At 61.9% G+C, this 57,671-nt stretch carries 40 protein-coding genes (2 of these 40 cut by a window edge); 21 read left to right on the top strand and 19 right to left on the bottom strand.

The window, feature by feature from the left end; translation table 11 throughout:
• The 5 genes in view from BV034_RS03700 to BV034_RS03680 are tightly spaced (at most 57 nt apart) and all read left to right on the top strand, a layout consistent with a single transcriptional unit that may run on beyond the window.
• Window positions 1-298: the final stretch of a sulfatase gene (locus BV034_RS03700; protein ID WP_050024243.1), read on the top strand. Its footprint begins 1,181 nt before the window's first position; 298 of the gene's 1,479 nt are visible here — the last part of the coding sequence; the start codon falls outside the window, past its left edge; its stop codon occupies window positions 296-298.
• 57 nt (window positions 299-355) lie between these two features.
• Window positions 356-2,191, top strand: a complete 1,836-nt coding sequence (locus BV034_RS03695) for a sulfatase-like hydrolase/transferase (RefSeq protein ID WP_050024241.1) — start codon at window positions 356-358, stop codon at window positions 2,189-2,191.
• A gap of 39 nt (window positions 2,192-2,230) precedes the next feature.
• A complete protein-coding gene (locus BV034_RS03690) occupies window positions 2,231-3,667 on the top strand; it encodes a sulfatase (protein ID WP_050024239.1) in 1,437 nt (478 codons plus the stop codon).
• Window positions 3,664-5,052, top strand: a complete 1,389-nt coding sequence (locus BV034_RS03685; RefSeq protein ID WP_050024237.1) for a sulfatase — start codon at window positions 3,664-3,666, stop codon at window positions 5,050-5,052. Before BV034_RS03690 ends, BV034_RS03685 begins: the two co-directional genes overlap by 4 nt.
• Window positions 5,053-5,080: 28 nt before the next feature.
• Window positions 5,081-6,742, top strand: coding sequence for a sulfatase (locus tag BV034_RS03680; protein WP_050024236.1), 1,662 nt, complete (start codon window positions 5,081-5,083; stop codon window positions 6,740-6,742).
• 261 nt (window positions 6,743-7,003) lie between these two features.
• On the opposite strand, the gene tnpA is transcribed toward BV034_RS03680, so the two are convergent.
• Window positions 7,004-7,459 carry an IS200/IS605 family transposase gene (gene tnpA, locus BV034_RS03675; RefSeq protein ID WP_050024234.1) on the bottom strand — a complete coding sequence of 152 codons (456 nt, stop codon included), beginning with the start codon at window positions 7,457-7,459 and terminating at the stop codon, window positions 7,004-7,006.
• 321 nt (window positions 7,460-7,780) lie between these two features.
• On the opposite strand from tnpA, the gene BV034_RS03670 reads away from it, so the two are divergent.
• Window positions 7,781-9,157: a sulfatase-like hydrolase/transferase gene (locus BV034_RS03670; protein ID WP_063768668.1), complete on the top strand. Its 1,377-nt coding sequence runs from the start codon at window positions 7,781-7,783 to the stop codon at window positions 9,155-9,157.
• A gap of 32 nt (window positions 9,158-9,189) precedes the next feature.
• On the opposite strand, the gene BV034_RS03665 is transcribed toward BV034_RS03670, so the two are convergent.
• On the bottom strand, window positions 9,190-10,269 hold the full coding sequence (locus BV034_RS03665) for a hypothetical protein (RefSeq protein WP_050024232.1): 1,080 nt from the start codon (window positions 10,267-10,269) through the stop codon (window positions 9,190-9,192).
• A gap of 39 nt (window positions 10,270-10,308) precedes the next feature.
• The gene (locus tag BV034_RS03660; protein WP_265592585.1) at window positions 10,309-11,160 is read right to left on the bottom strand and encodes an SGNH/GDSL hydrolase family protein; all 852 of its coding nucleotides are present in this window, start codon (window positions 11,158-11,160) and stop codon (window positions 10,309-10,311) included.
• 71 nt (window positions 11,161-11,231) lie between these two features.
• On the opposite strand from BV034_RS03660, the gene BV034_RS03655 reads away from it, so the two are divergent.
• Window positions 11,232-11,855, top strand: coding sequence for a macro domain-containing protein (locus BV034_RS03655; protein WP_050024230.1), 624 nt, complete (start codon window positions 11,232-11,234; stop codon window positions 11,853-11,855).
• 53 nt (window positions 11,856-11,908) lie between these two features.
• Here the strand turns inward: BV034_RS03655 and BV034_RS03650 are convergent, their stop codons facing one another.
• The gene (locus BV034_RS03650; RefSeq protein WP_050024228.1) at window positions 11,909-12,193 is read right to left on the bottom strand and encodes a hypothetical protein; all 285 of its coding nucleotides are present in this window, start codon (window positions 12,191-12,193) and stop codon (window positions 11,909-11,911) included.
• Between the two features lie 113 nt (window positions 12,194-12,306).
• Between BV034_RS03650 and BV034_RS03645 the strand changes: the two genes are divergently transcribed.
• The 4 genes from BV034_RS03645 to BV034_RS03630 all read left to right on the top strand — a co-directional run bounded on the left by BV034_RS03645 (window position 12,307) and on the right by BV034_RS03630 (window position 17,635).
• Window positions 12,307-14,721, top strand: a complete 2,415-nt coding sequence (locus BV034_RS03645; RefSeq protein WP_050024226.1) for a glycoside hydrolase family 15 protein — start codon at window positions 12,307-12,309, stop codon at window positions 14,719-14,721.
• A gap of 36 nt (window positions 14,722-14,757) precedes the next feature.
• Entirely contained in the window at window positions 14,758-15,453 is a 696-nt protein-coding gene (locus BV034_RS03640) for a histidine phosphatase family protein (RefSeq protein WP_050024224.1), read from the top strand.
• Window positions 15,454-15,547: 94 nt separating this feature from the next.
• On the top strand, window positions 15,548-16,837 hold the full coding sequence (locus BV034_RS03635; protein ID WP_050024218.1) for a polysaccharide pyruvyl transferase family protein: 1,290 nt from the start codon (window positions 15,548-15,550) through the stop codon (window positions 16,835-16,837).
• Between the two features lie 12 nt (window positions 16,838-16,849).
• On the top strand, window positions 16,850-17,635 hold the full coding sequence (locus BV034_RS03630; protein WP_063768667.1) for an aminoglycoside phosphotransferase family protein: 786 nt from the start codon (window positions 16,850-16,852) through the stop codon (window positions 17,633-17,635).
• A 32-nt stretch (window positions 17,636-17,667) separates the two neighbouring features.
• Here the strand turns inward: BV034_RS03630 and BV034_RS03625 are convergent, their stop codons facing one another.
• From BV034_RS03625 to BV034_RS03615, 3 genes are all read right to left on the bottom strand, one after another.
• Entirely contained in the window at window positions 17,668-19,254 is a 1,587-nt protein-coding gene (locus tag BV034_RS03625; protein ID WP_050024269.1) for an ABC-F family ATP-binding cassette domain-containing protein, read from the bottom strand.
• A 221-nt stretch (window positions 19,255-19,475) separates the two neighbouring features.
• The gene (locus BV034_RS03620; protein ID WP_081887554.1) at window positions 19,476-20,552 is read right to left on the bottom strand and encodes a S1C family serine protease; all 1,077 of its coding nucleotides are present in this window, start codon (window positions 20,550-20,552) and stop codon (window positions 19,476-19,478) included.
• Window positions 20,553-20,573: 21 nt separating this feature from the next.
• A complete protein-coding gene (locus BV034_RS03615) occupies window positions 20,574-21,557 on the bottom strand; it encodes a S1C family serine protease (protein WP_050024207.1) in 984 nt (327 codons plus the stop codon).
• Window positions 21,558-21,676: 119 nt separating this feature from the next.
• On the opposite strand from BV034_RS03615, the gene BV034_RS03610 reads away from it, so the two are divergent.
• Window positions 21,677-24,340, top strand: coding sequence for a valine--tRNA ligase (locus BV034_RS03610; protein ID WP_050024205.1), 2,664 nt, complete (start codon window positions 21,677-21,679; stop codon window positions 24,338-24,340).
• Window positions 24,341-24,401: 61 nt separating this feature from the next.
• Entirely contained in the window at window positions 24,402-26,267 is a 1,866-nt protein-coding gene (locus BV034_RS03605; RefSeq protein ID WP_050024203.1) for a prenyltransferase/squalene oxidase repeat-containing protein, read from the top strand.
• 22 nt (window positions 26,268-26,289) lie between these two features.
• On the opposite strand, the gene BV034_RS03600 is transcribed toward BV034_RS03605, so the two are convergent.
• The 3 genes from BV034_RS03600 to BV034_RS03590 are packed head-to-tail and all read right to left on the bottom strand — an operon-like array spanning window position 26,290 to window position 33,587.
• On the bottom strand, window positions 26,290-29,949 hold the full coding sequence (locus BV034_RS03600; protein ID WP_265592584.1) for a c-type cytochrome domain-containing protein: 3,660 nt from the start codon (window positions 29,947-29,949) through the stop codon (window positions 26,290-26,292).
• A gap of 14 nt (window positions 29,950-29,963) precedes the next feature.
• Entirely contained in the window at window positions 29,964-32,177 is a 2,214-nt protein-coding gene (locus BV034_RS03595; protein ID WP_050024201.1) for a DUF1549 domain-containing protein, read from the bottom strand.
• 33 nt (window positions 32,178-32,210) lie between these two features.
• Window positions 32,211-33,587 carry a DUF1501 domain-containing protein gene (locus BV034_RS03590; protein WP_050024199.1) on the bottom strand — a complete coding sequence of 459 codons (1,377 nt, stop codon included), beginning with the start codon at window positions 33,585-33,587 and terminating at the stop codon, window positions 32,211-32,213.
• A gap of 250 nt (window positions 33,588-33,837) precedes the next feature.
• Between BV034_RS03590 and BV034_RS03585 the strand changes: the two genes are divergently transcribed.
• From BV034_RS03585 to BV034_RS03565, 5 genes are all read left to right on the top strand, one after another.
• A complete protein-coding gene (locus BV034_RS03585; RefSeq protein WP_050024197.1) occupies window positions 33,838-34,536 on the top strand; it encodes a pirin family protein in 699 nt (232 codons plus the stop codon).
• A gap of 101 nt (window positions 34,537-34,637) precedes the next feature.
• Window positions 34,638-35,525 (top strand): AraC family transcriptional regulator, encoded by an 888-nt coding sequence (locus BV034_RS03580; protein ID WP_050024265.1) that lies wholly within the window; start codon window positions 34,638-34,640, stop codon window positions 35,523-35,525.
• 50 nt (window positions 35,526-35,575) lie between these two features.
• Window positions 35,576-36,151, top strand: coding sequence for a DUF417 family protein (locus BV034_RS03575; RefSeq protein ID WP_050024194.1), 576 nt, complete (start codon window positions 35,576-35,578; stop codon window positions 36,149-36,151).
• Between the two features lie 150 nt (window positions 36,152-36,301).
• Window positions 36,302-38,662 carry a glycosyltransferase gene (locus tag BV034_RS03570; RefSeq protein WP_063768669.1) on the top strand — a complete coding sequence of 787 codons (2,361 nt, stop codon included), beginning with the start codon at window positions 36,302-36,304 and terminating at the stop codon, window positions 38,660-38,662.
• A 5-nt stretch (window positions 38,663-38,667) separates the two neighbouring features.
• Window positions 38,668-39,954: a glycosyltransferase gene (locus BV034_RS03565; protein ID WP_050024190.1), complete on the top strand. Its 1,287-nt coding sequence runs from the start codon at window positions 38,668-38,670 to the stop codon at window positions 39,952-39,954.
• On the opposite strand, the gene BV034_RS35600 is transcribed toward BV034_RS03565, so the two are convergent.
• Window positions 39,951-40,085 carry a hypothetical protein gene (locus BV034_RS35600; protein WP_265592583.1) on the bottom strand — a complete coding sequence of 45 codons (135 nt, stop codon included), beginning with the start codon at window positions 40,083-40,085 and terminating at the stop codon, window positions 39,951-39,953. The two genes, BV034_RS03565 and BV034_RS35600, sit on opposite strands and share 4 nt — an antisense overlap.
• Window positions 40,086-40,201: 116 nt before the next feature.
• Entirely contained in the window at window positions 40,202-41,905 is a 1,704-nt protein-coding gene (locus tag BV034_RS03560; RefSeq protein WP_050024187.1) for a glycosyltransferase family 10, read from the bottom strand.
• A gap of 138 nt (window positions 41,906-42,043) precedes the next feature.
• Between BV034_RS03560 and BV034_RS03555 the strand changes: the two genes are divergently transcribed.
• On the top strand, window positions 42,044-42,904 hold the full coding sequence (locus tag BV034_RS03555) for an alpha/beta hydrolase (RefSeq protein ID WP_050024186.1): 861 nt from the start codon (window positions 42,044-42,046) through the stop codon (window positions 42,902-42,904).
• A 48-nt stretch (window positions 42,905-42,952) separates the two neighbouring features.
• Here the strand turns inward: BV034_RS03555 and BV034_RS03550 are convergent, their stop codons facing one another.
• On the bottom strand, window positions 42,953-50,029 hold the full coding sequence (locus BV034_RS03550) for an autotransporter-associated beta strand repeat-containing protein (RefSeq protein ID WP_050024184.1): 7,077 nt from the start codon (window positions 50,027-50,029) through the stop codon (window positions 42,953-42,955).
• A gap of 185 nt (window positions 50,030-50,214) precedes the next feature.
• Here BV034_RS03550 and BV034_RS03545 point away from each other — a divergent pair, with 185 nt between their 5' ends.
• Together BV034_RS03545 and BV034_RS03540 are read left to right on the top strand one after the other, a co-directional pair.
• A complete protein-coding gene (locus BV034_RS03545) occupies window positions 50,215-51,048 on the top strand; it encodes a hypothetical protein (protein WP_050024183.1) in 834 nt (277 codons plus the stop codon).
• Window positions 51,045-51,284 carry a hypothetical protein gene (locus BV034_RS03540; protein ID WP_050024182.1) on the top strand — a complete coding sequence of 80 codons (240 nt, stop codon included), beginning with the start codon at window positions 51,045-51,047 and terminating at the stop codon, window positions 51,282-51,284. The genes BV034_RS03545 and BV034_RS03540 overlap by 4 nt, the downstream gene beginning before the upstream one ends.
• Window positions 51,285-51,320: 36 nt before the next feature.
• Here BV034_RS03540 and BV034_RS03535 read toward each other — a convergent pair whose 3' ends face one another.
• The 6 genes from BV034_RS03535 to BV034_RS03515 all read right to left on the bottom strand — a co-directional run.
• A complete protein-coding gene (locus BV034_RS03535; protein WP_265592582.1) occupies window positions 51,321-52,295 on the bottom strand; it encodes a hypothetical protein in 975 nt (324 codons plus the stop codon).
• Between the two features lie 65 nt (window positions 52,296-52,360).
• Window positions 52,361-53,332 (bottom strand): DUF1553 domain-containing protein, encoded by a 972-nt coding sequence (locus BV034_RS35595; RefSeq protein ID WP_265592581.1) that lies wholly within the window; start codon window positions 53,330-53,332, stop codon window positions 52,361-52,363.
• 37 nt (window positions 53,333-53,369) lie between these two features.
• On the bottom strand, window positions 53,370-54,485 hold the full coding sequence (locus BV034_RS35590; protein ID WP_265592580.1) for a DUF1549 domain-containing protein: 1,116 nt from the start codon (window positions 54,483-54,485) through the stop codon (window positions 53,370-53,372).
• 13 nt (window positions 54,486-54,498) lie between these two features.
• Window positions 54,499-55,953, bottom strand: coding sequence for a DUF1501 domain-containing protein (locus BV034_RS03525; protein WP_050024178.1), 1,455 nt, complete (start codon window positions 55,951-55,953; stop codon window positions 54,499-54,501).
• Window positions 55,950-56,660 (bottom strand): FadR/GntR family transcriptional regulator, encoded by a 711-nt coding sequence (locus tag BV034_RS03520; protein ID WP_050024176.1) that lies wholly within the window; start codon window positions 56,658-56,660, stop codon window positions 55,950-55,952. Before BV034_RS03520 ends, BV034_RS03525 begins: the two co-directional genes overlap by 4 nt.
• Window positions 56,661-57,196: 536 nt before the next feature.
• Window positions 57,197-57,671 carry the 3' portion of an ABC transporter permease gene (locus BV034_RS03515; protein ID WP_038163323.1) on the bottom strand. It continues 293 nt past the right edge of the window, so the window shows 475 of its 768 coding nt (coding positions 294-768); its start codon lies beyond the right edge, outside the window; the stop codon is at window positions 57,197-57,199.

The following is a 57,671-nucleotide window of genomic DNA, read 5'->3' as shown; positions in this document are numbered from 1 at the left end:
CGATGGAAGGAGTCTTCGTCCCCAGATGGAGTCTCCCGCCACCCCTTCCAGCAAACCGGCGCGAGCCTGGTGGACACAGGGATGGCGCACGCTGCGCGATGACCGGTGGCGCATCAGCTCGCGACCCGGCATCAAAGAGCAGCCTGCCGCAGTCGAGCTTTTCGATTATCAGACCGATCCGGATGAAACGCGCAATCTGGCCGGCGAACATCCGGAAGTCGTCTCCAGGCTGATGGCCCGACTCCATGAGCTGCCTCCTATACCTGTAGCGGCTGGCACCAAGCCCAGTGGTGAGTGAGCCCCCTTGCGCTGAGCTCGTTGAGTCACCGTCTTCCGCATTCCCCTTTTGATCCCCATGTCCCGTTTCTTCCTTGCCGTCCTGCTGCCACTGATCTTTGCATCTTGCTTCAGCTCTCTAAGGGCTGCGCCGGACCGTCCCAACATCCTCTGGGTGACCAGCGAAGACAACAGCCCCTATCTGGGCTGCTACAAGGATGCCCTGGCCCTGACGCCAAATCTGGACAAGCTGGCCGCGGAAGGGGTTCGATACCGCAACGCTTTTGCCAACGCTCCGGTTTGCTCCGCCTCGCGAAGCACCCTCATCACCGGCATGCATGCCTCTACCCTGGGAGTGCAAAACCATCGCAGTCAGGTGGCCATTCCACCCGGCTTCCAGCTCTACCCGGAAGTGCTGCGCTCCGCCGGCTACTTCTGCACCAACAACGTCAAAACGGACTACAATGTGGAGGGTTCGAGGAGCAATCTCTGGAACGAGAGCAGCAAGCAGGCCCACTACCGGCACCGCACTCCGGGGCAGCCGTTCTTCGCCGTCTTCAACTTCACTTCCAGCCATGAAAGCCAGGTGGCCCCCAAGAAGGGCAAGGAAACCTTCCGCGTGCCGCCTGAGAAGATCGTCCTGCCGCCCTACCATCCGGACACGCCGGACATCCGGCGGGACTGGGCCAACTACTACGACCAGATCACCCTCATGGACAGCCAGGTGGGCGAGGTGCTCAAGGAGCTGGAGAAGGAAGGACTGGCGAATGACACGATCGTCTTCTACTACGGCGATCACGGTGGCGCGCTGCCGGGAGGCAAACGCCATCTGCATGACTCTGGTACCCGCGTGCCTCTGATCATCCGCATTCCGGAAAAATGGGCCGCGTGGCGTCCGGAAGCACCCGGCGGCTGGGTGAATCAGCCAGTGTGCTTCACCGATTTCCCCGCCACGGTCTTCAGCCTGTGCGGCGTGGCCCAACCCGCGAACTACGAGGGGCGCGCCTTTCTGGGCAACAACAAGACGTTGCCACGAGATCACGTCTTCCTCTTCAGAGGCCGCATGGATGAGCGGTATGATACCGCTCGCGCCATCCGCACCGGCAGTCACCTCTACATTCGCAACTACAGTCCCCACCGGCCCTGGGGTCAGCCCTACAGCTACCCATTTGAAGTGCAGCCCAGCATGCGCTCCTGGTTCGCGGAATATCAGGCAGGCCGGTGCAATCCCGCGCAGTCGGCCTACTGGCAGCCGAAGTCAGGAGAGGAACTCTATGATGTCAATGCGGACCCCTATGATGTAAACAACCTGGCCGCAGCGCCAGAGCAGGGAACGCGGCTGCTGGAGATGGAGAAGCTCTTGCGTCAGGAGCTGATTCAGACACGGGACACCGGCTTCATCCCGGAAGGCATGTACACGCGCCTCGCGGGGGACAAAACACTGTATGACTACGCTCGAAGCAGCGACTATCCGCTGGAGCGCATCATTGATGTGGCCAATGCAGCGAGCACCGGAAAAGTGGACGACCTGCCGACGCTGACCAACGCCCTGGTGGATCCCCATCCCGTCATCCGATACTGGGGGGCGACCGGCTGCCTGATCCTGAAAGAAAAAGCGGCAGCGAACAAAGAATGCCTGCTAACGCTGGCGAAATCAGATGAATGGCCCGATGTCCGGGTGGTGGCGGCTGAGGCGTTGGCTTGGATGCAGGAGGAACGGGTGGGACTGGCGACGCTGAAGGAGGTGATCTCCAACGGAAATGCCCATGAAACACTCGCAGCCCTGAATGCGTTGGACTTTCTGACGGATGCCGGACACGTGCCGCTGGAGGAGGCCCAGGCAGTCGTGCGCGGACTGTCATTCAAGGAGCCCGCGGGCCGCATCCAGCGCCGTCTTTTGGAGCGTTCGCGATAATTCTGCGCCTACCTTTCCACCGTCCAGTCATTCACAAGGATGAAACGATTTTCCCTGACCCTTGCCGCGATCCTTCTGGCTGGCAGCGTAGCCGCTGCCGCCACCCCGGAGCGCCCCAATGTTCTGCTCTTTCTCGTGGATGACCTGGGAAGCCAGGACCTGGGCGTGGAAGGATCCAAATTCTATGAAACCCCGGCGATCGACGCCCTCGCGGCGTCGGGAGTCCGCTTCAGCAGCTTTTACTCCGCCCATCCTGTCTGCTCCCCCACCCGGGCAGCATTGATGACGGGCAAGGTGCCACAACGCGTGGGCATCACCGACTACATCAAGCCCAAGTCCGGCGTGGCCCTTCCCGGCACCGAAACGACGATTGGCGAGGCCTTTGCCGCGCAGGGTTATCAGACGGGCTACGTGGGGAAGTGGCATCTGGGTGAGGCCGATACAGACCAACCCGCCCAGCATGGGTTTCAATGGACCGCTGCCGTCAATCGGGGCGGCCAGCCGGCCAGCTACTACTACCCCTACCGCAAAAAGGACGGCAAAGACACACTCTGGGATGTGCCCGATCTGGAGCCAGGCTCCGATGGCGACTATCTGACGGACGCCCTGACCGGAAAGGCGTTGGAGTTTTTGAAACAACGGGACGCCACCAAACCCTTCCTCCTGTGCTTCTCCCACTACGCCGTGCACACCCCCATCCAGCCGCCCCCGCAGCTGGTGGCAAAATATCAGGCCAAGGCCAAGGCGATGTATGGCGACGCCCCCGCTCCTCCGCTGGAGGCTCCGTTTGGAGCCCAGTCCCGCCCCCGCCAGGATGACCCTGCCTACGCTGCTCTGCTGGAGAATCTGGACTCCAACATCGGTCGGGTGCTCAAGGTCCTGGAAGATCAGAAGCTCCGGGAGAAGACCATCGTAGTATTCACTTCAGACAACGGCGGATTGTGCACGCTGGCCAAGGGTCGCACCGGCCCCACCAGCAACCTGCCGCTGCGCTGTGGCAAAGGCTGGAACTATGAAGGCGGCATCCGCACTCCGTGCTACATCTCATGGCCAGGCCACCTGAAAGGCGGGACCGTCATCGGCACCCCCGCCTACACGCCCGATCTGTATCCCACCCTGTTGGAATTGAGCGGGCTGCCTCAGTTGCCAGAGCAGCACCTCGACGGGCGCTCCCTCGCCAGCATCGTGGGCACCGGGAAAGACGACTCGCTCAAGGACCGCCCTCTGGCCTGGTACTACCCTCATGAACACGGGTCTGGCAGCCAGCCTTCCGCCGCGCTCCGCCTTGGTTCGTGGAAACTGATCCACTTCTTCACCACCGGCCAGAATGAGCTCTACGACCTTTCCTCTGATCCGGGAGAACAACATAACCTGAGCGCCGTACAGCCTGAGAGAGCCAGGGCCCTGCATCAGGAGCTGATGAACTGGGTCACGGCCACCAATTCAAAACCGAAACCCGTCTCCCTCACCAAATGACTTCCGGCCTCCGTCTTCTCCTGCAAGCCACCGCCACTGCAGCCGCAAGCCTCACGCTTGCTCTGTGGGCACCAGCCGCCGACCGGCCGCCCAACATCGTCATCATCCTGGCCGATGATCTGGGCTACGGCGATCTGGGTTGCTATGGCTCCCCGACCATCGCCACGCCGAATCTCGACCGGATGGCCGCCGAAGGCCTGCGGTTTACGGACTTCTATGTCGCCTCCGAGGTCTGCACTCCCAGCCGGGCCGCCCTGCTTACGGGCCGCTACCCGGTGCGCAGCGGCATGTATGGCAAGCGGCGCGTGTTGTTTCCTAATTCCCCAGGCGGATTGCCTGCCAACGAGATCACCCTTCCTGAAGCACTGAAAACCCGCGGCTACGCCACCGCCCACGTGGGCAAGTGGCACCTCGGCATTCATGAAGGCTCCCGCCCGCTTGACCAGGGGTTCGACCAGAGCTTCGGGCTGCCGTACTCCAACGACATGGATGCCCGCCCCGACCTCCCCAAGGGGTCAACCGGATCACCAACCCCACCAGCCGACGGCTGGAACGTGCCCCTGCTGCGCAATGGCGAGGTGGTGGAAAAGCCTGCCGACCAGGTTCATCTCACCGGTCACTACACGGAGGAGGCCGTGAAATTCATCCAGCAGAAGAAGAACCAGCCCTTCTTCCTCTACATGGCACACAGCTTTCCGCACGTGCCGCTGTTTGCGTCTGAGAACTTCAAAGGCAAGAGCCGGGCCGGCATCTATGGTGATACCGTGGAAGAGCTGGACTGGAGCGTGGGGCAGGTGCTCGAAACCCTCCGCAAGGAAGGGCTCGCGGAAAATACTCTGGTGTTCTTCACCAGCGACAATGGTCCCTGGCTGATCATGGGAGCTCAAGGAGGCAGCGCCGGACCTCTCAAGGATGGCAAAGGCAGCAACTGGGAAGGTGGCATGCGCGTCCCGGGCATCGCCTGGTGGCCAGGACACATCAAGCCCGGCGTGGCTCATGATCCCGCCAACTCCATGGACCTGTTTGCCACCTCGCTGGCCCTTGCGGGGGCCGAATTGCCCAAGGACCGGGTGATCGACGGCACAGACATCCGCCTGCTCCTGCTGGAAGGAAAAGCACTATCAGAACGCCCCTTCTTCTACTACCGCGGCGACCAGCTCTATGCCTGCCGTCTGGGCGAGTGGAAGGCGCACTACGTCACGCAGCCCGGCTACGGCCCGGGAAAACGTGAGGTTCAGGATCCGCCCCTGCTTTTCCAGCTGGGCCTGGATGCAGGTGAAAAGCGCTCGCTTGCAGCCGAGCATCCCGATGCGCTGGCCCGCATCCAGGAAGCGGTCAATCAGCATCGGACCGGAGTGGTGCCTGGTCCCCCGCAACTCGACTGAGCCCTTCAACACATCGACCTTTCCGATCATGAAACGACTTTCCTTGTTCCTTGCCGCGACCTGGTGGGGTTGCCTGGCTGCTCTTTCCCTAACAGCAGCCGAAACCAAGCGGCCCAACATCCTCTTCGTCTTTGCCGACGACTGGGGCCGCTACGCCAGCATCTACTCCGAGATCAACGGGCCGGGAGGAATCAACGATGTGGTTCGTACCCCTAACTTCGACCACATTGCCCGCGAAGGGGTGCTGTTCCGCAACGCCCATGTGAATGCGCCCTCCTGCACTCCCTGCCGCAGCTCCCTGCTCTCCGGGCAGTACTTCTGGCGGACCGGTCGGGGCTCCATCCTGCGTGGAGCGGTGTGGGATGAGAAGATCCCCACCTACCCTCTTTTGCTGAAAGACGCTGGGTACCACATCGGCAAGGCCTACAAAGTCTGGGGCCCGGGCACGCCCGCGGACGCCCCCTACGGCGGGCAGAAATACGCTTACCAGAAGGCAGGAGGGCGGTTCAACAACTTCTCCGAGAACGTGACGGCCATGGTAGCCCAGGGGAAGGACATCGAGGCTGCCAAGCAGGAGATGTATCACGAGGTTTTAGGAAATTTCCGCGACTTCCTTTCAGCCAGGCCCTCCGACTCCCCTTTTTGCTTCTGGTTTGGCCCCACCAACGTCCACCGCTCCTGGAAGCAGGGCAGCGGCAAGGCATTGTGGCAAATAGATCCCGACTCGCTCCAGGGCAAGATGCCCCCCTTCCTGCCCGATGTGCCAGAAGTGCGGGAGGATCTCGCCGATTACTTTGGCGAGATCCAGGCTTTGGACACGATGTTGGGCCTGCTGATTGAGGATCTGACCAAGCGCGGAGAGTTGGAGAACACGCTCATCGTCATCAGCGGTGATCACGGCGCCCCCGGCTTCCCTCACGGCAAGTGCAATCTCTATGACTTCGGCACCGGCGTGAGCCTGGCCATCGCCGGACCCGGAGTGAAAGGGGGGCGCGTGGTGGAGGACTTCGTGAACCTGCCTGATCTCGCTCCGACTTTTCTGGAAGCCGGGGGTGTAGCTGTGCCTGAGGTGATGACCGGTCGCAGTTTGTGGCCGGTATTGAAGTCGGAGAAGTCCGGCCAGGTTGATGAAAGCCGCACCTGGGTGGTGACCGGTCGGGAACGCCACGTGGAGAACGCGCGTGCTGACTACATGCCCTATCCCCAGCGGGCCATTCACACGGCAGATCACCTCTTGATCATCAACTTCAAGCCCGATCGCTATCCCATGGGTGACCCCTACCGTCTCGACAGCAGCGATCCACCCACGTACGAGGAAATAAGAGATGAAACCCGCTCCACCCTGCCCGACGAGGACTCCGGCCCCACCAAGGCCTGGCTCGTGGGCCAGCGCAACAGCCCTGAATGGAAGGCGCACTTCGAGTGGGTGTATGGCAAACGTCCGCGCGTGGAGTTGTATGATCTCAAGAAGGACCCCCACCAGACCAAGAACGTGGCCGAAGATCCGGCCTATGCCATAGTGAAAGCAGAATTGGAGAAGCGGTTGTTGGATGAGTTGCAGCGCACCGGCGATCCAAGGTTGGTGGAAGATGGGAAGTTCTTCGAGACACCTCCGATGTCAGGCCCGTTGTCCGATGCGGAAGGCAAGCGTGCTGCGGGGAGGAAGAAGGGGGCGGGGAAAGTGGAGTAAGGCGGGAAGGTAATCTTCTCGGTGGCATCAATCCCTGCGAGGATCTGTATCAGAGCCCAACGTTGGACTCGGCCCGCTGCGCGGGACGAGTCAACGTTGGACGGGGCGCAAAGAGTGCCAGCATTGGAAATTCGATCCCCGAATGGGGATCTCTAGCACAGCCCAACGCTGACGAGCCTTAGGCGAAGTCGCCGTTGGGTAGTTGATCTAGAAACTCAACCTTGAAAAGGTTGTCTAGACGGTTCTCGCTCACCTTTTCCATCAATCCCAGACGTACCGCTCGTCCCACTCCACAACATGCCGCTTCAGCAACGCGCGCAACTCTTCCTTGAAGCCCACCTTATTGTGATGCTCCTCCTGCTTCTGAATGTAGTGCCGCACCGCCTCAATGTTGGAGACACTCACTGAAAATGCTGCATAGCCGCCCTGCCATGCAAAATCTTGGAGATCGGGTGCCGTTCGCTTTACCCATGCATTGGAATTGCGTTTGAGTTCTTTGACGAAGTCTGAAGCAGACAATGCTTTCGAGAGGCGGATCAGCAAATGTACATGATCTTCCACACCGCCAACCTCCAACGGCATACATTCCATTGATTTCGCGAGGCCACCCAAAACAGAGTGCAACTCATGACGAAAACCGCCATCATTGAAACATGGGCGACGATCTTTGGTGGAAAATACCAAGTGCAGATAAATGGCGGAGAGGGATTGTGCCATTGAGAGGTGGAGAAGTGTTTGGTGCTGACGATGCGAGGTCTTAACGGGTAAGCATCTAGACAACCTTTTCAAGGTTGAAATTTCTCCTCACAACCACCCAACGGCGACTTCGCTTGAAGCTCGTCGGCGTTGGGCTGTGGTAGAGATCCCCTGCGGGGATCGGGACGCTATGGGTGTCACAGTCCTGGATAGGCTCCAGACTCCCCCCATTCTCTCCTGAAATGCGCCCCCACCCTTTCGCGTTGAAACTCCACCGCACACTCGCGCCGCGTTGCGCGCCCACTCTCCGCACCATCACCGGTCACCTCCACACGCAGCCCCATGCCTTCCTCATACCACCCCCATTTCCACGGTCTCCTATTCCTCGTCATTCTTTCGATCCTTCCCGCTCACACCCCCGCCCTGCGTGCCGCATCTGAATCCCGCCCCAATTTCCTGCTCATCATCACCGATGACCACGGCTATGGCGATGTCTCGGCCTATGGTGCCAAGGATGTGCAAACGCCGCACATCGACCGCCTCGCAAAAGAAGGCATGCTCTTCACGAACATGCGGGCGAACTGCACGGTGTGCTCTCCCAGCCGGGCGGCCATCCTGACAGGGTTCTATCCCGATCGGGCGGGGGTGCCGGGGGTGATCCGTACGCAACCTGAGAACTCCTGGGGCTATCTGAAACCAGGACTGCCCACTCTGGCCAACCGATTGCATGATGCGGGCTATCACACGGCGGCGATTGGCAAATGGCACTTGGGTCTGGAGTCTCCCAACACGCCAAATGAACGTGGTTTTGACCAGTTCCAGGGATTCCTGGGAGACATGATGGACAGCTACACGACGCATCTGCGCCAAGGAAACAACTACATGCGTCTCAACAAGGAGAAGATCCAGCCGCAAGGGCATGCCACGGATCTCTTCAGCCAATGGGCCGGCGATTATCTGAAATCCCGTGCATCAAACGGGGACAAGCCGTTCTTCCTCTATCTCGCCTTCAATGCCCCGCACTTCCCCATCGAGCCACCCCAGGAGTGGCTGGACCGCGTGAAGCAGCGGCATCCAGATCTCGAACCCAAGCGAGCCGCCAACGTGGCATTCGTGGAGCATCTGGATGACCGGATCGGTCAAGTGCTGAAGACCCTGGATGAAACGGGACTCGCCAAGGAGACCGTCGTGATCTTCACCGCGGACAATGGCGGATCCTTGCCCCACGGTCAGAGCAATCAGCCCTGGCGCGGCGGCAAGCAGGACCACTATGACGGCGGATTGCGCGTGCCCTTCATCGTGCGCTGGCCGGGGCACGCTGCCCCGGGATCACGCCAGGACTACGCTGGATTGGGCTTTGACAGCGCGGTCACTTTCCTTGAACTCGCGGGCGTCGCCCAACCTCCGGACACCGATGCGGTGAGTCTGGTTCCCGCGTTGAAAGGGCAGGCCATGCCGGCGGGGCGGGAACTGTACTTTGTACGCCGGGAAGGTGGGCCAGAGTACGGGGGCAAAAGCTATGAGGCCATCATCAAAGATGACTGGAAGCTCATGCAGAACGGGCCCTACGCACCACTGGAGCTTTTCCATCTGAAAGATGATCCCAAGGAGGAGCACAATGTCATGGGCAAGGCACCCAAAATCACGCGGGAGCTTTCCACCGCGCTGCGACGTCATATTCAAGCCGGCGGGGCCGTACCCTGGCAGAAGGCAGAGTAGAGCAGGGTAGCGGCCCACCGATCCGATTCACCTTACTTGGCCTTCTTCTCTTTGCCGCGCAGGTCCTTTTCGCAATCTGCATCGGCTGGCCCGGGCTGCCCCACGGCGTCAACCGGTTGATTGAAGAGATAACGCCAGACGTCTTCATGAATGAATTCACCTGCGGCGTTCTTCACGGCAGCGCCGCCAGGAGTGACGCTGCTATGGGCCTTGTTGGCATCGTTCTTCACGTCGGCGTCGGTGATCAGGCGGCGAGTGTTGCCATACGGCGCTTTGACCTGGTCCACGTTCACAATGGGTCCGAACTGGTGCAAGCCAATCATCTCCCAGGAGCGGCAGTAATGATCCCCAGACCATCCACCGTCAAGCACATGGCTGAAGCCAAAGTAGCGATTCTCTGGGGTAGCGGAAGGGAGGCCCTGCCAGGTCTCCAGCTGATCACGCGGACCACAGAACATCACGACACGATCAACGCGCTGATGTTTGGCAAACCGTGCCGCGGTGGTGGCCCCGTGTGACGCCCCGGAGATGATCACCTTGTCCCAGCGCAGGCCTTTGCCGTCATCTGTGATGAAGGTCTCCCACTTGCCTTGGGGGTTCTCCTTCGCGAGCCATTTCACGAACTGGTAGGAGCGCTCCATCATGCCGTCTGGTTTGGGGATCTCCACCGCTGAGCTGAAGTCTTCGCCCGTGGCAGCTTCCAGGCGAATCTTGCCCAGATACTTGTCATCATCCGCCGGGGCCAGCTTCGAGAATTTCCCAAACCAGCCATTGGCATAGTGCACCTGGATGCCGTGCAGCCCGTAGCTGGAAATGCGCTCGAACAGCCCCCCATTGTACCCCATGAGCCAGATCACCAGCTTCCCTTGAGGCTTCACGCGGGTGTCCACCATCGCGCGCTCGGTATCGGCCGGTTTGTCCTTCTTGGTGAAGACGAATTCCAGCTCCGGATGTTCTTTGGCCCTGGGATCGATCTGACTGGCTCGGGCGGTGAGCTCGTACCGCTGCGGTTTGGGATCATTGAAGGTCAGCTCTGGGGCCGCAGTGAGCGTGGAAGCTCCAACCAGCAACAGCACGGAAGGTATCAGATGAGGCAATGACTTGATGTTCATGAGAGGGTAGATGGGAAATAACTTTCTGAGAAGACCGGCTCACTTGGAGTTGATCACTCCAAGCACTGACTGCGCGACCTGGCCTCCGAGCAGCTCGTAGCCCTGCGCGGTAAAGTGCACATCCTTGGGGTTCTGGACGGTGCCGAGCTGAGGAAGGATGAAGGCGTTGAGATCATCAATGGCCACGCCTTCGCTCTTCATCAGCTCCAGAGCAATCCGGTTCTTCTCCTCGATCGACTCCGTGGCTTGGGGGCCGTCTTTGGTGTCGGGTGGGATGGGGGTCGTGGTCGCCCAGACCACCTTGGCCCCGGTCTTTTTGAGCCGTTCGACGATTTGCTTGAGCCGGGACAGGTATTCCTCGTTGGGCGTGGCTCGGTCATGGATGCCGAAGTTGAAGTGGATGACATCCCACTTCCCCTCCCCCAGCCAGATGTCGAGCTTCTTCAAACCATTGGCGGTGGGGCCACAGTTCTCAGGGGCCCGATGCACATTGGCCTTGCCCTTGAGCGCAGCCCGGGTGGCGAGTGTGTAACCGCGGGACACAGAGTCGCCGATGAGCAGCACCCGGGGGAGCTTGGCGTCATCTTCCAGATAGTCCCACGCGGTGGGGGTGGGCGGAGTCTTGATCTTGTCCTTCTGGTAGAGCGGCAGATAGAAGTTGCCCAGGTTGCTTTCGAGCACCGTTTCCCAGGCCTGCTGCTTTTCCGGTAGTGTGGCCTTCCATGCTGCGAACTTGGCATTCAGCTCCCTGGCTTCGGCCGCTTTCTTGGCAGCGGCCTCATCAGCGTTGGTGGGCTCGCCGGCGGGGACGGCGGTTTGGGCGTGGGCGAGGCTCCCTGCATAGCAGGTCAGCAGCATCGGAAGCATCAAGGAAAACAGTTTGTATTGCATGAGTTGGACGAAGGTGATTCAACATAACGCAGCCGTCTTGCCATCTTGTTCAACCTGGGAAACGCCGATCCATGAAACTCACCTTGATCGACCGCAACCCCGAGTCCCGCGAAGTCCTGCGCTGGCAGTTTCGCGCTCACCCTGAAGTGGAAGTGGTCCTGGGGAAGTTCGAAGACCTGCCCGCCTACGACTGTGTGCTCACCCCGGGGAACTCCTTCGGCCTCATGGATGCTGGCATGGACCTTGCCGTGGTGCGCTATTTTGGCCGTCACGTGATGGACCTGATCCAGCAGCGCATCCTGAATGACCACTTGGGGGAGCAGCCCGTGGGCACCTGTATCATCGTCCCTACCGGGCATCCCGCGCATCCCTTTGTCGCGCACGCCCCCACCATGCGGGTGCCGATGAACATCTGTGGGACCGACCACGTCTATCTCGCGCTCTGGGCCACGCTCACCGCGGTGCACCGGCACAATCAAACCGAGGCGCGGAAGATTCATCATCTGGCGTGCCCTGGGCTTGGCACTGGCACAGGCGGAATGGATCCCCTGGAGGCGGGCCTGCAAATGTGCCTGGCCTATGAGCATTTCCTCAACCCTCCCACCGTCATCAACCCCACGTTCGCGCAAGTGCGCCACGAACGCATTCACTATGGCGGTCGCTGGGGGCAGCAGCAGCCACGGCAGCCCCATTGACAGTGCTTTGGTCATGTAGCCGAGCTCGCATCACTTGAAGCACTTCGGTTCGGTCACAGTCTCTTCAATCTACGATGAGCGACTGAAGAGCTGATGATTTTTCCAGAGTTCATTTCTTCCAGTCCACGATGGATTGCCGAGATGGCATCCATCTCTTCAATCACCGATTCAATGTTCTCTTGGCAAGACCTGCCAAGACATCCCGCTTCAGCGATCACGTTGACTGCGCATGCCCCACTCCTCTCTGACTTCTTGTCGAGGGAGTGTTTCTTGGTCATGGGGCTAAAGGTCGGCAGAAAGCAAAAGCTCTCAAACTGAAAATCCACGAGATTGATCATGGATAAGACATGCCCTTCCCTGCTATTTTCCCCTGAAAGCGATACTTGCGATGTGGTGAGTTCTTAATGAATGCCTCCTGCTCCGTGCCCAAAAACGTATCCCGGCCAGCCGCATGAATCCTCACCCCTCCTCTCAGCCAGACGCCGACACGGATCGCACCGCCTTTGGAGCGCCGGGCATCCCACCCCGCTGGACCTCCAGCGCGAAGGAGGGCCTGGGCACGTCTTACCACACGAGCTGCCGGGTGTGGTTCACCCTAAGCCACGGCATCATCAATGAGATCTACTACCCCCATGTGGATCAGCCGAACACCCGGGATTGCCAGCTTCTCATCACCGATGGTGAAACGTTTTTTCATGAGGAGAAGCGGGATCTCAACCACGAGATCAGCTATCCGGAGAAAGACTGCCCATTCTACCAGATCATCAACACCGCACCGGATGGACGCTACCGGCTGGTCAAACACATCCTCACGGACCCGCATCGCTCCGTGCTGCTCATGCAGGTTCGGTTGGAGGTGAAGGATGAAGCGCTGGAAGGGAAACTGCGTCTCTACGTGCTGCTGGCACCGCATATTGCGGGTCGCGGAGAGGGGAACTCGGGCTGGTGTTGTAACCTTGGTGGCGCGGAACTGCTGCATGCGGAGAGGGCGGGCACGCATCTGCTGCTTGGGTGCAGCTCTGGTTTCACGAAACGCTCGGTAGGATTCGCCGGGGCCAGCGACGGCTGGCAGGACTTGTCCGACAACTTCCAGATGGACTGGCAATTCCACGCGGCCGAGCACGGCAACATCGCTCTCACGGGAGAAATCCGACTTCCGGACAGTGGCGCATTCACCATCGCAGTCGGCGTTGGAGGCAGTTGTCAGAGCACGGCCGCCAAGCTGCTACAGTCTCTGGCCACCCCGTTTGAGATTCATCGGGAAGGCTATGTGCGGCAGTGGCAGAGGGCGGTCATCGATGCCAAGTACGACTTCAGCCACAACACCGCGGATCAGGGCAGCATGTACCGCCTGAGCCGGTGCGTCCTGCTCTCCCATGAGGACAAGATCTTCCAGGGGGCGTTGGTAGCCTCCATGAGCATCCCTTGGGGGGAGTCCAAAGGAGACGATGACCTCGGCGGCTATCATCTGGTATGGACGCGCGATCTGGTGCAGAGCGCCAGCGCGCTGCTGGCCACTGGGCAACACAGCACGCCGCTGCGCGCCTTGATCTGGCTGAGCACGATCCAGGGGAAAAATGGCAGCTTTCCGCAGAACTCCTGGATCAACGGCAACGCGTACTGGCCCGGGATGCAGATGGATGAAGTGGCCGCGCCCATCCTGCTGGCCTGGCGATTGAAGCACAAGGGCAACGGCCTGGGCCTGTTTGACCCGTGGAACATGATCCGCCATGCGGCAGGTCACTTGATCCAGAATGGACCGGTAACTATGCAGGAGCGCTGGGAGGAGAATGCGGGCTACTCGCCCTCCACCCTGGCGACAGTGATCGCAGGGCTGGCGGCCGCTGCCGAGTTTGCCGGAGAACGAAATCTTCCCGAGACCTCCGACTTCATCCTCGCCTATGCAGACTGGCTGTCTGACCATCTGGAGGAGTGGACGGTCACCACCCGTGGTGACCTGGTGCCGGGGCGATCCCGCCACTATGTCCGCATCACGCCTGCGGACCCGTTGACTCCTGATCCCCATCCGGATCCCGACACGCTTGTGCTGCTGGTGGCCAATGGCGGCGGCTACCACCCGGCCCGCAACGTGGTGGGAGGTGATTTCCTCCACCTGGTGCGACTGGGCATTCGCCCCGCCGATGATCCGGTCATTCTTGAGTCACTCGAAGTCATCGACCGCGTCATCAAGCGCGACCTACCCCAGGGACCCGGCTGGCGACGATACAACCACGATGGCTACGGGCAGAAGTCGGATGGTGGCCCCTTTGACGGCGGCGGAGTGGGCCGCTCCTGGCCCATTCTCACGGGAGAACGCGGCCACTACGAACTGGCCGCCGGTCGCGATCCCCTGCCCTACATCAAGGCTATGGAGGAGTTTGCCAATGATGGCGGCATGATCAGCGAGCAACTCTGGGACGACGCCCCGGTGGGCGAGCATCTGAACCCCGGCTGCCCCACGGGTGCAGCCATGCCATTGTGCTGGTCTCATGCCGAGTACGTCTCGCTTGTACGCAGCCGCAACGACGGGGTGTGTTTCGATCTGCTGCCTCCGGTTCGAGACCGTTACGCCATCCGGCGCACTCACGGCACGCATGAGATCTGGAGCTTCCGCCATCCGCTGCGACATATGCATGACGGCAAGACGCTTCGCATCGTGCTCAATGCCGGTGCCCGAGTGGTCTGGTCGTTGGACGGATGGCAGTCCACGCAAGAGACAGAAACGACACGCAACGAAGCCCTAGGCTTGTGGTATGTGGATCTGCCCACTACGGATTTGCATGTCGGTGCTGCAGCAGACTTCACGTTCTACTGGCTGGCTTCCAATCACTGGGAAGGGCACAATAGCCGTGTGGAAGTGGTCTGATTTCTGCCTGCCATCTCCCCCTCCTCCCTATTCTCCATGAACACCCGCATTTTTCTCATTCGCCACGGTGCCACGATCCTCACCGCAGAGGACCGGTTTGCCGGCTCCATCAATGTTCCGCTGTCGGATCAAGGGCGGGAGCAGGCCCGTCGGCTTTCCATCCGGCTGGCGAACGAAAACCTCATCGCTGTCTATGCCTCCCCACTGGATCGCACCATGGAGACCGCCCGCATCCTGGCTCAGCCCCATGGACTGGAGGTGCAACCTCGCGATGGCTTGCGGGAAATTTCCCACGGCCATTGGGAGGAGATGACCCGCCCTGAAGTGGAGGCGAAGTATCCCGAAGAGGCAGCGGCCTGGGAAGAGGACCCGTTCACCTTTGCTCCGCCTGGCGGAGAGAGCGGCCTGGCCGTCACCGCCCGCTCCCTGCCCGCCCTCATGGACATCCTGCACGCCCATCCTTCTGGGAATGTGGCAATCGTCTCCCACAAGGCCACCATCCGGCTGCTGCTCAGCTCCCTCCTCGGCTTTGACCCACGGCGCTACCGGGACAACCTGGACCAGAGCCCGGCCGCGCTGAACATTGTGGATTTCAAGAGTCCCGTTCGCGCCCGGCTGACTCTCTTCAACGACACCTCTCACTATGAATCCGCGGGGCTGGCCATTCCCCCATTCCCTGGGGAGCGTCTCTCTGGCTGGTGGGCAGGGACGGATCAGAACCGTCAGATGTGAGCCCTCCGGCTCGATTTGGATCGCCGCCAAAGCATGGAAGCCTTGCCCAGGAGGGTGAAGCCGGTACATTCCTCCTGTTTCGCCCCTTTTCTTCATGTCTTCCCCAGCAGCCCCAACGCAGACCCGACGCACCTTCCTCTCCCAAGCCGGCCTGGCTCTGGGAGCCGCCTCCCTGCCCGCATTTGGGCAGGATGCTGGCAAAGGCAAGACCGTCTTGCTGAAGTCGGCTTGGGACACGGTGAATATCGGGGACATTGGCCACACCCCGGGGACGCTGCGCATTCTTGAGCAACATCTCCCCGAGGCGCAGGTCATCCTCTGGGCCTCCAAGCTGGATGATCGCGTCGAAGCCATGCTCCGCCGTCGCTTTCCCAAGGTGGAGATCCTTCAGGGCAATCTGACCAAGCAGGACAAGAAGGGCGAAGCGCTGGTGGACGCCTTCAAGCGCGCCGATGTGGCCATTCACAACTCTGGCATGGGCACGGACACCTCCTTCATGAGCTACTGTCGGAAGCTCGGCAAGCCCTACGGTCTCTACGGCCAGTCGTACTTCCTCGACTTTGTGCAGGGCGACAAGGCGGCTGAGCGGATCGACCTGCTCAACAACGCTGCCTTCGTCTATTGCCGCGAAGGCCGGACCCTGGAAATCCTACAGACCGCCGGGGTCAAAACACCGGTGCTCGAGTTTGCCCCAGACGGTTGTTTCGGCATCGATGTGCGCGACGATGAAAAGGCGCTGGCGTTCATGGAACAAGCCGGACTGGAAGACCGCAAGTTCATCACCCTGCAGCTGCGCACGCACACCGCCAAACATCCGGGAGTGCACAATCCGCCGCTGAATCCCCTGCATCCCACTCCAGAACAGGTGGCCGATGACGAACGCCGCGCGGGCGTTTACCGCGAACTCGTCACGCTGTGGGTCAAACGCACCGGGTACAAGGTATTGATCTCGCCCGAGGTGAAGAAGGAGATGGTGCACAACAAGCGCCTCATCTACGACCTGCTCCCGGCCGACATTCAGAAGAACGTCGTGAACCTCGACAGCTTCTGGAATGCAGACGAGGCCGCGTCCGTTTTTGCACGAGCCCACACGGTCGTGTGTCACGAGCCGCACTCACCCATTATCGCGCTGGCCAACGGCACGCCGATCATCCACACGTACTCCGAGTTCCACAGCCCGAAGTGCTGGATGTTCAAGGACATCGGTCTCTCCGAATGGCTTCTGGAGTTCGACTCCACGCCCGCAGGCAAAACCGTCGACACCCTCCTGGCCATCAACAGCGACTATCCCGCTGCCCAGGCCAAGGTGAAGAAGGCGATGGACTTTGTCCATGAGCGCCAAGCCGCCACCATGCAGGTGGTGAAGAAGGCGATCGAGGCGTAGGAAAGCGCAGGGATGTCAAACACCGGACGCGATCTTAGAGAGGGAGAATCCGCGTCCGGCAGCGTCTCCACCGTGACGCGCTTCGGCACCCGAATCCGACGTCCTGTCGGTCCCTGGACACCGGCCGTCCACGCGTTGCTCCAGCATCTTTCCACAAAGGACTATCTCCACTCCCCTCGTGTTCGAGAATCCATTCAGGAGTTCGAGGAACTTGACTATCTGGAAGGAACGGTGGCGCTCCGCCCGTGGCCACCTTGCCTTCTAAAAGACTCCGGCATCATCGCCATCGGTGAGGCTCTCAACGCCTATCACCATGCGGTCGCCGACTTCATCCCGCCGCCCAATGCGGTGTGGCGCGATCCCGACAGGCGTTGGTCCACAGGCCAGATCATTCGCCATGGTGATCTAGGTCCGTGGAATATGGTTTGGCGGGAGGATCAACTCGTCGGATTCATTGACTGGGACATGGCGGAACCCGGCAACACCATCGAAGACATTGCGCAAATCGCCTGGCACAGCGTCCCCCTGCGTACTCCTGAGCTTTGCCAACACTGCGGTGTGGTGCCTGGGAAGGACCAAGTTCATCGCTTCTCGCTGCTTTGCGAAGTCTGCCATGTTTCAAGGATGGATGCGTTGGAAGTTCTCAGAGAATTCCAGCACCGGGAGATCGAGCGGACACTGCATCTGGCATCGGGTGGCATTGAGCCCTGGGTGGGGTTTCATCTCCGGGGCGATGTCGCCTCTATCGATTCCGATGTGAAGTGGCTGGCAGACTTCTCAGCCGGCCAGCACATCTGATCACCACCGTTCGGCACGGCACCAAGACGCCGTCACGACACAGGCAGAGAGATCCGCCGATGGATGCCAACCTCTTGAAGAAACGCCTCATCGTGACTGACCACCAGCAGAGCCCCGTCATAGCCGCGAAGCCCGGCTTCCACGGTCTCGATGGACTCAAGGTCCAGGGAGTTGGTCGGCTCATCGAGGATCAGCAAGGGAGGCGGATGACTGCCCCCCAGGACGCAGGCCAGTCCGGCCCGTAGCATCTGTCCGCCACTCAAAGTGGCGACGGTTTGAAGTGCGGCGTCCGCTCTGAAACGGAACCTTGCCAGGGAGGAACGGCAGGCATTTTCATCGCTGTCAGGGTTCAGATTCCGGTAGTTATCCCGAATGGAAAGCTGGGGGTTCAAAAGACTCACCTGCTGATCCAGCATGGCGAATGGCACCCCCAAGCGAACACTGCCGGCCCACGGAGCAAGCTTGCCGGAAATCACCTGCAACAAGGTTGTCTTGCCCGAGCCATTTCGGCCCTGAACCGCCACTCGTTCCGGTCCGTTGATGGAGAACGAAACATCCCGCACGATGGGTTGTCCCGGTTCATAGCCAGCCGTTACCGCATCCACCTCCAGCACGGTCTTGCCCGCAGGAAGCCCCGTGGGAGCTAGCACTACGGTGAACGGTTGGATCACTTCCAGACGTCCCCGCGCAGAGGCCAACCCCTCCGCGGCCTCCGACCGTCGGCGCTCCGCCAAGCGAGCCCCTACCCCTGCCGAGTCCTCTGCACGATCTTTCCTGGCCCCCAGCAGGATGGGCGGTTCGCCACCCTTCGCGCGCTTGCGCCGGCCCGCTGCATCCCGGCGGGCCTTGCGCTCCACGGCAACCTGCGCGTCACGATCCACCTCCTCCTGGCGCTTCTGCGCATGAGCGAGATCGTGCTGGGCGGCCTCCAACTCCTGCGCCTTGCGCTCCCGGTAGTGGGACCAGTTTCCGCCATATTTCCTCGCTCCCAGTGACGTGAGCTCCACGATGACGTCCATGTTTTCCAGCAGCTCACGATCGTGGCTGATGACGATGGCTCCGTGAGACCATTCCTTCAGGAGGGCGTGCACCGCAGCTCTCCCCTCGCGGTCGAGATTGTTGGTCGGCTCGTCCAGCAACAGCAGATCCGGCTCTGCAAACCAGACAGCTGCGATTCGGGCACGCATGCGCTGGCCGCCGGAAAGCTCCTGCAAAAGAGTGCCCGGACCAGCGTCGAGGCCGACCTTGCCCAGCGCCGCCAGAATCCGGGCCTCCAGGGTCCAGTCCACGTCTGAGAGCTCATCGAGTTCAGCGGTGCCCGCCTCGGCACGCCGCAGCAGGGCGAGATCCCCGGACACACCGAAGAGACCAGCAACCGTCTGGCCTTCTATTTCCTGAACCACCTGTTCCAGGTACGCCACCCGACCGTGGACGATCACCTTGCCGGCATGCGGCCGGAGTTCACCCGTGATCAGCTTGAGCATCGTGGTCTTGCCCACGCCGTTGCGGCCGACGAGACCCGTCCGACAGCCCGTGAGGGACAGGGTTAGATCCGTGAAGAGAGGGTCCCCATCAGGGGTGCACCAGGTGACATTGGCAAAAGAAACCGAGGTAGACATGAGCATGGACCCGCGTCATCGACATGATGAGACGGAAATCAGGTTGGCATTCACAAGCAGCCGGTGAAATCACCCCGCTGCTGCCCGGGCTCATCCATGGAGCGCGGGATTCAGGAAACCACTTGGAGTCTGATGCTCTTATTCTGTCATCGGTGAACAAAGATACGACGCCCGACAAGAAAGGCAATCGATTTTGAACTCGGTGGGCTGGGCGAAGCCTCTCACTTCTCCCGTTTCTTGGCCTTCTCTTTTTCTGCGTTCCGGTCTTCGCGCAGCCACTTGAGCAGGTCGGGCAGAAAGGCCTCGACGGGCAGGGCGTAGTTGGTGACACGGTCCACCCGGGCCACGTTGATGGCGATGGCGCGACCGTGGAGATCGAATACGGCACCGCCCATGTCCATGGGGCCCAGGGGCAGGTCGTGCTGGATGATCTCCGGGTAGTTGTCGGTGCGGAAGGAGGTGCCGTGATTCCCAAAGTCCTCGCCCGCCCAGTTCATGAGCACGCGGCTCTTGCTGGCGAGCCGCACCTCCGTCTCTTTGTCTGCGCCGGACCGGCGATACTTGATCTTGATCAGATCCCCTGGCTGCCGGCCCGACACGATGCGGGCCACGGCTTCATTCTTGGACACGCCCTTGCCATCCACTGCCAGGATGAGGTCATCCTTCAAGATGCCGGCCAGATTAGCCGGACTGTCTGCGGCCACTTCCTCCACCATGACACCCACATCGGCGTCATCCAGCCCGAAGCGTACGCCCAAGACCGCGCCAGAGTTGGGGATGGCTCGGCGGTTGGCGCTCACCACACCCAGCCGCACCTCGCTGCCATGCTCAGTGGGACTCACCACCCAGTGGCCGATGTCCAGCGAGAGCGATTCGCCCCAAGCGGCGGGCATAAAACCGGCCCGGTCCACTTTCAAGAGCAGCAGATTGAGCCGGTCATCCCGTTTGACCTCGCGCACCTCGGTGCTTGTTCCATCCGAAAGGAAGGCTCTCAGCGGCTTCAGCGGTTCCGCTTCGCTGGCGAGGGTGAGGATGTACCCGTCTGGCGTAGTCGCCACGCCAGTGAGCGTCTTGTCCTTGCTCTTGCCAAGCTGGATGGCGCTCTGCATGGCAAGGTTTTTCACTGGCTGGACCGCCTTGAGACTGGCTGCACCATTGGTGCGCAGCTCGTCGGGCAGGACTTCCTGGCTGAACGCGCTGCCGTCCAATACCCACCCGCCGACCAGTGCGAAGCAGACGAAAGAAACAAGCGACCGGCTGAAGCACCCCGGTTTTGGAAAAGATGGAATCAGTCGCATGATGCTCCTCTCGATACCGGCCTACTGCTCGGGACGCTGACCGAGCTTCACCTCCACAAACCTCTCCCCGTGGGGCGAGCGGATCTTAAGCGTGATCAACTGACCGGCCGTGCGATTGCGAATGGCCTGGGAGAAGTCCACCGGAGCGGCCAGCTTCTCATTGTTCACGCTCATGATGACATCGCCCTCCTTGAGGCCGGCCTTCATGGCGGGCGAGTCCGGGGCAATCGCCCGAATACTCAGGCCACCCTCGGCGGCCTCCGTGCTGAGGCCGATCCAGCCGCCACTGCCCTGAGCCCAAGCCGTGATGACCTGCCCCTTTTTCATGACCTCCCACGCGCGGAGGAAGGGGGCCATGCTGACGTGGAGGTTCTGATCCCGGCCCTGCCAGATCTGGCTGTGGATGCCGATGACATCCCCCTGAGGATTGAAAAGCGCCCCGCCGGAATCGCCGCCCATGAGCACGCAGTCGCTCTGGAGCATATTGGCCGCCACCTTGACGATGCGGCCGATGCGCAGCACGGGGCCGCGGGCGACGTCCCACCCGCCAGGATGGCCGAGGGCGTAGCACCAGTCGCCCACCTTCACCTCGCGAGTCTCCCGGCTGATGGAGACGTACGGCCAGGCTTTGGCCGGGGCGGGCAGCTGGATCATTGCGGAATCGGTGGCCGTATCCAGGCCCAGAGACGTGCCTTCCACCGAGCGGCCGTCGGAGAGGATAACCTTCACCTTGCGATTGGGCTCACCCGTCACATGGGCGGCTGTGAAAACGAGACCGTTGGGGCTCACGATGACGCCGCTCGCGGTCCCGCCCCCGCACTCAATGGCCACCAAGGCCTTCCGGGTGCGCTCCTGCACGGACTGAATCTGGGTCTGGAGGGTGAGCAAATCCTCCAGCGAGGTCTCGACGGTGGAGGGCCCAGCCAGGGAGAGGGATTGAGCCACAAGGAGGCCGCCCAGCCCAAGCAGGGAAAGGAGGCGGCGGGAAAACTGGCGGAACTTCACTAGGGTGGAAACGTAATACGACTCCCGCCGGATTCAAAGCTGATCCTGATGGACGGCTCGGGATCGTTTCTCGCGCCCGTTTGCAAACCCCCTCTCTTTGGTGCAAGCTGTGCGCCCCTATGCCCGAACTGAGCAAGACCTACACGTCCAACGAAGTGGAAGAGCGCTGGTATGCGCAATGGCTGGAGCGTGGCTGCTTCACCGCCGATCCCGCCCGCGTGAGCGATAAGCGCCCGGCCTACTCGATCGTCATCCCTCCGCCGAACGTGACGGGCATCCTCACCCTGGGGCACGTCCTGAACAACACCATCCAGGACATCCTGGCCCGCCGCGCCCGCATGCTGGGCAAAGAGGTGCTCTGGCTGCCGGGCACGGACCACGCCGGCATCGCCACCCAGAACGTGGTGGAAAAGACCCTCAAGAAGGACGGCTCCATCAAGCACCGCGACGACCTCGGCCGCGAGAAGATGGTGGAGAAGATCTGGGAGTGGAAGGAGAAGTTCGGCGGCATCATTCTCAAGCAGTTGCGCGCCCTCGGCGCCTCCTGCGACTGGTCGCGCACGCGCTTCACGATGGACGAAGAGTACTCCAAGTGCGTGACCAAGGTGTTCGTGGACCTGTACCAAAAGGGCCTGATCTACCGTGGCAAGCGCATGGTGAACTGGTGCCCCTCCGCCCTCACCGCCCTCAGCGATGAGGAGGTGGAGATGCGCCAGCAGAACGGTCACCTGTACTACTTCAAGGTGGAAGTGGTGGAAGAGCCGGGCACCTGGCTGACCATCGCGACCACGCGCCCGGAAACCATTCCGGGCGATACCGCAATCGCTGTGAGCCCGAAGGATGAGCGTTATGCCCATCTCATCGGCAAGCATGTGCGCCGTCCCCTGCCCCTGGAAAATCAGGCTGGCATCCCGATTGTGGCGGACGACCACATCGACCCACAGTTCGGCACGGGCGTGCTGAAGGTGACGCCGGCACACGACAAGGCGGACTTTGAGATCGGTCAGCGGCACAACCTGCCGCAGATCGACATCATGAACCCGAACGCCTCGATGAACGAGCTCGCTGGCAAGGACCTGCAAGGTCTGGACCGGTTCGAGGCGCGCAAGAAGGCCGTGGAACTGCTCCGTGAAATGGGCGACCTCGTGAAAGAGGAACCCTACCAGAATAACGTGGGCTACTCCGAGCGCGCCGGTGTGCCGATCGAGCCCCGCCTGAGTGAGCAGTGGTTCTTGAAGTACCCCAGCGTGCCCGCCTCCCAGGCCGTGGTGGCAGAGGGGCGCATGCGCTTCTTCCCCGACCGCTGGGCCAAGGTGTATGACCACTGGATGGGCGGCATTCAGGACTGGTGCATCAGCCGCCAGATCTGGTGGGGCCATCGTGTGCCCGTGTGGTATCGCGATGGAGAGGTGTACTGCGGCGAGACCGCGCCGGAAGGCGATGGCTGGACGCAGGATGCCGATGTGCTCGACACGTGGTTTAGCTCCTGGTTGTGGCCCTTTGCCACCATGGGCTGGCCCAAGGAAACCAACGACCTCAAGGCCTTCTATCCCACCACGGACCTCGTGACGGGGCCGGACATCATTTTCTTCTGGGTGGCCCGCATGATCATGGCTGGCTACGAGTGGATGGGTGAGATGCCGTTCAAGAACGTGTACTTTACCGGCATCATCCGCGACAAGCAGGGTCGCAAGATGTCCAAGTCCCTGGGCAACTCGCCGGATCCGCTGGAGCTGATCTCGAAGTTTGGCGCCGACGCCCTCCGCTTCGGCATCATGCGCAGCGCCCCTCTCGGTGCTGACGTGCTCTTCGATGAGAAGAACGTGGAACTGGGCCGCAACTTCTGCACGAAGCTGTGGAACGCCGCCCGCTTCCGTCAGATGCAAGGCGGAGCCTCAGAGGGTGAGATCAAGCCAGAGCTGCTGAGCAGCGACGACAAGTGGATCCTCGCCCGCCTCAGCGATGCCATTCAGGAAGTATCAACAGCCCTGGAAGAGTATCGCTTCAGCGATGCCGCCGCCACGCTCTACCGCTTCTTCTGGAGCGAGTACTGTGACTGGTACGTGGAGGCTACCAAGGCCGTGCTGAACGGCAGTGATGAAGCCCGCAAGGCCAACACCCTGGCGGTGATGGACTTCGTGCTCGGCCACACGCTGCGCCTGTTCCACCCCTTCCTTCCGTTCATCACGGAGGAGCTGTGGCAGGGCATGGGCTTCAACAAGGAAATGCCAGCCGACCAGGGAGGCGACACCATCATGTTCGCCCCGTGGCCCAAGTCATTCGACGAAGCCGAGCGCACCTACTTTGGCATCACGGCGGAGGAGGAGAAATTCGCTGCCGCCAAGCAAGAGGTGGTGAACCTCGGTCGCGGCCTCAAGAGCGGTGCCAACATCGCAAGCAACAAGCGCGTGCGCTTCGTGCTCAAGCCCGCTTCCGAACTGGCTGCTCACGAAGTGGAGGTGGTGAAGATCCTCCTCAATGCGGAGACGTTGGACCTCGATCCCGCCTATGCCGCGCCGAAGGGCACACCGGTGGTGCTCACGCCGTTTGGCGAGCTCTTCCTCCCGCTGGAAGGTCTCATCGACGTGGCCGCGGAGCGTGAGCGCGTGAAGAAGGAGATCGCCAAGGTGGAAGTGGAACTGGAAAAGGTGCGCGCCAAGCTGGCGGATGAAAACTTCACGTCAAAAGTGCCTGCCAAGGTGCTGGACGATCACCGCCAGCGTGAGACCGACTGGGCCGCCAAGCTGGGTCAGCTCCAGAAGATGGCGGAAGGACTGCAGTAAAATTCTGAACTGGGAATGATGAATTAGGAATTGAGCTTCGATGAGAGCTGGAAAGAGCACTATGGCGACATTTGATTCCCCACTTGCCGAAGCCATTCAGAACACCCGGGCGCATCTGCTGTCTCTGCGGAACGCCCGGGGGCACTGGGAGGGGCATCTTTCCAACAGTGCCCTTTCCACCGCCACGGCCATCGTGGCGCTGCATCTGGTAGATGCCCCGCTGCATTCGGCCCGCATCGCGCAGGGAGTGCGGTGGCTGGTGCTGCATCAAAACAAGGACGGCGGCTGGGGCGACACCACGCTGAGCAAGAGCAATCTCTCCACCACACTCCTGTGCTGGTCGGCCCTCAGCCTGTGCGAACCAGACCGCACCGAGCCCATCCAGCACTGCGAAGCCTGGATCGAGGAAAGAACGGGCTCCCTGGAGCCGGAGGTGATCTGCCGTGCGGTGGTAGCGCGCTATGGCAAGGACAAGACCTTCTCCGTGCCCATCCTCATGCTGTGCGCCATCGGCGGCCGGCTGGGACCGCAGAAAGAAGCGTGGTCCCGGGTGCTGGCCCTGCCGTTTGAGCTGGCAGCCATGCCGCGTGAATGGTTCGGGGCCATTGGCCTTCCGGTGGTGAGCTATGCGCTGCCTGCGCTGATCGCCATTGGCTATGCGCGGTTTTACCACGCACCGCCGTCCCTGCTCAATCCGCTGCATGCGCTCCGCAAGGCCCTCTGGCCGCGCATCAGCCCCATGTTGAAGCTTCTGCAGCCCAGCACGGGCGGCTATCTGGAGGCCACGCCGCTGACGAGTTTTGTCACCATGGCGCTCGCCAGCGCGGGAGAGAAGTTCCACCCCTGCGTCCTTGAAGCGATCCGGTTCCTGGAGGATTCTCAACGGACCGATGGAAGCTGGCCGATCGACACCAACCTCGCTACCTGGGGCACCACCCTTTCCACCAAGGCGCTCACCGCCACCCCGGAAGGTCGCGAAGCGCTGGACATCCCTGCCTTGAAATCCTGGCTGCTGGGGCAGCAGTATCAGGAAATACACCCCTTCACCAATGCCGCCCCCGGCGGCTGGGCCTGGACCGACCTGCCCGGCGGCGTGCCCGATGCGGACGATACCAGCGGGGCTCTCGTGGCCCTCTGGCATCTGTGCGAAGATGAAGCCGAACGCAGGACCCTCGCTCCTGCGGTGGCCAGAGGCGTGCGGTGGCTCATGGATTTGCAAAATCGTGACGGCGGCATCCCCACCTTCTGCCGTGGTTGGGGCACCCTGCCCTTTGACCGCAGCACTCCGGAGATCACGGCCCACACCCTGCATGCCTGGGGCTTGTGGCAGGACCATCTGGATCACGATCTGCGCGGTGAGCTCTCGAACCGTATCCTCCGGGCGCTTCAGTTCATCGCCCGCACGCCCAAGGTTTCAGGATCTCAGCCAGGGTTCAATCACGTGCCCCTTTGGTTTGGCAATGAACATGCCGCAGAAGAAGAGAACCACGTGTACGGCACGGCCCAGATCATGAATCACCTCCTGGGCTCGGGGCTGGGCGGACCCATCGTCTCCCGGATCCTCGCCACGGGAGACAGCAACTTGCGGGCCTGGCAAAAGGCTGAGGGCGGCTGGAGCGGCAGCGATGTCGGACCTGCCAGCCTGGAAGAGACCGCGGTCGCCGTGGCAGCGCTCGCGGGGTATGCCTCGCTCCACCGTGACCAGGCCACCTCTCCCTCCGCTGATGCCGCAGTGAAAGGTGCCCGATGGCTCGTCGATCATTCCTCGGCAGGGACCCGGTTTCCGTCTGCCCCAATTGGGCTGTACTTCGCCCGTTTGTGGTACCACGAACAGCTCTACCCCGTCTTCTGGACCCTGGGGGCGCTGCAGCAAGTGAGTCACCTGCTGCAATCCACCCGTCCCAGTGCTCTGGCGACAGTCTCCTGAGAGCACAGAGCGCTCCCCAAGTCTATCGTCCGGTGATGGTGGAAGGACTCTTCCGCACTTTCAGCAACACGGGGAAGCTGGTCGCCGCCGCGTCCGCCTTCACGGCATCATTGCGCGCGCTGCCCACCACCATGTGACAGAGACGGTCCTGCTCCGCCACCCAGGGGGCACAGGAGAGAAAGACTTCGCGCTCGTTTTCACCGGCACGGATCTGCACCCCATTGAGGCCAATGTTGTCCACAATGACCCCGTGAGGGAGGTTCTCGATGTCCACACCGATGAGAGCGTCATCGCCGCGACGGTCCACCCGCAGCCAGGCGGAGACCAGCTTGCCGGGCTCGATGGTGATTTCATAGGGCCCCGGAGGCGCGGTCCGGCCGTCTCCAGCAGGTTTACCCACCATATCAGGCTCGACGAACAGGGAGCGCTTCCCGGCTGCCGCCACAGCGATCTTCGGCAGGCCATTGACCTCCTTGACGGCTTCACGGCCATTGATGATGCCCTTGGCGGTCACCTTCACGCCGCTGAAGTCGTGATTGCCCACTTTGACCTCCGGCCGGGCGTACAACGCGCCCGCGGCGTCCAGATGCCCACCCTCCACGACGATGGGTGTGGACACATAGAACCCTTCCGGCACCCCGGACAGCTCCACTTGAACCGGTCCCTCGAAGCCGTCATCCCGATCCACCGTGACGGCAAACTGCACGCCCGAACCCGCGGGGACGGAAACAGTGGCAGGCATGCGAAGCCGCGGTGTGAAGTCGGGCTTAGGTTCCCGTACAATGAGCTGGTAAGCCTGACGCTCACTGCTCCAGCCACGGGTGTCACTCACGCGCACCTGATAGGTGCCATCTGCCGGGGCCACGAAGTTGAGGCGGGAGTCCCTGCCCAGCTTGCGCTCCCCGTCGTCGTCATTCATGTAGTACAGCGTGAAGACGGGCAGCCCGTTGGGGACGATGCGGGCGTCCAGCGCCCGGGGTTCCACCGCATAGCACAGGTCATCCAGTCCATGGCCCGCCGGGCTGGTGTTGAAGAACGCCCTCCGCTTGCCAGCTCCAGCGTAGTAAACCATGTCCGCATCCGGCCCACGGGCGAGGCGGTAGATCCTGAGCACCTCGCCATTGAAGTACATGTAGTCGTTCAGTTCCATTTCCGCGAACCTGCCCAAGCGGATGGCGGAATCGTTGGCATCTTCGCTGCGCAACGTGATCCCGGAGTCCTTCGTCGCCTGCATCTTGATCATCGGCACCAGCTCCCCTTTGGCGTCCAGGATCTCGAGCTTCGTATCGGCCGGTGAGCCCAGCACAGCAGCGCGTGTCTCAAAGACCAACTGCTGCCCTTTGACAGCCTCAAACGGGAACAGGTCCGCATCCGGCTGTCCCGGTCTGGTCGATTGCAGCCGGGCGTTCACCAGGCTGGGGACGGTCAGTTTCCGGGCATTTGCGACTTCGTCATTCGGCTCTTGTTCCGTCAGTTGGGGCAAAGAGCTCACTTGGACCCGCATGTTCACCCGGCTCCGATACTGGTCAGAATCCAGTGGCAGGCTCACCTCCCCCTCCGCTGGGCTGGTCACCATCACCTTCGAGTCCTTCAGATTGTAGCCCACGAGCTCGATACGGCTTTCCTGGTTGGGGGGCACCGCCAGCGGCCACCAGCCTGTGACATACGGCAGCACACCCGCCGTGAGGCGGTACACATGGTCCTCAGACCCGGCCAGGGTAATTTCCCGAACCAGGACCTTGTACTCCCCATCTGCTGGGGCGGTGAAGGCAACAAAGGGATCACTACCACTGTCCAGCCCGTTGTTGGCTGCCAGCAGGCGGCCGTCGGCATCCATCACCTCCAGACGAGGGGAGACGGCCATGGACTCGATGCGCGCAGCCGCCAGATCAAAGATCACCGTCTCGCCTTTCCTCGCCCCGAAGATCCAGGCATCCACCTGACCGGTCTGGCGAAGCGTTCCCCAGACATTGAGCGGCAGCGCGGGCAGACGGGTGCCTTTGTCAGACGGAACCCCCACGAGCTGGGGCAGATAGTCCACCAGCAGACGTTGCTTTGCGGTCTCCCCTCCCGCGGTCACCAGGGAAACGTCCACCTGGGTTCGCGGAACCTTGGCACCTGCATCGACCTCGATCTCGGCAGCGGTTCCCGTCTGGTTCACGGACACAACGGACGCCTTCAAATTCGCATGCCCGAGCTTCACCACGCTCAGGCCCTGCAGGTTCTTGCCCGTGACCTTCAATGTCGTTCGCGTGCCACTCTGCACCCCACGCGGTTCGAGACGCACCAGTTCCGGCTTGGCAGCAGGAGCTGGCTTGCTCTTGGCCATCGGTTTGGGAGTGGCCGGGGCGGGAGTTGCAGGCAACCCGGTGGAGATCAGATAAACGGCGAGCGAACCGTCGAGTCTGCCCACCAACAGCTTGTCGCCTCCCAGTGCCGCCATGGCCGGCACCCAGTCGGACTGCTGATCCATGAGATGTTCCTCGGTGTAGGTGGCGCTGTTCCAGATCTTCGCCGTACGGTCCGCAGCACTGGTGAAGATCTGCTTGCCGCCAGGCTCGAATCCGATGCTCAAGATCGCGCCTTCATGCGCATACCGGGTGGCCAGGAGCTGGTTGGTTCCTTCAACCGCCTCCGCGCTCACCTTCCACACGCGCAGCCGGTTGTCAGCACCTCCAGCAGCCAGCAAACGGCCATCGGGGGAGAAGGCCACGGCAGTCTGTTCCTTCAAGGGTTGGGAGAAAGTATCCAACCGGCGTCCCGTAGCCACCTCCCAGAGCTTGACCGTACGATCCGCACTCGCGCTGGCGAGGACCTTGCCATCGGGACGGAAGGCCAGACCGAACACTCCACCATTGTGCCCGGTGAGGGCGCGCACCTCCGCCCCGGTGCTCAGGTCCCAGAGCTTGATCTTCTGGTCGTAGCTTCCCGTCGCCAGCAGCTTGCCATCCGGAGAGATGGCCATGCCATACAGCGCATCCGAATGGCCCTCCAACTTTCGAACCAATGAACCATCTGCCGTCTTCCACTGGTAGGCGACACCGCTGACGCCGGGAGTGCCCGCCGCCGCAAAAACAAAAGCACCATCAGCGGAGAAGGCCACGGCATTCACCTTGCCCGCCACCTCCTTCATCTCCCGGACCGTCTGCAAGTTATTCGGGTCGATGAGGCGCACGTTCCCGTATCCGCCAGCCACCACCAGCTTGGCCGGGGCCGACGCACTCAACGAAAGTACGGACTTCTTGATGGCAGTACGCGGGGAGATTTTGGGCAGCGAAGCCAGGGCATCCGCAGGTTTGCCAGGCGCAGCGGGAGGATGGGCTCCGGCATCGATCCACTGCCGGATGACTGCGATCTCCTCCGGCTTCAAATGCTCCTTCTTGCCGGGAGGCATGAACTGGTTCTTGCCCTCGCGACCGCTGCGGCCTTCCAGGAACTTCACAAGCAGCGAATTCTGCGCATCCCCTGGGACCACCGCCTTGCCCGCCTTGCCGCCTTTGATCAATGCGTCAAAGGTATCGAGGGCAAACTCCCCGTCTGCATCATCCGCCGCGTGACAGTCCACACAATGCTCCTGAAACAGAGGCCCAATCCTGGCCTCATAGTCCACCGGAGCCGGGGCGGCATGAAGGCCTGCCAGAGCCATCACTGGGATCGCAGAAAGATGTCGGAAGAAAGGCATGCGGCAGGACGGGATCAATGATTGAAAAGAAATTCACGTGAGCTCATGAGCCCCCAGAAGACGTCCTCCAGGACCATGCGCTTCTCCGCGGGCGTAGCAGCCTCGGACAGAACCTTCAGCACCCCCTGACGTTCTTTGTCCGTCGGCGGACGGCTGACGCACCCGAGGTAGGCATCCTCCACCAGTTCGATATCGGGACGGCCGGAGGCAAGCAACGTTCCAATACGATTGTCCGGCTTGGCCAGCTTAAGGTTCAGGGTGTCGCCATTGGCAATGTGCAGGGCCTGGGCCATGCTGGGCTCGTTGGTCCGCTCGCAATCGCAGGTCTGCACCCGGTCCGGCCTGCCAAAGCTATCCAGGAAATAACTTGAAGTGTGGGAGTCCGGCAGCTGGAGCGCCCGGTAGCCCATGGGGTAGGCGCTGCCGATGCCCTTGTTGGCGTTGCGTTTGTCCATGTTGAAGGACGTGGGCACCGCCGTGACCTGGGAAACCGCATCCAGCATGACCTCCGCCATGAGCCGGCGTGGATAGTAGCGGGAGTAGTAGCGGGTGTCCCCCTGGTTCTCCGGCAAGGCCACGCTGCTGCGCTGGTAGGTCTCGCTTTCCAGGATGGTGCGGATGAGCGCCTTGAGATCAAACTTCTGCTTCACCAGGTGCGATGCCGCCGCGGAGAGGAGCGTCTCATTGCTGGCGGGGTTCGTCATCCGCAGATCATCCACGGCCTCCACCAGCGCAACGCCAAAGAAGTTCTTCCAGACGCGATTGGTGATGGCGCGGGAGAAGTACGGATTCTCCGGAGCCGTCAGCCAGTCGGCCAGGGGCTTGCGCCGATCCAGGGTGGCAGCCAGGGCCACAGGCTTGGCATCCAGCGGGGTGGGAGCAAGCGCCTTGCCGGAAAGGGGCTGCACCAGATCTCCATCGGTGCTGGCAAACACCACCCGCTCATCCGCCACCGCTCCGTTCTTGGATCGAACCCGGGAGAAGAGGTTGGCAAAGGCGTAGTACTGGTCGTGCGTCCACTTCTCCATGGGGTGGTTGTGGCACTTCGCACAGGCAATGGACATGCCCATGAAGGCGGTGGAGACCGTCTCCGCCAGGCGGGTGGGCTCATCGTGCAGGGTGAAGAAATTCCCGGCACCGTTCTCCAGAGTGCTGCCCGTGGAGGTCAGCAGGTCCCTCACCATCACATCCCATGGAGTGTTCTGCTCCACATTGCGACGGATCCACTGGTAGTAGCTCCACATGGGCTGGACCGGGAGCTTGTCACTGTTGACCAGCAGCAGGTCGCTCCACTTGTAGCTCCAGTAGTCCACGAACTCCGGCCGCTCCAGCAGCGACTGGATGAGGCGATCCCGCTTCGCAGGTCGGGCGTCCGAGACAAAGGTCCGGGTCTCATCCGGCGTCGGAAGAATGCCCAGCGTATCGAGGAAGGCCCGGCGGATGAACTCTGCGTCAGTGCACTGCCCGGAGGGAGGAAGGTTGAGCTCCTTGAGCTTGGCCAGCACCTCGTGGTCGATGAAATTACGTGGCTTGAATTCATCAAACGCCACGGCAAGGGGCGGGTGCTCGTACGGTGCCGTGATGGTGGCGATGGCGAGCTGGCTGAGGTACCAGGCCGTCACCGTCCCTTCGCCGTTGCCCACGACCTTCACCACCCCGTCGTCATCCACCGTCGCCACAGAGGTATTGCCCGCGGTGTACTTGGCCCACCTGGTGACATCCTCCTCCCTGCCGTCGTTGAAGCGGGCTGTCACCTTGAGCGGTTGCCGTTGTCCGTTCTTCACGGAGGCGTGCAAGGGGCTCACCGTGATCTTCTGGATGCGGGCATCCTGCTCCTGGGGTCCGGGGGCACCATGAGCGATCCAGTCCGCGAGCACTTGATACTCCGGCCAGCTTTCCTTGATCTTCTCCCCGCCCTTGTGCGGCACGCGCTTGGTCGCCTTGAGCAGGAGAAGGCTCTGAGCGGGATCTTCGACCGTGACCCTGCGACCCTGCGCAGAACGGGTGATGCTCAGGTAGTCCCCCGCATCATCATACCCTCGCAGGGAAAGACGAAAGCCCCCCTGTCCGGCCGCAGACCCATGACAGGCCCCGCTGGAGCAGCCGTAGCGCGCCAGGATGGGCTGGATCTGGTTGCGGAAGGAGGGAGCCGCCTCCTGGGCATGAGCGCCGGAGGCGGTGACCAGCAGGAGGACAGATGAAACAACAAGTGAAAAGCGGCCCGGCATGCAGCGGAGGGGAGTGAAAAGCAGAGACAAAAACTAGAAGAGCTGGCGGATCGGGTCGAAACCGCGGTCCACCACCGGGAAGGGCCGGTTCTGCGGCCCGGGCAGCTCGGTCTCCAGGTCAATGCCCAGCGACTCGTAGATCGTGGCCACGACATTGGCGGGAGCCGCCGCGTGTTCCGCGGGGTAGGCACCGATCTCATCGCTGCGACCGATCACGCGGCCACCTTTGACGCCGCCGCCGGCGAAACCCACGGTCCACACCCCCGGCCAGTGATCCCGGCCTCCGGCGGGATTGACCTTGGGCGTACGGCCAAACTCCGCCAGATTGCAGACGAGCGTGTTGTCCAGCATCCCACGCTGGTGCAGGTCCTCAATGAGGGCGCTGTAGCCCTGGTCGTACATGGGAGCCACGAGATCGCGCATGCCTTCGATGCTGGTGAAGGGCTTGCTGCCGTGAATGTCCCAGGTGATCTCGTTGAACACCGTGATGAAGCTGTTCACCGTGACAAACCGAACTCCACGCTCCACCAGACGGCGGGCCAGCAGGCAGCACTGGCCAAAGCGGTTCATCCCATAACGCTCGCGCACCGCCGGCTTCTCCTGCGTGAGGTCAAACGCCTCCCGGGCCGCGCTGCTGGTCATGAGCCGGTAGGCATCGTGGAAGTTCGTGTCCATGAGCTTGGCGGACTCGCTGGCCTCGAAGTTCTTCACTGACTGGTCCACCATGTCCCGCAGGGCGCGGCGACGGGCGAGTCGCACCTCGCTGATCTCCTGCGGAGGCAGCAGATCCGGCACCTTGAAATCTTTGGCGGAAGGGTCCGCATTCAGCACGAACGGATCATAGGTCTTGCCGAGGAAGCCTGCGTCCTGCCCGTGAGGCATGTTGCCACCAGTGGGGCCCATCGGCTCCGGCAGAATGACGTGCGCGGGCAGCTCAGAATTGCGACCTTTGAGGAACTCCAGGGCACAGCCCACATGCGGGGTATTGATGCCGCCGCTGAAGAGGCGACCCGTCTGCATCATCTGGTGCCCGGTATCATGCACCGCTGCCGCATTGTGATACACACTGCGCACGAGGGAGAACTTGTCCGCAATCTTCGCCATGTGCGGGAAGATCTCCGTGAGCTGGATGTCAGGGCAGTTGGTGCGGATGGTCTTAAAAGGGCCGCGCACTTCCCGAGGAGCGTCCGGCTTGGGATCCCAGGTATCGATCTGGCTGGGCGCGCCAAGATTGAAGATCATGATGCAGGCCCGATCATCTTTCTTTTTGTCCACCACACCGGAGGCCCGGAGAGCGTTGAACTGGGGCAACGACAGCCCAATCGCCCCCAGTGCGCCCGCTTGCAGGAAGTCGCGCCGCGATACGCCGTCGCAGGTGGAGATGGAGCCTTTTGCAGAGAACTTGAACATGCCTGGAAGAAGGGGTGAGGGTCTGAACTGCCCGATATTACGGGCTCAGAGCGGTTTCTTGAATGGAGAAAGCTGGGCGGGCCATGGAGTATCTGCGCAGCCTTTTGCCGCCTCTTTCGAGCCAACCCACAGGGTATGCTCCGAGTTCGGAACAAGTATTAGTTCCAAACCGCCGCCAGGGTCATGCTCGCTCCGTCAGCGCCACTTCCGGACTGACTCCCCTATCGAAACATCCAGCTTCCCAAATCCTATGATCACTGTACGCAAATCCAATGACCGCGGCCACGCCAACCACGGCTGGTTGGACTCCAAGTTCAGCTTCAGCTTCGCCGAGTACGAAGATCCAAAGCATGTCCACTTCCGCAGCCTGCGCGTCATCAATGAAGACCGCATCGCCCCTGGAGGCGGCTTCCCCACCCACCCCCACCGCGACATGGAAATCTTCAGCTACGTGCTGGAGGGAACCCTGCAACACGCCGACAGCATGGGTAACGGCCGTGCGCTCAAGCCAGGCCAGATCCAGCTCATGAGCGCTGGCCAGGGCGTGCGCCACAGCGAGTACAACCCCTCCCAGACCGAGCCGACTCACATGCTGCAAATGTGGATCTTCCCCGAGCGCCGCGGGCTCACCCCGAGCTACACGGAGTGGCACCCGAAGCCAGAGCATGACACACAGTCCAAAGTGCTGGTCATCTCAGAAGACGGGCGGGAAGACTCTGCGGTCATCCACCAGGATGCGAGCATCTACCGGCTGAAGATCAAGGCAGGCGAGGAAATTACGCACGATCTCGCCGCCGGACGCGGGGTGTGGCTGCAGCTTGCCAAGGGCAGTCTGAGTGTGAACGGCAACTCACTGGTCGCTGGCGACGGGGCCAGCAGCGAGACGGCTGGCACTCTCACCATCAAGGCTGACCAGGATGCCGAGGGCATCTTGTTTGACCTGGGTTGATCCCTCGACAGGCTTCGGGAAAAGTGCCGCAGGCGCAGGCCTGCGGCACTTTTTTGTTCTGGCCACCCGTGGCTGGTTCCGTATTCATCCCTGTCACCCTCATGAGCATCCCGCTGCACCTTTACGATCCCCGCCGGGGAGAGCCCGCCTTCCGTGTGGAAAGGCTGGAGGACCTGCGGTGGCCGGAGGGTGCCCAGCGTGCCAATTATTTCACGGTGCTATGGCTGCCCCAAGGAGGCACTTACCACGCGGGAGAGACCACCCACGCTCTGTCCGGAGCCGCGTTGATCTTCTTCCAGCCTTACCAGATTTTTCATGTGGAGAGCTTCCGCGCTGCACGGGTGGAGGGCACCGTCTTGCAGTTCCACGCGAACTTCCTCTGCATCGAGACCCATCATGATGAGATCGGCTGCAATGGGGTGCTCTTTAATGAAGTGTATGGTGCGCCCCACGTTCCTGTGGACGGCGAACTGGTCGAGAACATCACGGACCTCCTGACTCAGATGCGCCGCGAACTGGACCAGGGTGGTCTGGCCCATACGGAACTCCTGGTCTCCTATCTGAAGGTGCTGCTCATCAAAGCCACCCGACGCAAACTTGAACTCGGGGCCGGGGGGGAAGGCACGCCGCTGGGTCGATCCCCGGAGGTGGTGAGCCGCTTCATCGAACTCGTGGAGCAGCACTATCAAAAGCTGCATGCACCTGCCGACTACGCGACGATGCTTCATCTCACCCCCAAGGCTCTGGGTCGCGCCGTGAAACGCGCACTGGGACGCACACCCACGCAGATCGTGAAAGAGCGCTTCGTCAAACACGCCCAGTGGCAGCTGCTGCATACCCTTCGTCCGGTGAAGGAGATCGCTGCGGAAGTCGGGCTGGAAGATGAGTTCTACTTCAGCCGCCTGTTCAAGCAGGCCATCGGGCTTTCCCCGGTGAAGTACCGTGAATTCGAGACGGCGATTCGCGGCGGGCGCAATCTGTCCATGTAGTGGCTCCTGGCATCCATGGTTTGCGGCACACGCAGGCGATACCGTGGCCCATGAATCTCTATTCGCGCTTTCTCACGCTGGCAGCAGGCTCAGAACGGCTGGGAATGACTCTTACCCGCCTGGGCCTCGTGGTGGTGCTCCTGTGGATCGGCGGGCTCAAGATCTTCAAGTATGAGGCAGATGGCATTGTGCCCTTCGTGGCCAACAGCCCACTCATGAGCTTCCTCTACAAACACCCGGCACCGGAATACAAGACCCATATGAATGCCGAAGGCCAGTTCGTGCCGCAGAACCGGGCCTGGCATGAGGAGAACCGCACCTATGAGTTCTCCTACGGCCTGGGTGCCGTGATCGTCATCTACGGGCTGCTGCTCTGCCTTCATCCCTGGTCACCCGGACTGGCCGCAGTGGGGAGCTTTCTCGTCGCGGTGATGTCTCTGGTCACGCTGTCGTTCCTCATCACCACGCCCGAGTCCTGGGTGCCTGCACTGGGTGATACGGAGCACGGCTTCCCCTACCTCAGCGGGCGTGGGCGCCTCGTGGTGAAAGACGCCATCATGCTGGGGGCAGCGCTGGTCACCATGGCGGATTCGGCCAGGGCGGCGCTCGCGGTACGAGGAAAATAGCATCGACCGGGATGGACTGGGGTGATCGTGCCCTGCTCCAATTTCCCGGCCTTGGGTTGACGCTGGCAAAAGAGGCGGGGCGATTTTCTCCTTGAATCCCCCATCGCCCGCCGCTAGGACGTGCAGCAGGACTTCATCCTGCGCTCCTGCATGCCCATCCCAAAAATTCTCCACCAGATGTGGCGTGACGAGGCGCTGCCAGAGAGGTGGGCGGCCCTGCGCAGCACCTGGGCTAACCATCTCCCGGAGTGGGAGCACCGGCTCTGGACAGATGCCTCCCTACGGGAGTTTGTCGCCACCTGCTATCCGGACTTTTTGCCGGTGTACGACGGGTATGGATCCGGCATCATGCGAGCCGATGCGGCAAGGTATCTCCTGCTGGACCACTTTGGCGGGGTCTATGCCGATCTGGACACGGAGTGCCTAAGACCGCTCGAACCACTCCTGTCAGGTGAACGGCTGCTGCTGCCGTTGGAACCAGAGCTGCATCTGTCGGCCAAAGTTTCCGCTTCGGCGGGCATGCGCCGCATTGTGGGAAACGCCTGGATGGCCTCTGAACCCGGTCATCCCTTCTGGAAGCTGGTGGTGGCGGAGATGACACAACGCCGCAAGAACACGGGCCCGCTGGATGCCACTGGCCCCTTCCTGCTGACCCACGTCACACACGGTTGCGAGCAACCTGAATGGCGGCCCAAGCTGCTTCCCAGCGAGTCTGTGCAGCCCGCGACCAATCAAGATGGAGAGTGGCTGAAGGCCCGGGAACCCGGCTCTCCTCACTGGTATGGCCCTGGCACCTATGCCCTGCACTACTGGGACGGCACCTGGTGGCGAAAGGGACATGAGCAGACGCGCCTGTTCCTGCTGCGCTCGGCCTCGCCTCTGGTGTCCGGAGTGCTCAATGAACCCAAGACAGCCTCTTTGGCAGAGGCTGCCGGATACCGTCCGCTGGTCTCCTGCCTCATGGTCACGGGACGGCGACGGGAGCTGGCCGGACAGGCGGTTGCTGCCTTTCGACGGCAGACCTACGCCAACCGTGAACTGGTGGTGATCGATGACTCAGGCAATGACCTACCCCCTTTTGTCCAGGATGATGACGGGGGTCGCATCCGGTGGATCCAGATGCCGCCCGAAGGCAAGCCTCTGGGCGCTCTGCGGAATCTGGCACTGGCCGAGGCACGCGGAAGCCTGCTCTGCCAATGGGATGACGATGACCTCTCCAGTCCAGCGAGGCTGGAACGTCAGGTCATGGCGATCTTTGCCAGCGGAGCGGATGCCTGCGGCCTGAACCGCCTGCAGATGTGGTGGCCGGCCCGCAGCCGGTTTGCCATTTCATCGAACCGCATCTGGGAATGCGCCCTAATGTGGCGGCGCGGCACCATCACGGCGTATCCCGAGCTCCGCGCCGGCGAGGACACCCCGCCTGTCCAGGAGCTGGCCGCGAAGGGACGCATCTGCATGCTGGATGCCCCCACGCTCTACACTTACATCTGCCACGGCCAGAACACCTTCTCAGAGGCTCACTGGGACTCACTCTGGATGGCGGCCAGCCAGCACTGGGAGGAGTCGGCTTGTGAGACGAGATTGCGCATCATGCAGCCCGCGCTCCCGGTGCATGAGTACCTGCTGGCGTTGGGCTTGCCGGGACTGTCAGCGACCCCATCCCTTGCCCTGTCACCGCGGCCTGTTCCTGCGGCGACCATTGCGTCCGTGCCACCAATTCGTTCCACAGTCTCCATCACCCGAGAACTGCCCAAGATCCTGATTGCCACGCCGGTCAAGGACGCCGTGCCGTTTCTCGGTCCTTTCTTCGCCAACCTGCTGCGCACGGACTACCCCCTGGACAAGATCTCCCTGGCACTGCTGGAAAGCGACAGCCGTGACGCCACGGCGGCGGTCGCACGTGAGCATCTGGCAGCGCATGGCCACCGGCTGGCAGGCACTCGCTTGCTCCAGCGTGACTACGGCTTTCAACTGAAGGGAGAACGCTCGCAACCCTCCCTGCAAAGGCAGAGGCGCACCGTGCTCGCCCAAAGCCGGAATACGCTGGTGGAAAGCGCGCTGGATGACGAGGCGTGGGTCCTGTGGATCGATGTGGACTTGCTGAAATGGCCGGCTGATGTGCTGCTCAGGCTATTGGATTCAGGTCACCAGATTGTGTGCCCGAACTGCGTGAAGGGCGTGTATGGCGGCCCCTCGTTTGACCTCAACAGCTTTGTGTTCAAAGACAAGGCGCTGCGCGACGGCCCCGAGCATCTCCTGGACGGGCTCTACCAACCACCCGCGGGACTGAGCCGGAAGTATCTGGATGCGTTTCGGGATCAGGAGGAGGTGGAACTGGACGGGGTGGGAGGCACCATGCTGCTGGTCGAGGCGGACCTGCATCGCCACGGGCTGCGCTTCCCAGCCATGCCATATCGTGGGTTCGTGGAAACTGAAGGCCTCGCCCAGATGGCCCAGGACTTCGGGGTGACGTGCTGGGGCCTGCCCAAGGTGGAGATCGTGCACCCCTGACCGTCATGGCCCTGCTGACACTCACCTCCACTGGCACGCTGGGAGACCACTTCCCCTTCCTGGCACTCGGACGGAGGCTGGTAGAGCGGGGGCATATCGTGAGATATGCGGGGCCGGAATACCTCCGGCTCCACGTGGAGAGCTGCGGCATGCAACTCCATCCCACCCGCCGCGAACAGGACCCCACCACGGTGCGAAACAAACCGGAGGCCTTCGACCATTGGCTGCCGGAGAAAGGAGGCCCTCCTGACGTGAGGGATCGCACCACCGGCGTGAACCAGCCGGAGCTTCATGAAAAGCTTGGGTTCGATGAAATGCTGGAAGACGTGACGGCCGCCTGTGCCGGGGCTGACCTGCTGGTGTGCTCGCGACTTCAGTCGATCGGTCGCATGGTGAGTGATCTCGCCGGCATCCCGTGGATCACGGTCTGCGTGCTCCCCTGGCTCTACCCGGCTCCCGGCACGGCGGCGGCGGCAGGCATCGCCGCCCGTGAGGAGCGGGATGCCACCCAGCCGTGGACCCGCCGCTATCGAGACCGCATTCATGCTCTGCGGCGCCAACTGGGGCTTGCGGAGGTCCCGGTGGCAGACGAGCGCGATCTCTTTGTCGCCCCCCGGGTGCTCCTGGCCACGCATCCGCTTTTTGGCGTACCCGCGGTGGAAACCGGACGGGAGATTGTGCAAACGGGATTTTGGCTCCACGAACCTCCGCATTGGGAGGGTCGGGATCCGGCGGACTCTCTTGCGAACCTTCTGGAGGGCCAGCCTGCTCCTCTGGTCCTGGCCTTCAGCAGCCAGCCGCTGGCCCACCCGGAACGGGTGCTGGACCTGCATCTGGAAGCCGCGAGACTCTTGCGACGTCCCCTGGTGGCGCAGGCAGGTTGGGCGGCTCTGCGGAGTGACGCCTTTCAATCAGCCTGCGCCAGAGGGGAGGCGGCCCTGCTAACTGAAGGTCCTCAGCACCGACTCTTTGCCCAGGCGGCGGCGGTCATCACCCATGGTGGCATCGGCACCGTGGCCCGTGCGATCACGGCAGGCACTCCGCTGCTGATCGAGCCGTATGGGAACGACCAGTTCTACAATGCCCGGCAGGTGGTTAGCTTGGGGCTCGGCGCTGCCGTGAATCCACACCAGCTGACCGCCCCGGCATTGGCTGAGGTGCTGGAGACTCGGGTGCTAACAGAAGAAAATCGAAGCCGCGCCAGTGAATTGGCGCCGCACTTCGATTCAAATTCGGCCCTGAAGACGGCCTGCGTCCAGATCGAGCGATGGCTGCACCGCCAGCCTGATTAAACGTTGGTCAGGGGAGGCACCGTGTTCACCACGTCCACCTCAAGAATCGCGTCCAGTTCGTCCAGGCTCAAATCGAGCATGACAGGGGAGGTGGCAACGGTGGCGAAGTCAGCGGGGCTGTCGAATTCCATATGATGTGACGTTGATGAGTTGCGGTTAGGAAAAGGGATCGAAGAAACCCCGTCAAGAGAATAATTTATGGCACGCAGCGATCAATAAGAAGCAAGAGAGGTGCCAAATGCCCCTCTCAAGCGAGGCCGCCCTCCCGGGCACGCTTGATCATCAAATCGATTTTCTCCATCAAGGTGAGGCGGTCGAGGGGGCGATCATACAGCTGTTGGAAGGGAGTGGCTACGTGCTGTTTCCACCGGAAATAGCTCTCATAATGCGGGGTGGTGCATGCCGTGGCTTTCACTTTGGCCGCCAGTTGAGTCATAGCTCCGGCGGTCGAAACCTGCAAATACGCACCAGGACCGGGGGCATACTCCGCAATGTTGGGAGCGCCAAAATAGATGGGCACACACCCTGCTGCCAGACAGTCGTACCATTTCTCCGAGACGTAGTCCTCTTGCAGGCAGTTTTCAATGGCCAGGCAAAACTGATACTGGCGCAACACCTCCAGCTTGCCCTCCCTCCCTTTCGGGCACGGTCCTGGCTGGTTGTGATGCCATTCCCCAAAGTGGTGCACCGGCAGGTGTTTTTCCAGCAAGCCAATGAGTCGCTCACGCCCCGAAAGCGAGTGGGAATTGGAGACAAAGGCACAGACCAGTTTTTCAGGATCCTTGGGCGGAGGCGGGCGCAGCACCTCCGCAAGGGTGCCGGGCGGGGCATAGGTCAACTGAAGATCTGCCCAGGCATGATAGGAAAGCAGCAGGTCCAATGTGGACATCTGTGAGGCGTCCGCCTGGCTGGGACAGTAACCATCCGGTTCCATGGTGACTCCCACCCAGATCTGGTGATCCTGACGGGGCAACCGCGCCCAGGCAGGGACTTCTGGAAGATGAAAGACGACCACGTCGGCCTGCCGGATTTGGCCTGGATCTTGAGTGGTCTCGTAGGCACCCGTGGCACAGTGCGTTTCCAAGGCCCCGGGCCAAACTGGATTGCGGTGATCAGAGAAGAAGAGCACCCTCGGCACCGCAGGCAAATCTCGGACGCGTCGGGCCAGGCTGGCCCTCCGACTATGGGCGAGATGCCACGCAATGGCCTCTGCCTGGGTGGCATGGCGAGTGGGGATCTCCCGCAGGCGGAGAGAAAGGTCCGCCGCGGGTGTATTGGAAGCCTGCTGCATCGCTGGGCTCGAATCGCGAGGCGGCACGCCCTCTGGCCTGCGCGCATAAGCCAGCCAGGTACCCTCCACATGATGGATCTGGCCGCCGAACTCGTGCTCGTCGAGATCATTGACCGCAGCGAACACCTGCCTCCCCGGTTCATCGATGACCTTGTAGTCATGCCAGATGATCAATCCTCCCGGCTTGAGAATCTGCAACGCATGCAAGGTGTCGGCAAACACGGTGAACTGCTCGTGACTGCCATCGACAAAGACGATATCGAACTGATTTTGCTCTGCCAGTGCCTCCCAGTCGAACGTGCGCGAATTGCCATAGTGTTGAACGAAGGGCACGCCCGCCTCGATCGCGAAGCGGCCAATCTCCTCACGAGGAAGAATCTCGCTGGCCATCTGTCTGGGAAGGTGCGGGAGATGCTCCGGAAGAACATTCAAGGATTGAAGCTCCAACTCCGGAGCCATGGCATGAAAATGGCAGAGGCCGGCGCCCCGGTGGGTGCCAATTTCAAACAATGAAGGACGGGGCGCCGCTTCTCCCGCGACCTGACGCACCAATCCGCAAAGACACTCACACTCGAGCACTGAGCCAAACCCGGCCTCCAGCATTTCCTCAAAGGGAATGGGATAGGGCGTACGCAGTTCGGCGGCTGGCACTCGGATCATGCGGACTAGTGGCGTTTTCTCCGCGGCTGTAAAGAATCATCAGAGCGCCCTGATGCGAGTTTGCCTGCCGTCTGTTTTGTACTGCACAATCCTGCCGTTGGCGACCGTTACGGTCTCCCACGCATTGACCTGTTCTTCATGAAACTCACCCTCCCAGCCTTCCTCCTGGCCGTCACCTTCACCACCGGCATTCTCTTCAGCGCTGAGCCCAGTCACCCGGCCGAACTCCCCTTGTGGCCCAACGGAGCCCCGGGCTCCGAAGCCCGCCGCAGTGAGGCGGAGAAGCTGGACGGCAGCAATGTCACCAACGTCCACAATCCCACGATCACGCCCTATCTGCCGACCAAGGACAACACCGGTCTGGCCGTGGTCATCGCTCCCGGCGGTGGCCATTCCAAGCTCTGCCTTGGTCATGAGGGCTATGCTCTGGCAGAGTGGTTTCAGGAACACGGCATCGCCGCCTTTGTCCTGAAGTACCGGCTGGCCCGCGACAAGGACTCCAACGGCGCCTACACCATCCAGGACCACGCCATGGCCGACACGCGCCGCGCACTTCGCACGGTCCGCAGCAAGGCTCAAGAGTGGGGCATCAAGCCCGACAAGATTGGCATCATCGGGTTCTCCGCCGGCGGTGAACTCGCTGCTTTCTCCGCCATGAAGTCCGACGCAGGTGACGCCAGCTCGGCCGATTCCATCGAGAAGGCAAGCAGCCGCCCCGACTTCCAGGCGCTGATCTATCCCGGCACCTCCAACCTCTTCACCGTGGAGAAAGGCATGCCCCCACTCTTCATCGCCTGCGGCTACGGCGACCGCCCCGATATCGCCGAGGGCATGGCCAGCCTCTATCTCAAGTACAAGGCCGCCGGTGTGAAAGCGGAGCTGCACATCTACAGCAACGCCGGCCATGGCTTCGGCTACAAGCCCGGCACCACCACCGCCGCCGGCGCCTGGCCATTCCGCTTCCGTGAGTGGCTGGTGGACAGCGGGTTCTTAAAATAAGCAAGAGGCCCTGTGAAGTCCGTCGGAGACTCCGAAGGACTTCGTTTTCTATTTGCAGCAGCGACGACGACGCCCCAAGAACACCGCGCTCAGGCCCGCGAGCAGGAGCATTGCGCGGCCAGGTTCGGGGACGACCACGGTGATGGTGCCGTCTGTGAGGAACTGGCTGACGTCCCAGTAGCGGGACAGGGCACTGAGATCGGGGAGGTCAAACTGGAGGCCGGTATCCTCGCTGCCGTTGCGGAAGTTGGTGCCGACATTGAAAGTGCCGTTCATGAGGCCCGCCCAGTCGAGAAGATTGAAGGTGGCGCCAATGGCGAAGGTCTGGTCGTATTCATTCCCTGTGAGAGAACTGGTGACATTCAGATTGCCGTTCAGGGTCAGCCCGCCGCTGTTGACCACATTGATGCGGTCATAGCTCGATGCACCTTCGATCTGCAAGACCCCGCTGCCGCCTGCAGTCAGGTTCAAGCTGCCAACATTGAGGGTGCCAGTCGCTGCGCCGCCGTTGTCGCCCGGACGAATAAAGCCTGAGGTGACGGTCACCGATCCCGCTGCGAGACCAGTGCCAGCCACTGCTGCATTGACACCGTTCACCGTCAGCGCGCTGCCTGCCACTGTCGAACCCACGCCCCCGTGACCAATTTGCAGCGCGCCTTGATTGATCGTGGTGGTGCCAGTGTAGGTGTTCACTCCTGAAAAGACCTGGGTGCCTGCACCGGTCTTGAGCACAGAGAGCAATCCTCCGCCGGAGCCATTCTGAAGCACCCCGCTGAAGTTGGTCGAGGTTCCATCGCTGCCCAGGGTGAGTGTCGCCGCGGTCGCGGTGGTATCTTCCACCGTGCCTGACCCGGAGAGCGAACCCAGGGTGACGCCATTGCCCGCGAGTCGCAGGGTGGCTCCCGCATTGACCGTTGTCGCCGAGTTGACACCAAACGCGCTCGCATTGCCCGCGATCAGCACCCCAGTCTCCACCACCGTTGCGCCGGTGTAGGTGTTGGCTCCCGTGAGGGTCAGATTGCCGTTGCCGGTCTTGGTGATACCACCCGATGTATTCGCAGAGGTGTTAACCATTCCCACCACCGCACCGGTGCCGCCACCTCCGGCAAGGGTGACGGTGGGCGCACTGGAGTAGCCCGTGCCCGCGCTCGTGATGGTGATGCTGGCAATCTTGAAGGTCCCGTTACCCGTGCCGTCATCCACCATGTTGGCAACCGCGGTGGCTCCGCTGCCCGCGCCTGTGATGACAATGATCGGAGGACCCACGTAGCCGCTGCCGCCGTTCGTCACTTCAATGGTGGAAACCCCGTTCCCGGTGGGAGCTGCCAATACCTGGGCGATGGTCGTATTGATGCCATTCGTATCAACCCTCACCCCGCCGGAGTACACATTTGCCTGGGTGAGTCCGGTCAGGAAACTACCTGCGGCGCCAGTGCCAGTCGCAACTTTAAGTGTGCCACCGTTGAAGTTCACAATGCTGGTGCCGAGGCCCTTGGTGATCTGTCGGGTGACATACAAGCCCCCATTCAGGTTCAGGATGCCCACGTCCCCGGCCCCCTGGCCTAGTGTAGTGGCGCCGTTGATCGTCACCACGGCCGTTCCCGCTACAGTCTGCTCCCCCCGAATACCGCCGGTGCTGTTCGTGGTGTTGTTGTACCCGATACGGTTTGAAACAGCGGTGAACGTGCCGCCGGTGAGGTAACCGATGCCAGTGGAGTTGGAGAAGCCTCCGGTCCCGTTTCCACCCACTTCCAACCCATTGGAAATGGCGATACTGATGGATCCTCCTGACTGGTAGAACACTCCATTGGAGTAGTTGCCACCGCCCCCCATTCGGAAACGCACGTTCGTCCCGTTGGTGTCTGAAAGGGTGCCGCCACTCATGCTGAAGAAACCGTAGGAGGATGCGGTCGATGTGCCCCCCAGGCCCAGGTTGATGTTGTTGTTCATCAACACATCACCACCCGATTGGTAAACGGCACCATTCGCCCCTTCACCATTGCCGATGCCCAGAGCCATGTTGGTTCCGGTGAGGCTGGCTCCCGTCAGAATGTTTAGCATGCCGCGGCTGTTTGTCCCCGTGGCCACCGAAATCGCCCCTTGGTAACCTCCGGAAAGATTGACCCGACCTCCGTTCACGGCCAGCGCGCCCGTGTTGGTATTGGCGCCGGAAAGAGTCAAGGATCCCGTCCCGGTCTTTGTGACACCGCCAGTACCGCTGAGGGCACCGGAGATCACGGTGTTTCCTGAACCGTTCGCCGTCAGCGTGAAGGTGCCATTGAAGACCACCGGTCCGCCGATGGAAAGCGTATTGCTGCTGTTGTTGGTCCAGGTCTGGGCCGTCGCCAGATTGAGTCCGGCGTTCAGGGTCACCGCCCCTGCGCCCGCCGTGACGTTGATCCCGCCTGCGGCGGACAAGGTGAGGGTGTTGCCGTCTGCGTTCAACGTGATGACATTGGTGTCACTCACAGTCAGCGAGGCAATGGACATGTTGGCTCCCAATACCATCGCCCCCTGATCTGTGGCTCCTGTCGCAGAGAAGGTGATCGCTGCCCCTGCTCCTGGGACCAGAGCGGTGGCTCCGGTGCCGTTGGCGTTTGTCACCCAGTTGCTCGTGGTGCCGTCCGACAGCGCCCAGACATTACTGCCAATGCCCAGCCCACCCTTCCAATAGGCGGCAGCGAGAGCCGTCGTGCTGGCAACATTTACGCTGAGGGCGGTGTCGGTCGACTGGAAGCTGACTGTGGAGTTGGTAAGGTTGTAGTAAGCAGCGCTGTAGGTCGCTCCGCCGGCGGTTAGCCCCCCACCGGTCGTCACCAAATTGTGAGTGCCGTTGGCCACTATGACGCCAGGAGTGAAGTACACCGCCACTTTCACCGCCCCGGCAGCGGACGCCGTGGCAGAACTGGTGATCGCATTCTGCGAGGGCAAACCGGTCAAGGTGGTGCCGATGGTGCTGCCACCTTGCAGGTTCAAAGCGCCTGTGCCCAGATTCAATGCTCCATTGGAGGCAGGCCGGTAGAGGAAGCTTGCTCCATTCGCGATGGTCAGCGAGTTGTTGGTGCCCAATGCACCCGAGTTGGCAGCAATGAGGATACCACTGTTGACGGTGGTGCCACCCGTATAGGTGTTGATGCCGGAAAGGATCACGGTACCAGTGGTGCTCTTCGCGAGACCGGCAGTCCCGCCCAGTTTGCCGCTCACGGTTCCAGAGCGCAGGTCAAAGGCCGTGGTGCTGGTGAGCGTGCCCGAGCCGGATATCGTGCCTGAATCCAGACGCACGCCAGCAAGTGTCTGGTCAAAGTTCTGGAGATTGAAGGCACCCCCTGCCACCACCAGGCTGCTGGCCGAGTTGATCTGGGCTGACTGCATCAATTTCACCGAACCACCGTTCACCGTCACGTTTCCGGCAATCGACTGGGTGCCAGTGGCATTCAGTTGCAATTCGCCAGCGTTCACGATGGTCATGCCCGCATAGGTGTTGGCCCCTTCAAACACCAGGGTGCCAGTGCCGGTCTTCGTCAAACCACCCGCCCCGCTCAGAATCGCGGTGCTCTTGATTGTAGCGGTCTGGGTGCCGCTGACAGCCCATGTGTGGGTCCCTGAGACATTGCCTGTGTTATTGAGCACAATGTTGAGGCCGCCCGTGAGACCATTCACAACCGACTTGCCATCGACAGTCTGGTTCGCTCCTGCAATGTTGCCGATCGTGCCATCCACCCAGTTGAAGTTGATGGTGGCCGTATCTGCTCCGGCACCCGTGCCCACGGCACCTCGCTCAATAGTCGTGGCATAGAGCGCTCCGCTGTAGAGATTGAAGTTGCTCGTGATGGTCTGGGCCGTGGCAGTGGCCAGCTTGTTGGCCAGGGTCAGGGTGCCGGTGGTGATGGTGCCGCCATGCAGACTCAAGGTGCCGGTGGCGTTGCCTGAGCTATTGGAGCCGGTGACGGCATTCTGCTGGCCGATGACGATGGAGGTGGCGTTCATCGTCCCCTGCCCCATCGTGAAGGTGGCAGTGGTAGGGGTGCCCGCAGCCCCATTGCGGACGTTCTGCGCAATCATTAGCGTACTCACCATCGCATCCAGCGTGCTCGCTCCCGCCACTCCAGTGACCAGGTCCACGGTGGAGGTGTTGCCAATCACCCCTGAGTCGTGAATGCCCAAAGTGATCGCCGCCCGGTCCGTATCCGTACCGCCGGTGCCACGGATCTTCAAAGTCGGGTTCAACAACGAAGTTTGAAAATCCAGCACGGAGGTCGCCTTGCCCACACCTACCTCGATGGTGCTGGCATTGATGACCGTATTCTGCCCCATGCGCACGGTGCCGGTGTTGGGCGAGCTGTTTCCTGATGACACGGGGCTGACGGAAAACTTCGTCGCAGTGATGTTGGTATTGGCCGCCATCAACAGTGTGCCGGCCGAGCTCACCGCGGCACCAATATCAGCTCTGCCACCGACACTGAAAGTGCCGCTCGTATTCACATAGTTGAAGGTCCCCAACCCCGTCATGTTGACGGTAGTGGGATTGGCTCCCGTGGAACCCACGCCGCCCCCGCCGATGTGCAGGTTGCCGGCAGTCACGGACAGTGTGCCGCTGGCTCCCGTAATGGTGTAGTTGTTCGTGCCTGCGATTCCAAAGGTCATCCCACCCAAGCTCTGGTTGGTAGAGCCAACATCCAGCGTGCCGCTGCTGCCGGTGAAATTGAGCACCCCCGCTCTGTAGAGCCGGTCGTTCCCGCCGCTCAAGGCGAGCGTGCCAGCGACAATGTTGGTGCCTCCCGTGTAGGTGTTGGCAGCCGTGAGTTCCAGCGTGCCCGTGCCCAGCTTCACCAGCCCGAGGACGTTGGGGCCGTTGTCCGTGTTGGTCAGCGCCAGATTGTACACAAAGTTGCCAACGGCATTGGTGGTGTCGAGCCCAATGAAAGAACCACTTTGAAACCCGCCGGTGGTCGTGCCCAGGGAACTCAGCAGATCAATGTCCTGCACCGTGAATTCTCCCGAACCACCCACATTGAAGGCGGCGGTTGCCCCGGAGGACACCACCAGGTTGGAGCTAGTCCACTTGGTCGAGTCTCCATTGTAAAGACCACCGCGAGTGGCAAAACGCACAGTACCAGCCGTGACTTCTGTAGCGCCTGCATAAGTGTTGGTTCCCTGCAGCACCAAGGTGCCAGTGCCGGTCTTGCGCAGGCTGCCCGCACCCGAAAGGGTCACCGTGTTTTCCAAAGTCGAGGTCTGGGTGCCGCCAACGTTCCAGATGTGCGTCCCTGACACGTTGCCAGTATTGTTCAGCACGATATTCAGGCCGCCAGTCAGCCCGTTGACGGCCGTCTTGCCACTTACCGTCTGGTTGACACCGTTGATGTTGCTGATGGTGCCATCCACCCAGTTGAAATTGATGGTGGCGGTATTGGCACCGGCTCCGGTCCCTGTTGTCCCGCGCTGGATCGTTGTCGCGCTGAGGGTGCCACTGTAGAGATTGAGATTGCTGGTGATGGTCTGCACCGCAGCGCCACTCAGCTTGTCAGCTAGCGTCAGCGTGGTCGCAATGACAGTGCCACCGCTGATGTTGAAGGTGCCTGTGGCAGCACCTGAAAAAGTATTGGCCCCAGAGAGAGCCCCCTGCTGGCCCACGATGATGGTTGTGGCATCCAGGGTGCCCAGGCCCATGCTAAACGTCCCGGTCGCGGCCCGTCCTACGGTGGTGTTGTTGCGGTTGTTCTGACCGATGCGCAAGGTGCTGACCTTTGCATCCAGCGTGCTGCTGACGGTGCCGCCGTTGGTGAGATCAAACGTCGCCACCGTGGCGGTGAGTCCGCTGTCATTGGAGCCCACGGTGATCTGGGCACGATCCGTGTCCGTCCCCAGCGTGCCGCGAATCTTGAGCGTGGGCGTGGTCAGATTCTGGAAATCTACCGTCGCGGTGGTCTTGGAGATGCCCACCACAATCGCGTTGGCATTGATCGTGTTGGTCTGGCCCAGATGCACAGTGCCGCTGTTCAGGGAATCCACCCCTGTCGTGTAGTGGCCGACATTGAAGCTGGCCGCGGTGATCGTGTTCACAGCTGCCAGCGTCACGGTGGCGTTGCCAGTGATGGCGACGTTGCCGACGTTCGTGGTGCCTCCGACGTTAAAGATGCCCGCAGCCCGGTTAAAGGTGAAACTCCCCAGCGCGCTCATGTTCACGTTCGTGACCACGGACTGCGCGGCCGCGCTCCCTCCCCCCACTTCAAAATTCCCGCCCGTCACGACGAGGGCACCGCCAGTGCCATTGATGACATACTGGTTGTTCAGGGAGCCCGCCAGAAAGGTGAGTCCCGCCAGGGTCTGACTGGTGGCACCCATGTCGAGCGCGCCGGAGGGTCCATTGAAACTCACCGCGCTCGTGCTGAGCAGACGGTTGTTTCCTCCACTCAATGCCAGGGTTCCTTCAGAGATGGCAGTGCCGCCAGTGTAGGTGTTGGCCCCGCTCAAGGTCCAGGTGCCTGCGCCACTCTTGATGAGCGCCAGGCTGGCCGCGGCACCGTTGCTGATGGCTCCTGAAACCAGGTTTGCCCCCGTGTTGCTCCCACCGAGCGTCAGCGTCTCTGTGGCAGAAGTCGTCCCTGCCGAGATGTCACCCGCGACGACCAGAATGTTGCTGGAGGCCGTAGCGTCATTCAACAGAGAAAAGATGCCTGCTGTCGTGGCGGACTGTGGGTTGAGCAGGAGCGGGGCGTTGATCGTGAAAGTCTTTCCGATACCCGCCAACGAGGATGACACGGTAATGGAACCCCCGTCCCCCAGCGTTAGACCGTTCCCTCCCAAGGTGCCCAGTGCAAAGGAGCTCGCGCCGCCGGTAAAGAGAATGCTGTCCAAAACCGCAGCACTGGAAAGGGTGACGTCACCCGTGGCAATGCTGAAGACAGCTTGGTCGCCTGCTCCGGGCACCACCGCTGGATTCCAGTTCGCAGCTGTATTGAAGTCGCCCCCCAGCGACTGGTTCCACTGGATCAGATCCGCAGAGACGGTGCCGAAACTGACTCCGACCCCAGCCAAAATACAGGCGGCCTTTTTCAGGAGCGAAGGGGTGGGGACGACGGTTTTGAGGCGACGGGAGGCCGACGCGAACACGGGCTTGAACATGGGGTCTTGGGAGAAAATTGGGGGATGGGCGAATCAGCAAACGGTCCCAGTTAATCAGTGATTGCCAAAAATCTGGCCGTTTCCCAGGTTTTGCAGACTTCCTCACCCGAGCTCGGGGCATCTGAGCCGATTTTTCCCGTGCCACCCCCGCTCCCCCCGAGTAAGATGGGCCGCCCTCCCGCCGCATGCCGTCCAAAGACTCCAACACCGCCCAGCACCCGCTCACGTTCCAGTGGGACGAGCCGGTGCGGCAGGGACGTCGGCTGGGCTTCTGGATCTTCACGGTGATCGTGGGCCTGACGGTGTTCTTCTATCTGTTTCAGGTGGTCTATCCGCAGACCCAGCGGTTCACCCCGGTGCCGCAGCAGGTGATCGTGCTCAATCCTGCGGACCCTGCGGCCATGGCGCTACTGAGCCGGGTGCAAGATCGCGACTACTTGCTCCTCCCGTCGGACTCCGACGCGTCTGCCGGCCCCTCCCTCCAGGAGCACGCCCCCGTGTTCCACCCGAGCTTTGAGGGCCACCAGCTGCGCGCGCTTGATCTCCCCTACAAGGCTTTCACCGTGCCACCCGCCCGTCTGCTGAACGTGGACAAGACCGTGCTGCCCCCCTTGGACCTGAGCGAGTTGAAGGCACCTCCCGCAGCAAAGAAGGACGAAACCGTCTCCGCCCCGCCTGCCAAAGCCAAGGCCAAACTGTCCGTCAGCTTCCTGGGAGACCTCGCCAAACGACCGCTGATGAAGCAGCCTGATCTTTCCCAGCTTTCTCTGGAGTACCCCGCGTCCTGCCGCTACCAGCTCGGCGTCGATGCCGAGGGCCGGGTAGAGTTCATCCTCCCCATCAACGCCTCAGAGAAACCCGAGCTATCGCCGCAAGCGAACGCTCAAGTACTGGACCAGTTGCAAGTGCTGCAGTTTCAACCCCTCGCGGCCGCTCCACCAGCCAACAGAAAGCCCGCTTCTCCCCCCCCCACTTGGGGCACGGCAGTGCTTCATTGGGCTGATCCCGCCACGCCATGATCCACGTCTCCCTCACCACCCTGCTCCTCCTTGGCATGGCCGTGGGAATCACGTTCCTGGGCGTGATCTGGCTCATCGCCGTGTGGATAGAGCGTCGGGATGAAAGCCGCGCCCGCGAGGACCTCGTGCTCTGCCGCATCTGCGGGCACATCTACGAGAACGCCGAGAAAAAGCCCATCACCGCGTGTCCACAGTGCGGCTCCCTGAATGAGGCGCGTCGACCGAAGCCGATCTGACCTGCCCCAAGGCGTGATCGCCAGCAGAGACCGGACCTACCGGGACGCTTGAGAGACAACTGCCACCGGATTCGTGGGGGCCGTGGCGGCCTTCATCTGGCCGAATCCCAGGCCCAAGCCGAGCAGGCTCAGCAATACCAGGGCCGCAGCCGCCAGCGGCACCCCTTTGCCAGCAGGAGCGCCTCCATTCTGGTCGTCTTCCAGCAAGAAGGATTCGTGATCACTCGTGGTGCTGTCGTCCTCATCTTCAAAAGACATGGCCGACTGAGAAGCAGGTGAAACTCCGGCGAATACACTGGCCCCCATGGCCGATGCCTCAGCTACAAACTGGCTGGAAGTAAGCGGCGGGGGATTCAGCGCCTGGATCAATGCCGCCACATCCGCAGTCAGCGGCGGCGGTGCTGGCATCTCGAGCTGGGGCGCAGGCGGGAAATCCGAGAGAAAGGAGGCTATCACCGGGGCCAGATCAGCTTCCAGGGCGACCTCTCCCATGCTCGCAGGCGATGGAGCGAAGGAGGTCACTTCTGGCACGGATGCCGCCGCCAGGGCGACATCTTGCAGACCGAACCAGACGGTCTCGCCCAAGTCATCACTGGAGCGAGAACCGCTGTCGCCACCTTCCCAGATGAGAGGGGCAAGGGAGGTTCCGGCCGGGGCCAGATCAACCGCAGGTTCCTGCGCGACCTTTGCCTCCGAAGGGAGGGCAAAAGGTTCAGGCTCAGCCAGCAATGGCGCTGGGGCGAACGCAACCACAGGTGCTGGCACAGGCGAGTGCGCCACCGGGGCTGGCGCGGGAGGCTCCAGTTCCAGTTCAAGATCCAGTGCCTGCTCCCGCCGTTGCTTGAGCAACTGGTACCCGGCGACTGCAGCGACGCCGAGCCCCACCACGAGGCCCCACCGGGAACGGCGGCCTATGGCGACACCAGCGATCAATGCACCCACCGCGAGCGCGGCTCCACCCAACACGACGTTGGGCGCGGATGCGGCTGAAGTTTGGGGGACAGACGACATCGCGGGCATCATAAGGGGATCTTAAGTATCTGTCACCCCCCTTTTTTCAGGTTCTGCCCGAGGCGTCAATCCACGAGGACAAACTCGTTCGCGTTCAGGAGCAGGCGACACAGTTGAGGCAGACCGTCTTTTTCCACTACAGGGAGGGCCAGCGCCAGCTCCGCGCCATTCGGCGGCCGTTGCAGGACGAGCTCAAAGGCCATCCGGCCCCGGTTTTCAGAAGACATGCCAGCCCTCCGCTCGATGCGATGGGCCAGATGCCCTGCCTGTTGCAGCATGAACTCGTTGTTCAGCAGGGAAAGGGCCTGCAGGGCGGTGGTGGTGGTGAGCCGTGCCGGGGTGAGGTTGGCAGGATCCGGGCAGTCCATGGTGGAGAGGAACCGCTGGGGCGTGGTTCTCACGATGAACCGGTAGATGCTGCGCCGCCACAACCCAGGGCGGTCGGCAGTGACATGACGGTAGATGGGGGCGTAGGCCTCCTGATAGGTGAAGTCCTGGTAGCCCGGTCCGCCCATGTCGGAATTCAGGCAGCCAGAGGCCGTCAGCACCGCGTCTCGCAGGGATTCGGCATCCAGCCGGCGCGGATTCATGCGCCAGAGCAGGCGGTTCGAGGCATCGACTGAGGCCCCTTGCACCGTGCCGCTCTCCTGCTGGTAGGCCCTGCTGATGACCAGCAGGCGGTGCATGTGCTTGAGGCTCCAGCCGCAGCGTTGAAACTCCCCGGCGAGCCAGTCCAGCAACTCGGGATGGGAGGGTTTGCCCCCGCCCCGGCCGAAATCGCTCGGGGTGTCCACCAGACCTCTGCCAAAGTGGTGATGCCAGAGCCGGTTCACCAGCACCCGGGCGGTGAGCGGATTGCCTGGGTGCACGATCCACTCCGCCAGCAGGCGACGGCGCTCGCCCTCCGGGGTCGCATCGTTGCCGAAGTCTGGCACCGCATGACCGGAGCAGGACAGCCCGCCCGGCGTGACCATTTCCGCAGGGGACTCTGTGTTTCCTCGCACCAGAACCTGCACCGGTGCCGCGGTCTTGGCCACCGGACCGTAGAGCTTGCCGCCCGCAGGCAGCGGCCGCTCACCCCGCTGCGTCCCGGAAAAAAACGGACCAGAGCCGGTAGTAGTCCGACTGGGGAATGGGGTCGAGCTTGTGATTGTGACAGCGGGCGCAGTTGATCGTGAGCCCCATGGTGGAGGTAATCACCTGCGTGACCATGTCGTCCAGGTCATCAGCGCGGGCCGCCCGCTTGAGCACCGGGCTGGGTGTCTCGTCATGGCCGACCTTGTCCCAGGGACCGGCAGCAAGGAACCCGGTGGCGATCACCGCGTCCCGGTCTTCAGGAGCCAACACATCCCCGGCGATCTGCTGCTTGACGAACTGGTCGTAGGGTAGATCACGGTTGAGCGCCTGGATCACATAGTCCCGGTAAGGCCACGCATGCTCCCGCTTCTGATCCCGCTCGAAGCCGTGGGTATCAGCATAGTGCGCAATGTCCAGCCAGTGTCGCGCCCAGCGCTCCCCATATCGGGGTGAGGCCAGGTAGCGATCCACCAGCTTCTCGTAGGCCTGCGGACTGGCGTCTGATTCGAACATGACCACGTCTTCCGGGGAAGGCGGCAGTCCCAGCAAGTCAAAGCTCAGGCGACGGATCAAAGTGCGCCGGTCAACTGGCGGAGAATAGTCCAGCCCCTGCTCATGCAATCGCACGCGGAGGAAGGCATCCACGGGATGCGCGTCTCTGCTGCGAGGCACCGCCACCGCCTTTACAGGCTGCAACGACCACCAGTCGCGCCCGTCCTGCACTTTTTCCTTCAAGAAGTGCTCCTCCGGCCAGAGAGCCCCTTCGGCAATCCAGCGTCGCAGGGTCGCCACCTCCACCTCTGAAAGGCGGGGTCCGTTCTTCGGCATCTCCGCCTCCGGGCCGCTCACCATGGCCAGCAACCGGCTGCGATCCGGCCGGCCGGGTTCGATGACCTTACGCCAGCCCTCCACCCCCAGCGCATGGGTGCGCCGCTGGAGGGAGACCTTGTCCTTCTGCACATTGGGCCCATGGCACTCCGTGCAGTGAGCCGTGAGGATGGGGGCCACCTCTTTTGCGAAGTCCACCGGAGCCTCCGCCTTCAACTGGCCTGTCGCGGCCGTGAGAAACAGCCCCGCCACTTGAAGTTTGGTTTTTGAGATTTGAAGTTTCATCCGCCGTTCCCAGTTACGCAATGATCTGCTCCATCACCTCCCCGTGCACATCTGTGAGGCGGCGGGAGATGCCGTTGTGGTAGTAGCTCAGTTTCTCATGCGGGATGCCCAGCAGATGCAGCGCCGTGGCATGAAGGTCGTAGGAATAGGCGGGAGATACCTCCGCCTTCCAGCCCATGGCATCACTTGCACCATGGCTGACGCCGCCTTTGACACCGCCTCCAGCGAGCCAGGCGGTAAAGGCGCCCGGATTGTGGTCCCGGCCACGGTTGTTTCCTTGAGCAAAAGGCTGGCGGCCAAACTCCGTGGTGCAGATGACCAGGGTGCTCTCCAGCAGGCCGCGAGACTTCAGGTCCATCAGCAAGGCACTAGCTCCAGAGTCCAGAACCGCGCCCCAGTAGCCGTGGTCCCGCACGATGTCTTCGTGCGAGTCCCAGTTGGGACGGATCTTCTTGGCCGTGGTGTTCTCCGCACCGCAATAGATCTGGACGAACCGCACCCCGCGTTCTACAAGACGACGGGCCAGCAGGCACTGCCTGCCAAAGGGGCCCGCGTCCGGATCTTCCAGTTGATACAGCCGGCGGGTGGCTTCGGTCTCGCCTCGCAACTCTGTCACCTCAGGCGCACTCAACTGCAACCTGGCTGCCAGCTCGTAGGCGGCAATGCGAGCCTCCAGCTCTGAATTGCCCGCCCGCCGCGCCAGATGGCTTTGGTTCAGGGACTGGAGAAAATCGCGCCCTTCCCCGGCCACAGGGGCGGCCTGGGTTGCAGGAAATAGATCGGCAATCGGGTCTTTGCCGGCCGCCGTCTCCAGCACCGTGCCCTGATGGACCGCGGGCAGGAAGCCTGCTCCCCAGTTGATCACGCCTCCCGGCGGCAGGCCGCGGGGATCTGGCAGCACGACAAAGGCGGGCAGATTCTCGTTTTCGCTGCCCAGGCCGTAGGTCACCCAGGCTCCCATGGCGGGAAAGCCCGGCAGGATGAAACCGGAGTTCATCATGAACATGGCCGGGCCATGCAGGGCTGTCTTGCTCTGCATGGAGTGGATGAAGGCCATGTCATCCACACACTGGGAGAGTCGCGGAAACAATGAAGACATCCACCGGCCGCACTCCCCATGCTGGCGGAACTCCCAGAAGCTCTTGGCATAGTTGCCCGCCTTTCCGGAGAAGAAGTTCTTCCCATCGGCCAGATCAAAGGGGCGGCCATGCAGGCGGGCCAGCTCCGGCTTGTAGTCCCAGGAGTCCACGTGGCTCATGCCTCCAGGGCAGAAGATCTGGATGACCCGCTGGGCTGGAGCAGCCTCAGGGGAGGGACGAAGAGCCAGCGGGGAGGGCAGGTTCGCAGCCTCCAGCGTCCCTGCCTTCTGAAGCAGCGAGGCCAGGGCTACGCCCCCAAGACCACCGCCCCCTTTCCAGAGGAACTCCCGCCGGGAACCGGTCCGGTTGAATGCATCGGGTGATTTCATCGCTCCACACGGTTGCGTTGGTCTTCCTGATGGCTCTGGAGGTCCTCCAGGGCCTTTTCGATATGATGCCGCATGGCCCGTGCCGCCGCCGGGCCGTCGTGGTTCAGCACCGCTTCCAGCACACTCTGATGGTGGCGGATCGCCCGCTGCACACCTGCCTGGGTGATGGTGGCTTCGCGTGAGGCCCGCCCCAGATCGGACAGCGTCTCCAGCACGAGGCAGAAGACCTCATTGGCACTTGCCCGGGCCAGGGTGCGATGAAAGTTCACATCCGCCTCCACCGCCTCCGGCAGAGACAGGCCCGGACGCAACGCCTGGTGCGCCTCGCGCAATTCTTCCAGTTGAGCCTTGGTGGCCCGGTGCGCGGCCAGTCGCGCCACCTCAGGCTCGATGGCGAGCCGGGCTTCCAGGGACTGTCGCAATCGCTCCGGCTCATCCGGCACGCGGAAGGTGATGGAGCTGTTGAGGGGTTGGTGCAATCGATCCGCCCGGCGGATGCCGATGCCGTGGCGCACCTCCACCAGCCCCTGCAGTTCCAGCCGCTTCGTCGCCTCCCGCACCACACTGCGGCTCACCCCGAGCTGCTCAGCGAGCTGGCGTTCCGCCGGGAGCCACTCTGACGCGCCCTCCCGCAACAGTTCCTGCGCCAGTTGCTGGCTGACCGTTTCAACAAGGGACTGGGGCCGGGCGAGGATGGAAAGGCTCATAGAAGGACGTGGTCGGGTGGTCTGACCAGTTATACGGGAGGCGGAGAGGGAAACTTCAAAAAACAAACTTCAAAGTTCAAAGATGAGGGTGAGTGTATAGGTCTCGTCCCCTCGCCAAGCGGCTCTGCTGCGCCATCCAGTTTTGAGACTTGTTCGTGCGTACAGGAGGTGGGGGGTCCCAACCGGCTCACGCACCAAGCGTCCCTTGATCCCCTGCCCGCTGCGCAGGAGACACAAGACTAGAAGACAAAAGACTCAAGACTTGAGCTCTGACCATCCGAGGTCGCTACGGGCGTAGTCCGGTTGTCCCAACCGGCTCACGCACCAAGCGTCCCTTGATCCCCTTCCCGCTCCGCTCTCCTTTCGCATGCTCACAAATGCAACCACGAGCTTCTTCTGCAGCGGGCGCTTATCCTCATGTCAAAGGCATCCCCAAAGTCAGCCAGGAGTTGGGCGAGTTCACGAGCTACTCCTGGAAACAAAGCGCCGCCCGGCATCCTGAAGGGATGACAGAGAGGTCTCCACATATATGCGCCCTACGCCTTCGCAGTACCCCAGCGATGATGCAGGAAACGCTCCCATGGGGAGAACAACACCTTGTCCGCCAGCAACCCGATGAGCACGATCACGAGCATGACGCCGATGACCTGGTCCATGGAGTTCAATTCGCGACCAAAGTGCAGCAGGTGGCCAAGGCCGTAGCCCGTCAAAATAGTCACGTAGATCTCCGCGGCCATGAGGGAGCGCCAGGCGAAGGCCCAGCCCTGCTTCATGCCGCTCACCACGTAGGGCAACGAGGCCGGAAGGATCACTGACCGCAACGTATGAAAGCCCTGGGAACCCATCGTGCGCGCCGCACGAACATAGATAGGAGGCAGATTGCGCACGCCATTGTCCACCGCGATCAAGACGGACCAGAGGGTCCCCATGACCACGACGAAGAGCATGGCGGCCTCACTCTGGCCAAACCAGAGGAGCGCGAGCGGCACCCAGCAAACGCTGGGCAGCGTC

The organism is Verrucomicrobium sp. BvORR034, assembly GCF_000739635.1.
GTDB lineage: Bacteria > Verrucomicrobiota > Verrucomicrobiia > Verrucomicrobiales > Verrucomicrobiaceae > Verrucomicrobium.
Note: the sequence above shows the minus strand (reverse complement) of the source record. Positions and strands in the feature narration are given on the sequence as shown.

Coding starts and splice junctions, on each gene's coding strand:
- BV034_RS03695 (WP_050024241.1), top strand. CDS start 356: ATGTCCCGTTTCTTCCTTGCCGTCCTGCTGCCACTGATCTTTGCATCT.
- BV034_RS03690 (WP_050024239.1), top strand. CDS start 2,231: ATGAAACGATTTTCCCTGACCCTTGCCGCGATCCTTCTGGCTGGCAGC.
- BV034_RS03685 (WP_050024237.1), top strand. CDS start 3,664: ATGACTTCCGGCCTCCGTCTTCTCCTGCAAGCCACCGCCACTGCAGCC.
- BV034_RS03680 (WP_050024236.1), top strand. CDS start 5,081: ATGAAACGACTTTCCTTGTTCCTTGCCGCGACCTGGTGGGGTTGCCTG.
- tnpA (WP_050024234.1), bottom strand. CDS start 7,459: ATGGCACAATCCCTCTCCGCCATTTATCTGCACTTGGTATTTTCCACC.
- BV034_RS03670 (WP_063768668.1), top strand. CDS start 7,781: ATGCCTTCCTCATACCACCCCCATTTCCACGGTCTCCTATTCCTCGTC.
- BV034_RS03665 (WP_050024232.1), bottom strand. CDS start 10,269: ATGAACATCAAGTCATTGCCTCATCTGATACCTTCCGTGCTGTTGCTG.
- BV034_RS03660 (WP_265592585.1), bottom strand. CDS start 11,160: ATGCAATACAAACTGTTTTCCTTGATGCTTCCGATGCTGCTGACCTGC.
- BV034_RS03655 (WP_050024230.1), top strand. CDS start 11,232: ATGAAACTCACCTTGATCGACCGCAACCCCGAGTCCCGCGAAGTCCTG.
- BV034_RS03650 (WP_050024228.1), bottom strand. CDS start 12,193: ATGATCAATCTCGTGGATTTTCAGTTTGAGAGCTTTTGCTTTCTGCCG.
- BV034_RS03645 (WP_050024226.1), top strand. CDS start 12,307: ATGAATCCTCACCCCTCCTCTCAGCCAGACGCCGACACGGATCGCACC.
- BV034_RS03640 (WP_050024224.1), top strand. CDS start 14,758: ATGAACACCCGCATTTTTCTCATTCGCCACGGTGCCACGATCCTCACC.
- BV034_RS03635 (WP_050024218.1), top strand. CDS start 15,548: ATGTCTTCCCCAGCAGCCCCAACGCAGACCCGACGCACCTTCCTCTCC.
- BV034_RS03630 (WP_063768667.1), top strand. CDS start 16,850: ATGTCAAACACCGGACGCGATCTTAGAGAGGGAGAATCCGCGTCCGGC.
- BV034_RS03625 (WP_050024269.1), bottom strand. CDS start 19,254: ATGTCTACCTCGGTTTCTTTTGCCAATGTCACCTGGTGCACCCCTGAT.
- BV034_RS03620 (WP_081887554.1), bottom strand. CDS start 20,552: ATGCGACTGATTCCATCTTTTCCAAAACCGGGGTGCTTCAGCCGGTCG.
- BV034_RS03610 (WP_050024205.1), top strand. CDS start 21,677: ATGCCCGAACTGAGCAAGACCTACACGTCCAACGAAGTGGAAGAGCGC.
- BV034_RS03605 (WP_050024203.1), top strand. CDS start 24,402: ATGGCGACATTTGATTCCCCACTTGCCGAAGCCATTCAGAACACCCGG.
- BV034_RS03600 (WP_265592584.1), bottom strand. CDS start 29,949: ATGCCTTTCTTCCGACATCTTTCTGCGATCCCAGTGATGGCTCTGGCA.
- BV034_RS03595 (WP_050024201.1), bottom strand. CDS start 32,177: ATGCCGGGCCGCTTTTCACTTGTTGTTTCATCTGTCCTCCTGCTGGTC.
- BV034_RS03590 (WP_050024199.1), bottom strand. CDS start 33,587: ATGTTCAAGTTCTCTGCAAAAGGCTCCATCTCCACCTGCGACGGCGTA.
- BV034_RS03585 (WP_050024197.1), top strand. CDS start 33,838: ATGATCACTGTACGCAAATCCAATGACCGCGGCCACGCCAACCACGGC.
- BV034_RS03580 (WP_050024265.1), top strand. CDS start 34,638: ATGAGCATCCCGCTGCACCTTTACGATCCCCGCCGGGGAGAGCCCGCC.
- BV034_RS03575 (WP_050024194.1), top strand. CDS start 35,576: ATGAATCTCTATTCGCGCTTTCTCACGCTGGCAGCAGGCTCAGAACGG.
- BV034_RS03570 (WP_063768669.1), top strand. CDS start 36,302: ATGCCCATCCCAAAAATTCTCCACCAGATGTGGCGTGACGAGGCGCTG.
- BV034_RS03565 (WP_050024190.1), top strand. CDS start 38,668: ATGGCCCTGCTGACACTCACCTCCACTGGCACGCTGGGAGACCACTTC.
- BV034_RS35600 (WP_265592583.1), bottom strand. CDS start 40,085: ATGGAATTCGACAGCCCCGCTGACTTCGCCACCGTTGCCACCTCCCCT.
- BV034_RS03560 (WP_050024187.1), bottom strand. CDS start 41,905: ATGATCCGAGTGCCAGCCGCCGAACTGCGTACGCCCTATCCCATTCCC.
- BV034_RS03555 (WP_050024186.1), top strand. CDS start 42,044: ATGAAACTCACCCTCCCAGCCTTCCTCCTGGCCGTCACCTTCACCACC.
- BV034_RS03550 (WP_050024184.1), bottom strand. CDS start 50,029: ATGTTCAAGCCCGTGTTCGCGTCGGCCTCCCGTCGCCTCAAAACCGTC.
- BV034_RS03545 (WP_050024183.1), top strand. CDS start 50,215: ATGCCGTCCAAAGACTCCAACACCGCCCAGCACCCGCTCACGTTCCAG.
- BV034_RS03540 (WP_050024182.1), top strand. CDS start 51,045: ATGATCCACGTCTCCCTCACCACCCTGCTCCTCCTTGGCATGGCCGTG.
- BV034_RS03535 (WP_265592582.1), bottom strand. CDS start 52,295: ATGTCGTCTGTCCCCCAAACTTCAGCCGCATCCGCGCCCAACGTCGTG.
- BV034_RS35590 (WP_265592580.1), bottom strand. CDS start 54,485: ATGAAACTTCAAATCTCAAAAACCAAACTTCAAGTGGCGGGGCTGTTT.
- BV034_RS03525 (WP_050024178.1), bottom strand. CDS start 55,953: ATGAAATCACCCGATGCATTCAACCGGACCGGTTCCCGGCGGGAGTTC.
- BV034_RS03520 (WP_050024176.1), bottom strand. CDS start 56,660: ATGAGCCTTTCCATCCTCGCCCGGCCCCAGTCCCTTGTTGAAACGGTC.